We start from the raw sequence: 57,671 nt of genomic DNA on the forward strand, positions 1-57,671 counted from the left end.
ATGCCAGCAACTTCTACAATCTTTGATTGCTTATCTAGGACAGCGTTAGCTTTTTGCTTATCACGCAGGCCTACTGCCGCTGTTGATACGATGATTGAACAAACAAGGCTCAACCCGATAACAACACCCAGCGTCTTTTTAATGCTGTCGTTATTACTTGCCATAGCGTGCTAGTCTCCGCTTGATGTTCTTCTCGATAACTACATGGTCGAACAGAGGTGCGAATAGGTTCGCGAATAGAATCGCCAGCATCATACCTTCTGGGTAAGCTGGGTTAACTACACGGATCATCACACACATTGCACCGATTAGGATGCCGTACCACCACTTACCACCGTTGGTAAATGAAGCTGATACTGGGTCCGTTGCCATGAAGAACATACCGAATGCAAAACCACCTAGAACTAGGTGCCAGTGCCAAGGCATGTTGAACATTGGGTTAGTGTCAGAGCCAATCACGTTGAACAACGTAGACACTGCAATCATACCGATCATTACACCCGCAATGATACGCCATGAAGCGATTCGCATGTATACGATCATCGCTGCACCGATCATTAGAGCTAGAGTCGATACTTCACCAATTGAACCTGGGATGTTACCGATGAAAGCATCCATCCAAGTGATAGGAGCGCCAGTGATGTTGTTGATCAACGCGCCGCTACCGCCGTGAGCCCATTGGCTAAGAGCAGTTGCACCAGAGAAGCCGTCAGCTGCTGTCCATACTACGTCACCCGAGATTTGAGCTGGGTAAGCGAAGAATAGAAAAGCACGACCTGCAAGTGCAGGGTTCAGGAAGTTACGACCTGTACCACCGAAGATCTCTTTAGCAACAACAACACCAAATGTGATACCTAGTGCCGCTTGCCATAGAGGTAGCGTTGGTGGAACGATAAGTGCGAATAGAATAGAAGTTACAAAGAAACCTTCGTTAACTTCGTGCTTACGCACCATACAGAAAAGCACTTCCCAGAAACCACCAACAATAAATACTGTTGCGTAGATTGGTAGGAAGTAAGTCGCACCTAGTAGCATTTTACTGCCAACACCTGCTTCAGCACCGATGGTGCCGCCAAGCATTTCTGTTAGCCAGTAGTGCCAGTTACCAGAGATAACTGTCGCTAGTTGATCACCAGCGTACATGTGGTTAAGTGCTGCGATAGCTTGGCCACCCGCGTTGTACATACCCCAGAACATTGCTGGGAATACCGCGAACCAAACCATGATCATGATACGTTTTAAGTCAACGCTATCACGGACGTGCGAGCTACGTTTTGTTACTAGACCTGGCGTGTAGAAAAGCGTTGCCGCTGCTTCGTACAGTGCAAACCATTTTTCGTGTTTGCCGCCTGGTTCAAAATGATGCTCGATATCCTCTATGAATTTCTTAAGCATGGATTACCCTTCCTTCACAATGGTATCTAGGCATTCACGAAGTAGCAGACCGTACTCGTATTTACCAGGACATACAAAGGTGCACAATGCTAGATCTTCTTCATCCAGTTCAAGCGCACCCAGTGCTTGAGCACTGTCTGTATCGCCTGCACATAGATCACGAAGTAGCAAAGTAGGTTCCATATCAAGAGGCATTACACGCTCGTAGTTGCCAATTGGAACCATTGCACGATCACTACCGTTAGTTGTCGTTGTCATGTTGAACAACTGACCTTTAAAGATGTGACTCAGGAAAGATTTAGTGATTGAGAACTTGTTTTTGCCAGGAACAGCCCAGCCAAACAGTTCTTTCTCACGACCTTCACGCAGGACAGAAACCTGCTGATGGTAACGACCAAGGTAAGCATGTGGACCAGACGCTTGAGTACCAGAAAGTACAGAGCCTGAAATCACACGAACTTCACCTGGCATCAATTCGCTGTCAGTTAGGTCTTCAAGAGAAGCACCTACAACAGTACGAAGAAGACGTGGGTTATTCACTACAGGACCAGCAAGAGATACAACACGATCTGTGTATAGCTCACCAGTAAGGAATAACTTACCGAACGCGATAACGTCTTGGTAGTTGATGCTCCAAGCCACGTTTTGTGCATTTACTGGGTATAGGAAATGCATGTGGGTGCCAGCAAGACCTGCTGGGTGAGGGCCATCGAAGACGTGTTCTTCTACGTTAGACTGAGAAGAGCGTGGCAAGCTAGTGCCAGACTTACATACGTAAACCTTGCCTTCTGTCAGGGCTGAAAGAATGTCTAGACCGGCAACGAATGCTTCTTGTTGTTCATTAATGATCAACTCAGGCTGAGCTGCTAGTGGATTAGTATCCATCGCAGTTACAAAGATAGCCTTAGAATTTGATTCGATTGCTGGAACCTTGCTGAACGGACGAGTACGTAAAGCGGTCCAAAGGCCAGATTCAACCAATTGAGTCTTGATCACTTCGCGATCTAGACCTGCTAGTTGAGCTGCTTCGAACTTATCAAATGTCACCTGCTCTTCGCCTGCCACTTCAATCACTACAGATTGAAGAACACGCTTAGCGCCACGGTTAACTTCGATCACTTTACCGGCTGCTGGAGCTGTGAACTTAACGCCAGGGTTCTTTTTGTCTTCAAAAAGAACTTGCGCTTTTTTCACTTCATCACCAACGCGGACATGCATGGTAGGACGCATGCCAACGTACTCTTCGCCAAGCAAGGCGACTTTTTTGATGGTCTTACCATCATTAATCACCTGGGATGGAGTTCCTGCGATAGGAAGATCCAAGCCCTTCTTTATTGTAATCATACGCACTTGCACTACTTTTATCGGGAAAAAGATTCTTTTGATTGCGTAACTTTTAGACACGACATCAGTGTCCGGTTTCGATGCTGTTTAAAACATCAAAATCGCAACATCCTATTAATTATCTCGTCACAAATATTAGGCGAGATTTATCAGGTGCGGTAGTCTAGCATTTTTTGGGAACTTGATGCCATGACCAATCTTAGGAAAGGTGGGTTTATTTCGGTAGAATCGAGTGTAAAAGGTTAAAGAATAGTCATAACTTTGACCCATCGCACAAATGCCAAATCCCTTGCATCTGTCATGGAAATAAAACATTCACGCTTTGAAACATGCATTAATTTTCATTCATTTGTTGAAACACTGTTAACACATTTTTTAACCTTCATTTGTGCCACATTTTAATCCCGAAAAGATGTAAAACAAAAAAAGATGGCCGAAACCATCTTTTTCAAATCAGCGAGTTAAAGCCGGTTTAACGACCGCCACCCATACACATAGGACTATCTGGCGCGCCATCTTGCTCTAATTTCCACTCTTCATTGGTGTAAGTATGAATCGCCAACGCATGGATGTGATTATCGAGTTCATCAGCAAGCACGGTGTGCACCTGACGATGTCGACCAATAAGGCGTTGACCCGCGAACGCATCACTGACAACAATCACTTTGAAGTGACTCTCAGAACCTGGCGGAACATTGTGCATGTAGCTCTCATTGATCACTTTCAAATAATTAGGTTGCAGCTCACTATGCAGTTTCTTTTCTATGATTTCTTGGATCATATTCAGTCCTCATCGATACTAGTCCGGTAAGTATATACTCTAGTTTGACAAATGAAATCAACGAAACCTCCTTGCTCTACCTTCTCATAATCCACACAACTCGCTAAAAGCCTGTGAAAATCAGTAAATTTGACAGCTTTTTGTATCTTGAGTCTTCATCATTTGCGACAATAATCACTAATTTCCAAATCCACTTACGTTTAGTTATGAAAACCGAATTAGACCTTCACGATCGTAGCCTCACGCTACATCGTTTCCCAAGGCGCTCCAATGAGACTCTTCAAGCATGGGATGCGGGTGATGAGTACCTTATCAATCACGTAGAAGAATTAGCGCTGCCAGAGAATCAAAACATCGTGGTTATCAATGATAATTTCGGCGCGTTGGCATGCTGGTTTTCAGAGAAACATAATGTCACATTGATGAGTGACTCTTTTATTTCTCATAAAGGTGCCAAACAAAACCTCGAAGATAACCAATGTAAGCACGTTGCCTTTCTCAGTACGATGGATGAGATCCCTGAGAATACAGATTTGGTTTTGATGCAATTGCCGAAAAGCAACCGCCATTTGGTTTGGTTGTTAAGTCAATTACGTAAATCGCTTCCGGCCTCTTGCCCTATTATTGCGGTGAACAAAGCCAAAGAAATCCACACTTCTACTCTGAAGCTCTTCGAAAAATACTTGGGTGAAACCACCACCTCCCTTGCATGGAAAAAGCATCGTTTGGTGTTTTCTCACGCAACCGCGCAGCCAATCCATGCCGTAGATCCGATGACAGTTTGGGGCGTAGACGGAGAGAACATTCAACTGAAAAACCTGCCAAATGTTTACTCAGGTGAAAGCTTGGATTTAGGTGCACGCTTTATGTTGCAGCACCTGCCTCAAGACCCTGAGTTGAAAAACATTATCGACTTGGGCTGTGGTAATGGTGTTTTGTCCATCAAAATGGGGCAGTTAAACCCAAAAGCTCACCTAACTTGTGTTGATGAGAGCTTTATGGCGGTGGAGTCTGCAAGGCAAAACCTTATCGCTAACTTAGGTGAAGGCCGAGATATTGAATGTATCGCGAACAACTGTTTAGACGACTTCAAACCTGAAAGCACATGTATGGTGATGTGTAACCCACCTTTCCATCAGCAACAGGCCATTACCGACCATATCGCTTGGCAAATGTTCTGTGACTCAAAACAAATTCTGAACCAAGGTGGGAAGTTATTGGTCATAGGTAACCGTCACCTTGGTTACGATGCAAAGCTGAAACGTCTATTCGGCGACAAAAATGTGAAATTAGTCGCTTCTAACAATAAGTTCGTGATTTTACAGGCAACGAAAAATCCTGCTAAATTAGGCGCTAAGCAATAAAGTCCTGACTTTAGCAAAATGTTTAAAAGGAATAATAAGATGAAAAAACTGGTACTAGCGGCTTCGGTTGCCTTGCTTGCTGCATGTTCAGCGCCACAACAGCAACCTCAACTGAGCCTGATGCCTGAAACAACGCTAAGCACTAACCCTATCGTGCAAGGCAAAAGCTACAGCCTAACCAGTAAAGATGTACGCGCCGCACAATACGTTGCGCTAGTCGACAACGGTCGCTCAAACATTTTGCCACTTCACGCGAAGCAGAACCTACGTATTTCTCTTGAAGAAGCATTGGAGAAGCAATTCTCTTCTCAAGGTTTCCACTCTGATCTGAACAGCGACAACTCAATCGAACTTGAAGTGCAAGAAGCGTTAGTAAACGTGAAGCACTCTGTAATGGAAAACGAGATGGATGCAAAAGTGGTTCTAGAAATCACAGCAGAAACTCCGCAAGGCAAGCTAGTTAAGACCTATACTGGTACTGCTAAACGTTCAGGCACACTAAGCGCTTCAGACTCTGATATTGAGCAAACTCTTAATGATGTTGTTGCTCTTACTTTGAAAGAAATCGCGAATGACCCTGAGCTTCGTCAATACATGCAGGAGCGATTCTAATGCTACGCAAAGCCATTCTTTCTCTCGCGCTATTAAGCTGCAGCGTTTTCGCTGGTCCTAAAGTGGCGTTTGAAACCACGCTAGGTAACTTCACTGTTGAGCTCAATGAAGAAAAAGCACCGATTACTGTCGCTAACTTCCTCAAATACGTGGAAGACGGCAGCTACGAAGGTACAATTTTCCATCGTGTGATTCCTGGTTTTATGGCGCAAGGTGGCGGCTTTAATCAAGATATGCAGATGCAGAAAACTTATGCGCCAATCAAAAACGAAGGTAACAACGGTTTGAACAATGACCGTGCAACCATCGCGATGGCACGTACAAACGCTCCTGATTCTGCAACGCGCCAGTTCTTTATTAACCTCGTGGACAATGACTTCTTAAACTATGGCGCTCGTCCACCTGGTTATGCAGTATTTGGCGAAGTCACTGAAGGCTTCGATGTCATTCAAAAAATGGCCGCTCAGCCAACCAAATCTATCGGTCGCATGCGCGATGTCCCAGAGACGCAAATCGTCATCACCAAAGCAACACTACTCAAATAGCCAAAACCATAAGCCCTTTGAATATTCGAAGGGCTTTCTCTTTTAGTGGCTCTATTTTAACGGATTGATTTATGTCTTCATTACCTTCCATCACATGGTTGGAAACGGTAAAAAGTTACCTCGATAAACGCCTGCTTTGGGTTTTCATGCTTGGCTGTTCCAGCGGTTTTCCATGGGTGCTTATCGGTTCAAATATGTCAGGCTGGCTGAAAGATGCTGGCTTAACACTTTCTGCGATCGGCTACTTTGGTAGCGTATTCGCGGTCTACGCGATCAACTTTCTATGGGCGCCATTGGTCGATCGTGTCAAATTGCCTGTTTTGCATCGTTTATTGGGACAACGACGTAGCTGGATTTTCTTATGCCAAAGTATAGTGTTAGTTGCGACGCTATTTATTGCCGGCGTAAACCCAGCAGAAAACCTGATGTTAACGTCACTTCTTGCGCTGTGTATTGCTACGGCTTCCGCAACACAAGATATTGCCATTGACGCCTTTCGTATCGATACATTCCCTAAAACGGAGCAATCTAAACTTCCGCAAGCTTCAGCTATGGCGGTGATTGGTTGGTGGACAGGTTATTCCTTACCGGGCTATTTAGCTTTCATCAACGCTGACAGTATCGGTTGGAACGGTGTCTACTACGGAATGGCGTTTATTGTCGTTTTACTGATGATTTTTACTCTATTGGTCGGTGAACCGAAAACTCAACGAGAGCAACTTCAATCTGAAGCGGAGCAACGCCATAAAGAGGTAGTGGGCTCTAAAGTAGTGGCTTGGTTTACCGTAACGGTTGTAGAACCCTTCTTAGACTTCTTTAACCGAAATGGCGTTCGTGTTGCCATCACCCTTCTTTTGTTTGTTTTCCTATTTAAGATTGGTGAAGCCTTCTTAGGGCGTATGTCGATCGCTTTCTACAAAGAAATTGGTTTTAGCAACGAACAGATTGGTTACTACTCGAAACTGATTGGCTGGGGTGCGACCATGCTGTTCACCTTTGTTGGCAGCATGTTCAACGTTAAGTTTGGTATTGTACGTGGCCTGATGATTGGCGGTATCGCCATGGCGGCAAGTAACTTGATGTTTGCTTGGATTGCGAAGGTGGGCCCGAACGAGCACTTGTTCCTAGCAACAATCATTGTCGATAACTTTACGACCGCTTTCTCGACCGTCGCTTTTGTTTCCTTCTTAACGATTTTGACTGGGCAAGCTTTCTCAGCTACTCAATACGCGCTGCTAGCTTCACTGGGCAACTTTGGACGAACGACGCTAGCTTCATTCAGCGGCGAATTAGTTGATTATCTGAATGACTGGACAACCTTTTTTGCGATTACCGCAGTCATGGTCGTTCCAAGTTTGATCATGCTCTATTCTTTACGCCACTACTTTACCGAACTACTCGAAAAAGCAAGGCAAAGAGACTAAAGAAAAACAGTTGAAAAAAAACCACCGACTTCGGTGGTTTTTTTGACCGCTAAGTACTTACGGGTACATGCCCTTGCCAAACATATTAAATATTCTGGCAACCCCTTGGGTGAAAATCATTGGCTCTGTCAACACAGTTAGGCATAAGCAATCTTCGCCAGGCTTAGTAAATGGGCTATGTTTTACAGATGCATCTCGTACGAGTACATCCCCAACTTCGTAATGCCCGTCCTCATCACTGAAACCACCGTGTAATACGAGTGTTGATTCCTGACCTTTATGCGTGTGCTGCGGAATTCTTACGTCTTCGCTGATGTACATCAGGTTGACGCGCGCTTCTTCCCCTAAATCAACTTGCGCACTGTAGACTTTGCCCCCGTAGCTCTTCCATTCGCCCACCAAGTCTGAAAAACGACTTAGTGTTTTCGGCAGTTTGAAATCTTTGCCTGCGACCATGACTTTGGCGACATCTCTAATGATGATGCTGTCAGACGTTGGTTCTGCAGTGATGATGTCGTTGAACATACTGTCGAACTCAGAGTCATAAACAGATGGTATATCGTTCACAACACTGGCCTGAGCCGCTTCTAGTTGATTGACATAAGCTCGGCATTTAGGGCAGGTTTCTAGGTGAGTGGCAACCACCAGACCAGAAACCGCATCAATACTTCCCGAAGCATATGCCTCTAACAATATTTTGTCTGGATGTTTGTTCATAATTGCTCCGTATGCATCGAATGCCTCAGCTTTTCTACCGCTAGCCTCAAGCGAGACTTCACGGTGCCCAAAGGTATGTCGAACAACTCTGCGACCTGTTGGTGTGGAAGTTCTTGAAGGTACACCGCTTGGAGTACTTCTCTTTGGTTTTTCGGCAGTATGTCTAAAAATTTGACTACCTGTTCTTTGAGCATGTCTTGCTCAGGTGAATAATGGTCAACCAAATCAGGTGGGTAGTAATCTGACGGCCAAATGTCATCAGAATGAATGTGTAAATCCTTACCTTTCTGTTTCCTTAAAAGGTCGAAGCAAAGGTTACGGATGATGGTATAGATCCATGTCGACAAGGCACTTTTTGTGCCGTCATATAAATGAGCTTTTTGCCAAACAGTCGCCATGGTTTCTTGCACCATTTCCATTGCAACTTGCTCATTACCAACATGTTTGTAGGCGAACTGCTTAAGCTTTGGTGCATAAAAACGAAATACGAAGGCAAAAGCGTCTTTGTCTCGCGCTTTCACTTTGTCCATATAATCGTTCCATTCGCTTCGCCCGAGCTTTTGTGGGCTTTCACTCATCATAATCAGCCTTAATCATTGGGAGGAGTTTCCCCCTCCCCCTTTCGTCCTAGTCGGTGATGTCATCAACAATAAGATTGAAGCCACCGTTATTGCCATCGTCGATGGCGACTACTTGATATACGACGCCGTTCATTACCGTTACAGGTGCAGAATCAATCGCTACTGTATTTGGGTCTCCCGCCACTGTCACAGTGACAAAATAAGAACCTTCGGCAACGTACACGCCTTGCACACTATCTTTATACGCGAAGTTTGCTATTGCTGGATCACTTCCGTCGATTCCTGCGCTGGTTGTGAGATAGATGTCTACCATTGCAGCCACTGGATTCGCTGCTGCGTGCGTAACATTTAACGTTGCGCTGGTTGCGACTGAACGGCGCATGTCTTCGACTACAAGCGGTTCGATTGCGATTGCAGGGGCTACAACGCCAACTGCATAGATGCTGTAATCCATACCACCTTTCACTTCTAATCCGTCAACAGCGATAATTGGATCTGTCGTTGTACCATCAACGAACACATCAATATCGTATGCTTTTGGCGCAAGGTCCAAGTACCCACGAATTTGTTTAAATTCCAGATCCGCAAGCGGAGCAAACGCAGCACCGTCAACATGAACATCAACAACAGGTGCACCATCGACTAAATGACCAACGCGCACTTCTGCTTGGCTTCCCGTATCTTCAAGTATAGAAGAGCCAGAACCATCCAATACCATTAACTTCACCGGAGAAGTACTGTTGGAATCCCCCGTTTTGATAGCAGCAATCGTCAAGTTAGCATTGGCTGGAAGAGGAATGGTTCCCGAGTCAAACGCTACTGTGTCACCCACAGCTAGTCTCACTTGATAATCGCCTGCAGGAATGTTCAGCACATCCGTCGACGCTTTATAAGCTAGATTAGTAATCGGTGACGAGTCTGCTAACGCTGCACCGGGTTCAGTGACGTAAAGATCAACAGCTGGCACGCCAGAAGCAGCATGTACCACCTGAACATCTAAACTATTTGCATCAGCCATGGAAGTCGCGCTTCGAGTCACGATAAGAGGTTCGACAGGGTTTGGTGTTCCAGAAGCGTCACCCACGACAAATGCGGTGTAATTAAGATCCGAGTCCAGATCGAGCGTTGTTTTGTCTACGACCGTAGCGACATCTCCACCTGGCAACTGCACATCAACTTGAACTGAGTTTGCCCCTTCAGGTAGCATCACGTAACCAGAGCCAACACCATAATCGACGCCCGTCAAAGCGGCTTGGTCGTTAATCCATACATTTGCAAGAGGCGCATCAGAAGAGGCATGTACCGCTTGCAAATTCGAATACTCAATCGAGTCACTGTCAGACCCGCACGCAGCAATCCCTAGCACAGCAACCAAAGTTACTGCAGTTTTTGTAAGTCCTTTCATATCCTAGTCTCTCTTTGAAGTGGGGCTTCTATGGCATCATTAAGAAAGTGCAGTGCAGGAAGACAATCTTCTGCTCCAACCAACTGCTCAAACAGCTCACAATCTAGTGGGAGAAGTTCAAGCCATCTTTGGGCGACCCATGATGGATCGTCGTAAAAGCGGTGTTGGTAAAGCGTCCCTAATTGAGGAAATTGTTCGTACACATGAGCGAGTTGATGACTTAAATAGAGGAAGTCGGGATGAGACCTTGGCTCTTGCCAATTATCTAACCACTCTACTTCCGCGTGGCGAAGGCCATCAGAATCAGCCCTCACCCTTTTGACAATAAAACGTCTCTCTCCCGCTACGGTGATGCCAAGAAGCCCATCACTGAGTGTTTCAAAATCAACGATGGTGACCAAGGTTCCGATGGATGACACGTTTCCCACAGCTTTCGGATCGCCGTCATTACCAACGAGACAAACGCCAAAACCTGAATCTTGGAGGCTGCATTCTTTCACCATGCGTTTGTATCTAGGTTCAAAAATACGCAGATTCATTTTGCCTTCTGGTAAAACGACTGAGGTTAACGGGAATAACATGACTTCTTTCATTCAAACGTCCTCTTTGGTTCCTCAACTGATACGAATGGCCTATTAGTCAGATCACTAACGATTTGTGTTGGTTAATCGACTGGCTTAAAAAGTCATAAAAACGATTACGCAAACGACATGCGTCACATATTTATTGCAAATCAATGCAACAAACAAAAAGTTCCGTGAAATAAACTTGTTTCGTGACAGTGCTCACGAAAAACCTTCATTTTTGCATCCTTTATCACTTTCATTTGGGATTTTTATCGCTATTATTCCCGCCAATTGGAAAGCGCAGCACAGATTGCGTGTTCTGAATCATTACAAACATAGAGAGTCCCCTTATGCGTAAATCACTTTTAGCTCTTAGCCTTCTAGCGGCTACTTCAGCTCCAGTTATGGCTGCTGACTACTCAGACGGCGATATCCACAAGAACGATTACAAGTGGATGCAGTTCAACCTAATGGGTGCATTCGATGAGAAAGGTGCAGGTCCAGAATCTAGCCACGATTACCTAGAGATGGAATTCGGCGGTCGCTCTGGTATCTTCGACCTATACGGTTACGTTGACGTATTCAACCTAGCTTCTGACCCAGGCAGCGACAAAGCTGGCGCAGAAAAAATCTTCATGAAGTTCGCTCCACGTATGTCTCTGGACGCACTAACTGGTAAAGACCTGTCTTTCGGTCCAGTTCAAGAGCTATACGTTGCAACTCTTATGGAATGGGGTGGTAACTCTGGCGTAAACAACCAAAAAATCGGTCTAGGTTCTGACGTAATGGTTCCTTGGTTGGGTAAAGTAGGCCTAAACCTATACGGTTCATACTACGGCAACAACAAAGATTGGAACGGTTTCCAAATCTCGACTAACTGGTTCAAACCATTCTACTTCTTCGAGAACGGTTCATTCATTTCTTACCAAGGTTACATCGATTACCAATTTGGTATGGAAGACAAAGAAGGCAACAAGTTCAACACTAACACGTCAAACGGCGGTGCTATGTTCAACGGTATCTACTGGCACTCTGATCGTTTCGCAGTTGGTTACGGCCTGAAACTATACAAAGACGTATACGGCTTTGAAGATGGTAAAGCACTACCATGGACTCAAACTGTTGACTCTTCAGGCGTAGCACACTACGTTGCTGTAACTTACAAGTTCTAATAGAACCGATAAGTTCCCCAAAAATGGCGCCTCTTGGCGCCATTTTTATTTGCTTTCCTTTTTTCCCTCATTATCCTTGCAGCAAACCTTTTTAATGAGAGCGTTTGGTGAATATTCTCATCTTAGGTCCAGGAGCCGTTGGCTCACTTTGGGCAACTAAATTCAAACTTGCTGGACACAATGTTTCCTTGTGGGGAAGAAGCTCAAACAGCGAGCAGTCGCTCCAACTTGATGACCATCCAGCAATCAATTTTTCTAATCAGCACATCCCTTCTGTTCAAAGTGCAGATCTGATTGTTGTGACAGTAAAAGCATGGCAAGTGGAAACCGCGATTAAGCCTCTTCTTCCTTATATCAACACTGACACCATCATAATGTTGATGCACAACGGAATGGGAACCGCACAACTCATCGAAACCAAACTTGCTGATAACCCATTAATCGTTGCCACAACAACACACGGTGCTTACAAACCAAGTAAAGAGCAGGTTCTGCATACTGGTCAGGGAAATACTCAACTAGGTGGTTTTAATGCAAAAGGTGCTCAATGTGACTTCTTAGCGGAGGTGATGAATCACGCTTTGCCAGAGGTGAATTGGAACCCAAATATCAACGCTGCACTGTGGACCAAGCTTGCGATCAACTGTGCTATCAACCCCCTGACCGCCATTCATCAATGTAAGAATGGTGAGCTTGCCGCTCCGGAATTTGCCACCGAGTTGGCGAACATCACCCGTGAGTTGGTGGAGGTAATGAATAAAGAAGGGATAAAGGTCGATTTTGATTCTCTTCACACCACTGTTATGCAAGTGGTGAACGCAACAGCAGCCAACTACTCTTCAATGAGACAAGATGTTTATCACCAGCGTCGCACCGAAATTGATTTTATTACCGGCTATTTGCTGAAAGCTGCTGAAAAGCATCACATTAGTACGCCAGAGAACGCCAAACTCTATCAACGCATCAAACAGATTGAACAAAGCTGGACAGAACAATGAATAAAAAGATCTTAGTACCTATCGCGCCGGGCACAGAAGAAATGGAAGCGGTAACCGTTATCGACTTGATGGTTCGAGCTGGCTATGACGTAACCGTCGCAAGCGCAGATTTCGATGGTGCACTGACTATGAAAGCGTCTCGAGGCGTGACACTTACCGCGGATTGCAAGCTGATCGATATTGCCGATGACGAGTTTGATGCGATTGTTCTGTCTGGTGGCGTAGGTGGTGCAGAAACCTTCCGTGATAGCACCATCATGATTGAGATCCTGAAACAGCACATGTACGAAGGTAAGCTGGTTGCGGCAATTTGTGCAGCTCCTGCTTTGGTTTTGCAACACCACAACCTTTACCCTGAAGCCTTGATGACATGCCATCCAAGCTTCCAATCTCATATTCCTAAAGACAAATGGCGAGCTAAACGTGTCACCATGGATGTGAATCACAACCTACTGACAAGTCAGGGACCAGGAACCGCACTTGAGTTCGCGATGGAAATCATTATCAAACTTTCTGGTAAAGAGCATGGATGGATGGTCGCAGAGCCGTTAGTTACTATCCCGACACTGCATTATCACGAATTCGGTGACGAATAATGTTTGACGTAAACGCTGTACGCGAACAGTTCCCAGCCCTAAATCAAGACGTAAACCAATCGCCTTTGGTTTACCTTGATAGCGCAGCAACAACGCAAAAACCGCAGTGCGTGATTGATGTGATTAGCCGTTACTACAGTGCACAAAATGCTAACGTGCACCGTGGCAGTCACAGCTTAACAGCCAACGCGACCAGCCAATTTGAAGCGGCTCGTGAAACTGTTGCGAATTTTATTGGGGCGAGCAGTTCAAAAGAAATCATTTGGACTCGAGGCGCAACCGAAGCACTAAATCTCATCGCGCAAACTTATGCTCGAAGCACACTCCAAGCGGGTGATGAAATCTTAATCAGTGAAATGGAACATCACGCGAACATCGTGCCTTGGCAAATTGTCGCAGAGCAAACGGGCGCAAAAATCATTAAGGTTCCGATGACCTCCGATTGCCAATTCGATATCAATGCGTTTGAAGCACTGTTGTCGAAGCGCTGTAAAATAGTAGCGTGCGCACAAATCACCAATGTGACGGGCTCTCGTCAACCTATCGAGAAAATCATCGCCATGGCACATGCGGTAGGCGCAGTTGTCGTTGTCGATGGTGCACAGGGCATTGTTCATGAACAGTTGAACTTGGCAGAGCTCGATGTTGATTTCTATGTCTTCTCTGGTCACAAGCTGTACGCACCCGCTGGGATTGGCGTACTGTATGGCAAGCTCGACCTTTTAGAAGCAATGCCACCATGGCACGGCGGCGGCAAAATGGTCGAAAGAGTCTCGTTTGAGAAAACCACCTTCTCTGCCTTGCCGGGTAAGTTTGAAGCAGGTACACCGAACGTCGCAGGCGCGATTGCTCTAGCGAAAGCCATCGATTGGTACCAAGGCTTCGATCAAGCCGCAGTAGAGGCACACCTTCATTCTCTGCAGAACAAAGCTTACCACGCACTAAGCCAATTGGATGACATTCAAATCCTCGGTTATCAGCCGAATGCTTCAGTGCTTACTTTTGTAATGGATGGCGTTCACCACCAAGACATTGCTACTTTACTTGATCAACAAGGTATCGCTGTTCGCGCTGGGCATCACTGTGCTCATCCTCTGATGGATGCGCTCAACGTCAAAGGCACGGTGCGTGTTTCTTTTGGTATCTACAATACGTTAGAAGATGTTGAAAAGCTGATTGCAGCAGTCGAAAAAGCGGTCGATATGCTTTAACAATAAAAATACCGCCGTAGATTTATAGAAAAAGGGTTGAAATCGTTTGGCTTCAACCCTTTTCTTTATTCTGTTCTTTACGCGGTTTTAACTAACGCCAACTACTGAGCCTGCATTTTGATCTGCTCAACAATCGCTTTCAAACCGTTGCCACGCGATGGGCTTAGGTGAGTAATTAAACCGAGTTTTTCAAAGTAAGCATCAATATCAAACGCTTGGATTTGTTCTGCCGTTTTGCCATCGTAAGCCGCCATCACCAAGGCAATTAGACCACGAACAATACGCGCGTCAGAATCAGCGCAGAAGTGCCATACGCCTTCTTGCTCTTTGCTCACCAACCACACTAGGCTTTCACAACCAGATACGGTTACTTGCTCTGATTTAAGCTCTTCAGGCATTTGAGGCAGCTTTTTACCCCATTGAATCACCTGACGGTAACGGTCTTCCCAACCTTTAAATTGCTGCATGGTTGCGGCGATGTCTTCACTGGTGATGTCAGTGCCAAACGGCGAAACAGGAAAATCAGTCATGATGCACTCTCTTCTCTGAATTACTTCTTATGCTTTTGGATCAGCTTTTCAACGATGCGTGATACCGCAACAAAACCGAACGTTGCGGTTACAACCGTCGCTGCGCCAAAACCACTCGCACAGTCCATACGTTTTGGACCTTCTGCTGTCGATTTCACGCCACATACTGAACCATCGGCTTGTGGGTACTTCAATTGCTCGGTAGAGAACACACAATCGATACCAAACTTACGCGCTGGATTTTTCGGGAAGTTATGATGACGACGTAATGTGTCTTTGATCTTCTTCGCCAGTGGGTCTTGGATTGTCTTGGTCAGATCCGCCACCATGATTTGGGTTGGATCGATTTGACCACCAGCACCGCCTGTCGTGATCACTTTAATCTTGTTACTACGGCAGTAAGCCAGTAGAGAGGCTTTTGCTTTTACGCTATCGATCGCATCCAACACGTAATCGAACTCTTTGCTCAAGTACTCGTGCTGGTTATCTGGCGTGATGAAATCGTCAATCAGATTGACCTTACATTCTGGGTTAATCAGCTTAACGCGCTCTGCCATCACTTCAATTTTGCTTTGACCAACCGTGCCAGTCATCGCATGAATTTGACGGTTAATGTTGGTCACACACACGTCATCCATATCGATAAGCGTCAACTCACCAATACCAGTACGTGCGAGCGCTTCTACCGCCCATGAACCTACACCACCAATACCAATCACACACACGTGTGCAGCACGAAGGATTTCTACTTCGCTGTTACCGTAGAGACGACGAGTGCCACCAAAACGTTGGTTATAGCTGTCAGATGCCGGAGTATCGAGTTCACGCATATTGAAGTTCCAGATGATCGATAGAAAAACAAAGAGTGCGATTTATACGCACTCTTTGAGGAAATGTCTAGATGATGAGAGGTGATTCCTCTCGCTAGGCGCTTATTGTAACTTCTCTGGCGGCAAAGCCCAAGGTGCTTGCGTTGGCGTGTTTTCCAAGCCCAACTTCCACACTCGACCAAAGTGCTTGTAGTGACCCGCTTCTGTACCGGCACGTGGTCCCATACCGTGGTATAGGTCAAGATGGTTCTGCTTCACCGCGCCGCCAGTGTCTAACACAATAAGAAGACGAAGCTGGTGCGCCCCACTCCATGTACCGTCTTTATTAAGCAATGGCACTTCCGCCAAAATTGGCGTACCCATAGGTAGAATCGAACGATCGCCTGCTACCGATGCCATTGGTAATAGTGGAATACCTGCAGAGCCCGTTACTGGCGCATCCGCTTGTGGAGCAAAGAACACATAAGAAGGGTTTTGCTCTAGCAACTCACGAACTGTTGCTTCATCATTCTTCATCACCCAGTCTTTGATGGCTTTGAGTGACATCTCTTCACGTGGCACTTCACCACGCTCAATTAGAATTCGGCCAATACTCACGTACGCTTTATTGTTCTTACCTGCGTAAGCAAAGTATTCCAGCGTATCGTCATCTTCGAAATGAACAAAGCCACTGCCTTGCACTTCCATCATGAATGGATCAATACGGTTTGGTGCGTAACCCAATACCAGACCTTGCCCTTCAAGCGCACCGTTATAAATTTCAGCACGAGTTGGGCAATCAGAGCTACATTTTGGCTTGCCGTAAACCGGGTACTTATATGTTTCATTCGGTTGATGACGCAATTCCATCACAGGAGAGAAATAGCCTGTGAACAACACGTTGCCCTTCTTATCACCACCACCAAGCTGCGCGGCTTGAATGCCGTAAGCACTGAGCGCAGTCGTGTCACCACTCTGCAATGCCCATTCACTCAACTTCTCGTAAAGTGGCTGATACATTTTTGCCATTGAAGGCGACTTAGTCACAACCTGTTCTGCTTGTTTGTTGAACTCAGTGAAATCTTGTGGCTTGTTGGATTCAACGACATCAGCTTTGTTCAAGATATGCGAAAACTCGCCATCGTAATCTTGCTTAGCAAGTAGGTTTTGTTCTGGCTCAGCCGCACAACCAAATAGCAGACTTAAAGAGACAATAGGAAGGAGTTTTTTAAACACGTATTTTTTCCATAAAAGAAGATAGCAAAAGGATGGCAAACAAATGCAAGCGACGCAATTGAAAAGCTGCGACAAAGTGTATCAGCGATAAGGCAAAGGCTTGGTTTGCTGCCAATTTATCCATTTAAACTGGGTTGAGGATAATAACAGCAATGTAATCAAACGATTGTCCGGACAATGTCTGATGGAAGTGGCAGGAATTTTAAGATACCCGAAAACGCCAGCCCTCTCACACTGAGACCCAGCGAGCAGTTATAGAAAGAATTTTACGAATATGAAGCGCTAGCGAATAGCTAGGTTCGAATGACCTTCTAGGTGAAAGACGGGCAGATAGTGGGCATTTGAATCCAGCTTCATTTCAGAATGATGCTGATCGAGGAAGTCAAATCGACGCACTGTAGAGCCGACCTTATAAGAAAGCGTATCACCATCAAATTCGAAATCCGTCGCCACGGTTGACCCTCTCACCGTTACACCACGCTCACTAAGAATAAACTCTTCACGAGCATATGGCGCCACGTCTTGCTCTACCCACTTGCCATAAATCACAGACTTAGAAACTGGTGGATTGATATAGCGTGTGATCAAATCACCATACATCATAAATACAACTATCGTTCCTACGATCGCCGTTAGCATAAGCGAACGTTCGATCCATTTACGAAGTGGCGATTTTGTAGAGATATTTTGCTCTGATTGAGCAGCGATCGCAGCATTCTTATTTACAACTGAAGACATGAGGCTCACGTGTTTGAACTAGACGGGAACATTGTACCCCCATCGACCAAACACAACCAAGCATCACGCTCACGATGTTTGTGCTTTATTCCAAAAAATTACCTTGCTAACGCTTGAATAAAAAGACAATATTAAAGCATAAATAAACACAAGGAATGGCTGTAGTGAAAATTCGTAGTACTGCTCTGGTTAAAGGATTCCGTCAATCCACACCTTATGTGAATGCTCACCGTGGAAAAACCATGGTATTAATGCTAGGAGGTGAAGCGGTTGCCGATAAAAACTTTGGTAACATTATCAATGATATTGCTTTAATGCACAGCCTTGGTATTAAAGTCGTCGTTGTTTATGGTGCCAGACCACAGATCAACCAACTACTAGAGAAACAAGACCTTACTACGCCATACCACAAAAACGTTCGAATCACAGATGAAGCTGCGCTTTCGGTAGTTATGCAAGCCGCAGGACAGCTTCAACTGGCAATTACCGCGCGCTTATCCATGAGCCTTAACAACACGCCAATGGCGGGTACCCAGCTTAACGTTGTGAGCGGCAACTTTGTCATTGCTCAGCCACTCGGTGTGGATGACGGTGTCGACTATTGCCACAGCGGACGCATTCGTCGAATTGATACCGATGCAATCCACCGCACCCTCAATCAAGGCTCAATTGTATTACTCGGCCCAATCGCCAGCTCAGTGACAGGGGAATGCTTCAACCTTCCCTCAGAAGAAGTCGCGACTCAGCTAGCGATTAAGCTTGGTGCGGATAAATTGATTGGCTTCTGCTCTGAGCAAGGGGTTATTGATGATAATGGTAACGCCGTCGCGGAATTGTTCCCTATTGAAGCCGAGCATGTCATCACAAAACTCATGGCTGACACCTCACCAGATTCCGACTATAACTCTGGAACATTACGTTTTCTCAAAGGCTCGATTTCGGCTTGCCGTGCTGGTGTGCCAAGAAGCCATCTAATCAGTTACAAAGTTGATGGCGCACTCATCCAAGAATTGTTCTCTTTCGATGGTATCGGTACGCAGGTTGTGATGGCCAGTGCCGAACAGGTACGTGAAGCGGACATCGATGACATTGGCGGTATTTTAGATCTGATTCGCCCATTAGAAGAACAAGGCGTGCTAGTAAGGCGCTCTCGCGAGCAACTTGAGCAAGAAATCAATAAGTTCACCATCATTGAGAAAGACGGCTTGATTATCGGTTGCGCGGCTTTGTACCCATATATCGAAGAGCAAAAAGCAGAGATGGCTTGTGTGGCGATCCACCCAGACTATCGTGATGGAAACCGTGGGCTATTGCTACTGAACTATATGAAGCATCGTTCAAAATCAGACAACATCAATCAGATCTTTGTGCTGACCACACACAGTCTGCATTGGTTTAGAGAACAAGGCTTCTATGAAGTGAATGTTGATTACCTTCCGGGGGCAAAACAAGGGCTGTATAACTTCCAACGTAAATCGAAGATTCTGGCATTAGATCTCTGAAGAATAACAAAACGTTATTTATTCAGTGTCTATATCATTATGCAAAGCTTTACATTGACATTGGTCGCAATTTAACCTTTTCAATATACACATGGTTGGTTATACTCTGCGCGACAAACGGTTGGTTTTTAATCAACTCACAAATGGATCTAGGTGAATATTGTTCACCCTAAAGTGCAGAGCGAGCTCCATCGCGCTGCATGACGCATCAAGGACAGTTGTTACTCTTAAAATGAATAAGATGAGCACTGTTATGAGAACCATTATTTGCAATTCACTTCAAAGCTTTTGGGATATGGCGGATAACCATTTTCTGGAAGGGCTAGACGTCCATTGCGTGTTCCCCGTCAATGACGCCATTAAAGATTTTATCTTGGCTTACCAACAACAGTACAAAATTCGCAGCGTGTCATTTACCAATGCGTTTACACAAAATTAAAAAAGACCGAGCATCGCGCTCGGTCTTTTTGTACGTATGCTCAGTGAAAGATCATAATTAATAACGTCGAAAATATAACGAATAGAATGATTAGCAGCATCAACCAATAAACCACGCTAACCTTAATAAGCCATTGAGGACTTATGCTGCGTACATCGCTCAGTCCCCGCTTTTTCCCAAGTCGAGGAAATGCGATGGTCGCAAGCAGGCCGGTGCCATAGATAAGAGAGCCAAAATGAAAACCGGAGCTGCTGGCTAGCTCAACTTCAGAAAAATGTCGCTCGTTGAAAGCGTACTGCTTTACATTTTTGGGTGTAAAGAAGACGAGAAAAGCGCCTAGCACTACAAACCAAATAAACAACGCAACACCCGATACAAAAAAAGCGATAAATGCGATATGTAGAAGCCAGGAAAAATCCACGGTCACACCTCACTCGACATCAAAGCTCAAACAATATCGTCGAAAAAGCATGGGGTTCAATGCAGGTCGAATGACTCAGACATAAAAATGGCGGGATTACGACCCGCCACATAAAAACATATTCAGTTCATGAAAACTTCTCACTTTTGAATGAGTAAACTCAATTTCTAAGTCGCTCAACCAACCCACTCGCTCGGGTGGTTTTTACTTTAATTCCGCGCTTGAGAACATTCATCTCAGCGAACATCGCAAGGCGTTTCTTTGCACGAGTAATACCTGTGTAGATCAGCTCGCGAGTGAGGATTGGACTGAAATCTGGCGGCAGTATCATTAGTGTGTACTCAAACTCACTGCCCTGTGATTTATGAATGGTCATCGCATATGCGGTTTCATGCTCAGGGACTCGGCTTGGCAGCACCGACTTCACGCTGCCATCCGGTAGTTCAAAGAACACTTTAAGACGCGGCTCTCCTTCGCTGTCGTCTCGCATACAAATACCGATATCACCGTTATACAATCCTAAACCATGATCGTTACGCGTGACCATCACTGGCCTGCCGTGATACCAAAGTTCATCTTGGGTTTGAATCAACTTACGTGCCGCGAGTGCTTTTTCAATGCGTTGGTTTAAACCGGTCACACCAAAATCACCTTCACGGATAGCACACAATAATCGGCATTGATTAAAGGTATCCAACACGGCTTTAGCTTTGTGGGTCAGTGTTTCTGGTTCCCCTGTCTTTTGGTCAATCTCTTGCTGTCCGATGCGTTTTAAATAACGACCATATTCGGCAACCAAAGTCTGCATCATCTGATTGTAGTTTTGGCTACTCAGTGCGAAATGCTCGATATCAGCAAAATCACGATTCCAAACGTCGTCTACTTTTGCGGCTGAGCCAGCATTAACCGCTTTTGCTAGCTGACCGATACCGGAGCGAGCATCGAATCGATAACTCTTTTGCAGCATACATAAGCTATCGGCAATCGAAGCATTACTGTTGGTGCTGTAAGCCAAGGTGTCAAAACCCGTTAATTTCGCGACCGCAGACGCTTGATCTTTTCCAAAGCCAAATGCGTGGAACGAACAGATATCACCGAGCACCGCACCTGCCTCTACCGATGCCAACTGGTCTTTATCTCCCAGTAGAATCAAACGCGCATGCTTTGGTAGCGCATCGACAACTTTGTACATCATCGATAGATCGACCATGGAGGCTTCATCCACCACTAAAATATCGAGGTGCAGCGGATTTTGTTTGTTGTGACGAAACTCTGCACTGTTCGGGATCGCGCCCAACAGGCGATGCAAAGTGCTCGATTCGGTTGGAATCTTCGCTTTAAGCTCAGGCTCCACTGGCAACTCTTGAATCGCTTTACCAATAGATTCCGTCAAACGAGCTGCGGCTTTACCTGTTGGCGCCACCAGCTTGATGGTGAGGTTTTTCTCTTGCCCTGCTTGCTCAATCAGCGCGGCTAGCAGTTTGGTCACCGTGGTGGTTTTACCCGTACCCGGACCACCGGAAATCACCGCAAAACTACGCGTCAGTGCTACCGCTGCCGCGACCTTCTGCCAGTTAACACAAGCCGATAATGGTACAAGCTTGTCCAGCACTTGTAGATCGTGAACTTGTTTCGCTTGGTTGACTGCCGTATCAATGGCTGCCCAATCGAGACTGTCTACGGTAACCACATCCAAATGGTCACAGACTAGCTGCTGGCGTAACACTTGATTGCTGATTCCTGCATCTGCCGCTTTGGCTAGTGCATTGAACAGAAAGTGATACTGACGAGCAAATAAATGATGGAGCAACTCAGACAAACGTGTGAACTCTTGAGGCTGAAGGTTTACAGCCGCACTGAGTTGATTGAGCTTGTCCGCCAACGTCACTTCATAGTGCCAGTAACGATGCAGGTAGAGACGCTCGCCATCAAACATCATTGGTAAGGCTTCACCTTGTGCTCCGACCAAAGACGACGCTTGCAGAAGCTCAACCCAATTAACGCCTTGCAACTGAGTGTTCAACGCCAATGCGGATTCACCAAACAGACCGAGCTTACTGGCAAGGTCTGTTGGCTGCCCTTGGCTATCAAACAGAGGCAAGCAGATGTGCCCTTTGCCTAACTCACTGCTGACCACGCCAGCAATAAATGCCAGTTCTTGGCTGTTCGCTTGTTGCTCAACTTGCGAATAGATAAAGCGCGCGAACTGGAAATCCAATTGGCGAATCGCACCTTTGTTTGCTAACGATTCTAAAGTTGCCAATAGATCTCGTGTTGCTACAGGGCTGCTTTGCTCAGAAAGAAGATCATTGGTTTTCATCAAATTAACTCCATCTGACCCGATTCACTGGATCGCGTGTCAGGTGCTTGACCATCAATCAAATGATCCATCTCTTGTAAAAATTCAAAGGTTGGCTTGGCAGAAAAAATACCATGATCACTTTGCCCATCCATACCACGCAAGAACAGGTAATAAACACCGCCAAAGTGCTGTTCATAATCATAATTTGGCAATCTGCTGCGTAAGAAACGATGCAGCGCCAAAGCATAGATTTGGTATTGCAGATCGTAGCGATGATCCGCCATCGCCGACTTCAACGCATCGCCATGGTAATGGAATACATCATCACCTAAGTGGTTCGATTTCCAGTCAAGGACGTAGTATTTGCCTTGGTGCTCAAACACCAAGTCAATAAAGCCTTTCAACATGCCTTGCACGGTTTGGAAACCCAGATCGCCCGCTTTAGCAGACAGCGGGTCATGACGTTGAATCACGCGGTTCAATGCAGGTGCAGACAGCACTTCAATCGGTAATAAGAATTCCATCTCAACCAAACGTTGCGCAGGACCTTTTTGATTGAGCAGCAGTGCTTTTCTATCCAAAGGCGTTGCCAGCACGGTATCAATCAACTGTTGCAGGATTGGCAGCCACTCTTCATCAAGCTGCTCACTTTCCATTAAACCGAGGATGATTTGGGTGTTCTCTTCCGTCGTCGCAGGTTGAGTAAACTCTATTTCCTCAAATAAACTGTGCAGGAAGGTACCCGGACGTGCGCCACGCGGGAAGTTGAAGATAGAGCGTTCTGGCTCAACCAATTCGGCTTCATCTTGCTCTTCTGAAGAGTCGATATCAAAACCGGTGATTTCAATCGTCGCGTCATGTTCAGCATGATGAGAACCTTGTTTAACTAAGCCCGAGTAACTGGTGATTCGCCAGTTTCTATCAATTGGGTTTTGCAGCTCTTTAGCTGTCAACGCTTCTAACTCGGTTTGCTCCGCAACATACATCTCGTCGTGCTGCTTTGGAGGATCACAAATCACCACGTTATCGAGATTCTCTTGCTGCTTCTTCAGTCCTACAAACAGGTCGTTGATGCCGCCTTCTTGACCATTTTGCACCAAGTAACCAATCGCACTGTGATGCACGCCGGTTGGCTCTTTGGTTGAGCGACCATTGCGCAGTGGTGAAGCACCAATAAAGCAGGCATACACGGCACGCGTTAGCGCTACATAGATGAGGCGCAAGTCTTCAGCAAGGCGCTCTTTATCTGCCTGTTTTAACGACGCATCATTGCCCGTGATATCAAGTACAGTGCGGTCGTTCTCAGCGTCGTAGAATTTGGCTTCACTCGCTTCTCGGTAACCAAACACAAATGGCAGAAAGACCAAGTCATATTCCAGACCTTTGGATTTGTGAATGGTGACGATTTGCACCAAGTTACGCTCTGATTCCAAACGCTGAATTTGATCATCGCTGCCACCCAGCCCATGTTCTGCATCGCTGATGGATTGCGCCAACCAACGCAGCAAGCCGTGGTCGCTGTCTAATTCGTTACTTGCTTGCTGCAATAACTCACCAATGTGCATCAGATCGGTAAGTACTCGCTCACCGTTTTCGTTTTGTGAGCTCGCCCCTTCTTCTAGCAGACGCTCAGCAATATGACGCTTGCTGATCACTGCTCGCAACATAGGTAGCACACCACGCTGCACCCAAAGTTTGCGGTATTCTTTGAACTCGTTAACCGCGTTTTCCCACACGGTTTCGTCGTTATTGAGGGCGTCTAAGCTGGCAGCATCCAGAGCGAACAATTCTGATGCTAGGCTGGCGCGTAATGCTCTGTCGTTTTCTGGTGTTAATACCGCTTGCAGCAAACGCTGTAAGTCTTGCGCCACAGAGCTAGTAAACACACTATCGCGGTTGGACAAATACACACTAGCAATGCCTCGGTCTGCTAACGCCTGCTTGACCATGCGACCTTCGCTACCCGTTCGCACCAATACTGCAATGTCGCCCGCTTTAACTGGCTTCTGCTTTTCGCCATTAACCAAGCACGCTTGACCTTGTTGCGCTGCGGTCAAAATGGTTTGAATTTGGCTTGCTGTCGCCTCTGCCATAGTTGTGAGGTATTCACCTTTTGGCAGAGGTTTATCTTCCGCTTCTTGCAGCCAATAAGTCAGTGCAGGCTGTTTTTGACCACCCATAGTCCAAACGCGTTTATCGGCACTTGGGCTGTAATCCACGGGGTGGAATGGAATGTCGGAGTCATAAATAAACGGGCTATCTGGCAGAGCAAAAATCTGGTTCACTGCCAATACCATATCGGCACTTGAGCGCCAGTTGGTACCAAGCGTGTAGTGAGCACTAACTTGGTTACGCGCCTTTATGTATGTGAAGATGTCCGCCCCACGGAAACCGTAAATCGCCTGTTTCGGGTCACCGATCATAAATAACCCGCACTCAGGATTATCCAAATAAATGCGGCTGAAAATACTGTATTGCAGTGGGTCGGTATCTTGGAATTCATCGATCATCGCAACCGGATAAAGCGTGCGAATGCGCTCTGTCAGTAGGGCGGTTTCATCGGTATCAATCGAGGCAGAAAGCTGAGTCAGCAAGTCATCAAATGACAACCATTGCTTCTGATTTTTTGCTTTTGCCAGCATCACGCGACAATGCTCAATCGCATGAGCCAATAGCGGCGCTTTTAAACTGATTGGGTTGGCAAGAAAAGCTTCAATCGCCTCAAACACAGGGTGCTGTGGCGCAGTGCCTTTCGGGGTTTTCTCAAGCAACACATTCTGCGCGAACTTCTCCAGCTTATCTGGATAGTCATAGCCCGTGGTTTCTGTCGCAGCCCATGCGTTGACCGCTTCTAACCACGTCGGTAAAGACTTTTTGGTGTAGCTGCGTTTGTTGACATCGGAATCAGAAATCAGTGCGAGGAAATCCTCTTGGCTATAACGCCATTGGGCTTTCAAAGCATCAATTTGCTTTAAGTTTTGCTCATGCAAATCGGCAAGACTACCTTGCATTGCAGGAACAGAGAGACTTAGCGGCGCGCCTGTGAGGTAGTTGCTGATGTCATACAACAGATCCGATGGCGAGCCCCAGAGTTGGCGTACTTCTCCTGCCAAAGCGAATGGCAGAGGGTAGAAGTTACGACGCCAGTAATCGGCAACCACTTGCGCTTTGAGATGGCTTTCGTCCGTTACAAATTCATTATTGAAACGGCTACCGGATTCGAATGCGTTTTGCGTCAGCATGCGTTGGCAGAAACCGTGAATGGTGTACACCGCGGCTTCATCCATTTGGCGCTCTGCTTGCAAAAGGATCTCAGCGGCTTGCTTATGATCTTCGATTTCTTCCAACAAAGGCTGAATCACAGGATCTGAGCTTTTCCCGCGAGCGAATGCGATCCTCGCGTCGTGAATACGCGCACGAATACGATCACGCAGCTCCGCCGTTGCAGCTTCGGTAAAGGTCACCACCAGAATTTGATCCACGGTCAACGGCACGCGGTGCTTCGTATCGGCAGTGCCATGCCCTAGTAGGAGTCGCAAATACAAACCCGCGATGGAAAAGGTTTTACCCGTACCCGCCGAAGCTTCAATTAGCCTTGCACCATGCAGCGGAAAAGTCATGGTTTGCAGTGGAGTTGGAACTGACATTTGCGCCATAACGCTGAATCTCTCCGGATTATCGACTGATCGAACTGTGATCTATCGTTAAAAATTCTATTAATATGTCTAATAGGTTGGAATATTTAGACCTTTGTGGGATCTCACTCACGGTTATCATTACGGAGTACCGTTAGTATGCGCCTCACGAGATAAGCCAAGCCTTTCAGGCGGCTACACTCAAACGAATCATGGTCCCTCTGACCTTGTGGCCGTACAGCGAACGCCCTACAAAAAATAATGATTTTCTGGCGGCCACCCTACTCTCTTTTTTGTCTAAATAATCCAACTTACTTTTCATCATTGGCATCCATCGCCGTCAATCTTGCGCCTTGAAGAACCAATGCAGTCAGTGTGCGAACTTCTGCTGCAAGCTCATCATTCCAAGCAGACCAAATACGCGAGATATACGCATTGTTTCCTTCGCCTGGGCTCATGTAACCATCATTGAATGCGTCCGCCATTTTCTTCAGCGATTTCTCTTCGTCATCAGCCCAGTGGCCACGACTAAAGCCCGCTTCGACACACGCCAGTGCTGTTTTCGGGAAATATGGCAATGGCTTGGTCATGCCTTCAAAAAACAGACGTACTAATTCAGCAAGCAGTTGTTTTGCTTGTGCAGCATCTGCCATTGCTGGGTAAACCAAATGCACCGCGCCTTCCTTGCGGTCATAACCGATAACGTGGGTCTTTCTAGCCTGACCAGAGGCAGACATAGCAAGATGATCGATCCATGCAGCAAGGTAATCCTGCGCACGAATTTTACCGCTGCGGTAGCGAATCAAGCCAGACTGATAGCATTGAGTTAACCAACCAGTTAGACGGATATTCTTTCCTTCACCAAGTACATCGAAGGTAAGGTCGATTTCTAAATCGTCTTGCGGCGCACCGGACAAAAACGCCAACTTATCCACCAGCTCTTCAGCTTGCACGCGGTTGGTTTCAAACTCGATATCACCAAATGCGCCAACCGGTAATTTGCCCTGTGCGCGTTGCTCACTCATAAAGTGCTTGAGTGCATCTGCTTTTGCGGACGGTTGAGTAATGGCGGTTTCGAGCAAGGTTTCTAGTAACTCATCGCGCATCTGATAGCTTTCTAAGCCACCTAACACGAATGGTTCATCGTCTTCCATCACTGGCAATGGCGGCTCGAACATCACTTTCAAACGGCGGTTAAAGAAATACTGCACTGGCAAACGCCAGAAGCGTTGTAATTCCACCAAGTCCAACTCGATTGGGAAGGTTGCGCCAAGTAAGTAATCATCCAAGGCGCGGTTAAACTCGCCACGCGCATGACCTTGCGATTGATTGCTTTGGGTCAACGCGGCCGGAATCCACTCCTTAGCATAGCTTGAGTGAGAACCTTGGAATGCACTTGGGCTGAATGGCACCATGGCATGCACATTCACTAACTCCTTGAGTAGTTTATCTCCGGAATCATCGACGGGCTGGTCTTGATCGCCATTTAGACAGTAGTTCTGATGGCAGTATTCCATCAACTCCGATACCAGCACAGACGGCACGCGCTCGGTGTTATCTTGGATAGAGCGCCCAACGTAACTGATGTACAAACTTTGCTGCGCAGACAACATGGCTTCTAAGAATAGGTAACGGTCATCGTCTCGGCGTGAACGGTCGCCCGGCTTAGTGCGCCCCGTCATTAAGTCAAAACCTTCCGGTGGCATTGAACGCGGGTAAACACCATCGTTCATACCCAGCAGACACACGGTTCTAAATGGGATCGAGCGCATCGGCATCAGAGTACAGAAGTTCACTTGTCCGGCAAGGAAGCGCTGGCTGACCCGTGTTCCTGACAGCTTGTTTTGTAGATACTGGCTAACAATAGAAGGCGACAAGGCATCATCAAATGCCGCATCGGTTAGCTGTTCTTTCAGTTGGCTTAAGGTATCTCGAATCGACTTGAGTGCCATTTCCCCTTCTAACTCAACGGAGAAGAAGTCATCCAACATCGCCACCAAGGTTTCACGCCATGCATCAATCGACTGAACATGGGAAAGTTTGCGGCGATATTGGCTAATTTGTTGAATAAAATGGGCTAACTTACCAGCAAGTTCTGCGCCCATACCTTGCACTTCATTGTATGGCGAGAGGCTACCTTCTTGCGCTTCAAACAAACCGGCAGATTCTGGCATCGCGTAACCTAATAACATACGCTGGATACCAAATTCCCATGTGTTTTGGCGTGTTTCTGGCAGTTCAAATTCGCTGCCCGTATGGCTATCTAGCCCCCAGCGAATGCCAGATTCTTCCACCCATTGTTTGGCTTGAAGGAAGTCATCTTCGCTTAAGTCGAATCGCTTCAAAATCGCTGGCGTTTCTAACAACTCAAGTAATTCAGAAGCCAAGCAACGTGTATTCGGTAAATTAACAAGTTGCATGAAAGCCGCCAAAATTGGGCTTTCTTGATCGGCCGTTCGGTCTGAAATCGAGTAAGGAATGAATCGCTCACCCGGCGCATTGCCGAATACCGCCTGAATCGCAGGGCTGTAGGCATTGATGTCTGCCACCATGACAATAATATCGCGCGGTTTCAGTGTCGGATCAGCATCGAACATTGCCAAAAGCTGATCGTGTAGCACTTCCACTTCTCGCATTGGGCTGTGGCAAGAGTGCAAGCTCAGAGATTTATCACCCAAACTCACCACTTGTTTGTGCTGACTGCTGTCGATTTGCTCGTCGTCTTGGTGCTCTTCTAAATTAAGAATATCGGCTTGAAGTTGATGGAGCAGACTGTCTCGCTCGACATCAACAAAAGCTTCAATCTCATGGGATTCGAGCTGCGACAAAAGATACATGTTATCGCGCCCAAGTTTACCCATCGACGCCAACAAGCTGTTACCCACCACATCGGTATGCAGCTCATCCACCACGTTTTCTTCTAGTGAACCTTTTAACTGCTCAGTCTCACCTTGCACTTCAGAATGGTCTTCTTGCCACACCACGTGCTGGCGATGCTTTGCGGCTAAGCGAGCTAGGAATTTACGGTCGCGTACCTCCCCCCAGTAATAGCGACAAGGGTTGGTAAACATCAAGTGCACATCAATGTGTTCACCAATGGCTTTGAGCGCATCCATGTAGCGTGGCGGCAGTGAAGAGATACCAAACACAAACAGACGCTTCGGCAGATGGTCAAAGTTACCGTTGAAGTTTTCGAGCGTATCAATGAAGTGTTCGTACAAATTGGCACGATGATAAGGCGATTGCCCAAGGGTAACTGTGTGGTCGTACAATGCTTGCCACAAAACTGGCTGCCATGGGTGTTCGTCTTCAAGTTCAGGTACCGTTTGTCCGGCTTCCCAGCTTGCAATCCATTCTGGGCGATACACCAAATAACCGTCGAAAATATCAGCAATTTTCTCTGCCAATTGATACAGCTTGGAGTTGTCACTGTCGTCCTGAAGATAACGAGCCAAAGGTTCGAATGATGCTTCGTTTAGTAAACCCGGAAGCAAGTGCATCAACTTCCACGTCATGGCTTCTTTGTTGAAGGCACTGCGCTTAGGCACATCAGCCAATACTTGGGTGAACATGTCCCAAATGAAAGTCGCTGGCAGCGGAAATTCTAGGTTTGCCGCAACACCAAACTCTTTCGCCAATTCCATTTTTAACCACTGAGACATGCCCGGGCTTTGAACCAGAATTTGCTCTTTTTCGAATGGGTTTTCTAATGGATTGATGCGAATCAGTTCAACAAGAAGTGATTTGAGAACATCGACCTGATTGGAGTGATAGACAGTAAACAAAGTAGGAGCACCGAATGCCAATGGAAACTGCTAGCAAGCTTAGCACAGCCACATTTATTCCTAGAGCGATCTCGATAGCTTAAATAACAAAAGGTTAGAGAACACTCAAACTCTGCGCAAATAACCAGCAACTGACATTTGTAAGTCACGTCTTACACGCAAATACAAAGCGTGACATCAGTCACAACTATTTCATGATAAAAAACACTGTTTTATAATTCACGCAAATTTTTATAACAATACCCATCAAATTGAATATTGAGTGAAAGGCGAAGAATCACGGGGTTCAAGTCATCTTGATTTCACGCTGAGCCGCACTTTGTTCTTGATTTGATAGGGATGAAAAAGCACTGGAATACCAAAACTATGTTGCGCAAATTTTCTTCAAATAGCGCTTGGCTGATTGCATTTTTTGCTTGCTTTGCGCTTTATCTGTCGATCGCTTGTTACCCATTTTTGCTGTCAAATAACCAAGCAGAACCGCTCACCTTTCTGCAAGAATATTATTTACTTGCTACACAATTTGGCTGGTTGGGTTTAATTGCTCTTCCGCTGATGCTGGGTTGTTTATTGCTGTCCTTTTTGCCGACGCGCATGTTCAAAGTCGTTGTGATCACCATTGCCATCACACTCTTGATCATGTTGAAAGTCGATATCCTCGTTTTCCAGCAATACAAACTGCACATCAATGGCCTGTTGATCCGCATGTTCTTCGAAGGCGGTCGTGACGTATTTGAAATCTCTTGGATGAGTTGGCTGATCTTTATTAGCGACATTGCACTGCTCGCCATTGGCTTGGCATGCACCGTTTGGTTAGCCAATAAACTGGCTCAGAGCCGAGCAAAGTTTGTGATTGTTGCGGTTTGGTTTAGCTTGTTGCTGAGCACTCAGGTTGTCCACGCGTATAAGAACGCACTCTATGACGACGAAGTCAGCCAGTTCTCGAATAACTGGCCTCTTTACTACCCATTAACGGCGCGTAAGTTTATCTATCGTCATCACTTGGTGGATGAAACCATTGCCTCACAAAACCGAGTGGAGCTGAAAAACATTGAAAGCAGTTCACTGAACTACCCACTCGCCCCTGTAAATGTTAAACCTAAAGCTAAACAGCCGAATGTGTTGTTCATTCTGGTTGATGCTTGGCGCCACAGTGACGCAACACCAGAGATCATGCCAAATGTCAGCAAGTTCAGCGAAAAAACGATCAATTTCTCTCAACACATGAGCGGTGGTAACTCTACTCAGGCGGGCATTTTTAGTCTGTTCTACAGCTTGCCAGCAACTTACTGGGACAGCTTTTATGCGAGTCAAAAATCCCCCGTCTTCATGGATACCCTGCAAAACCAAGGCTATCGAATGGGTATTTTTGGCTCAGCACCATTAACCAGCCCGCCTTTGTCGCGCACCGTCTTTAAAAAGGTGAAAGATCTCACCCTTAAACAAACTGGCGAAACACAAATCAAACGTGACCAGCAGATCACCGATGAGTTTATTCAGTTTCAAAAGCAAGATAGCGACAAGCCGTATTTTAGCTTCTTGTTTTACGATTCGGCTCATGGCACCAGTTTTCCAGAGCCTGAGTTTGCTAAATTCAAGCCTTACTGGGAACGTGTCGATCATATTCTTCTGAATAACGATTTTGACGCCTCGCTTTATCATAACCGCTATAAGAACTCGTTGTATTTCATCGACAGTTTGATTGCGAAAGTACTGAAGAATGTCGACTTAGAGAACACCATTGTGGTGATTACTTCCGACCACGGTGAGGAATTTAACGACCATAAGATGAATTACTGGGGCCATACGGGTAACTACAGTGATACTCAAGTGCATGTGCCGTTATACGTTTATCTTCCAGATCATCAGCCAGAGCAGATCAACTACCGCACCACACACTATGACATTGTTCCAACTCTAATGAACGTGCTATTCGACGTTAAAGGCGACACCCAATCGTATAGCGTAGGACGAGACCTGTTTGATAATTGTGTTCCACGTGATTGGTTCATTGCGGGCAGTTATTACAACTATGCGCTGGTAGGGAAAGAAACCATGTTAGTGGTAAACCCAGGTGGGCACTCTCAACAACTCAATAATCAACTTAAAGTGGATACGGAACACCAAGTGCCAGTGAACGTGATTCAAGATTCTCTCGATGAAATGTCACGCTTCTATAAAAAAGGATAAAAAGAAAGAACTCACGCCCATCAGACAGGTAGGCATAGTGAAGAGAGGTAAGTTTCGAATTGCCATCTTCTGCATGAGAACTCTCGCTACAATGGCCGCGGTTACTAAAGTTTGATGTATTAAAATTGTATCTATTTTTCCTGCCACCCTTTTGGGGTGGCATTTTTTTATCTTCAGATTAGCTTTAGTCCCGATCCTACCGATACAAAAAAAAGCCTCTTGGCGAGAGAGACCAAGAGACTTTGCTTTACGAGTAAGACTTATGCGTGATGTGTCGTCATCAAGCGTGGTTGGATTAGTAAGTTATTGATGTATTGCAAACCTACGTAAGTCACCACAATCGTTGCCACAATCAATTCGATGCCTGCTAGACCGCGAACTTGTTGTACATAGTGCGCTGCTAGACCATTTGCTTCCATCCAGTTTGCTGTTTTGAACAGAGCCGTTGCACCAATCACCATTGGGAAGGTAAACGCTGCGTAACCAGGGCTAAATGGCAGTCTTAGCAATTTAAAGAAGGCTAAGTAGATGATGGCTGTCATCAATACCGCGATACCAAACAACAGAGCAATAATCACTGGTGAAGGTGTTGCCGTTACGGTTAAGTACCCAGCCAACGATAGGCTTGCTGGTGCCGCCATGATTGCCATGGTTGGTTTTGCTGCATCTGGAATTTCATGAGTGAACATAAAACGGTAGATCATCATTGGCAACATCACCGCGTAAGCCACCATACCGAAGATCAACGCACCGTGTGCAATAGGTGCAAGTACTGGGTTACCAGAGAAAGACACGTCTGCAACGATAATACCCACTGGTGGTACGAACCAGCTTGGCACCATGTGGTGTAGTTCGAAGTCTTTCGCGCGGTGGTACAAGAAGCTCACTAGGAACACGATATGTAGAGCTACCGCCACTAACCAAAGCACGTCACCTGCAACAGGGAAAAAGTGCCCTAGAGAATTTGAAACCACCATGGTTCCCATCGCGAAAGTTGGAACGACACTACCCACCACAGGGTGCGCAAGATCTTGTCTCAGCAAATGATTGTGAAAAAGAAATTTAGTCGCCAAGATTGCTAGCAGTACGCTTGCAATACCTGCGCTAATCCACTGTCCATAGCCATGTAATTCGGCGAAGTTTTCCCAACTCCAACCTAAGCTCGCAATACCAAGAGCTAGACCCGCCATTGGGGTTGGTGCTCCCATTACTTTTGCTTTTGTTCTTTGAATCATTACGACCTCAAAATCTAGGCTAACTTTCTATGGGGTGTATATTACTCTTGCACTTCGTTCCAATATATCTAATTATTTAAAACTAACGTTCAGATAAACTTAACGGAATATCATGCCTAGTCATATCTCTCTTAAACAACTGAAAGTTTTTACTACGATCACTCAGCACAAAACGCTAACTGCGGCTTCTGAAAGCCTGTTTCTTTCTAAGGCGGCCGTGAGTATGGCGCTGTCTGAGTTGGAGAAACAAATTGGTCATCACCTATTTGACCGGGTGAACAACCGCTTAATTCTCAACCAAGAAGGACAAAAACTTTTGCCCCTCGCGGATGAACTCCTCAACCGAGCTCGGGATATTGAGAGTGTGTTCGATGGCGACCAAACCTTATCAGGACTGCTTCGCATCGGTGCCAGTGACACCATCGGCAACCAAGTTGCGCCTTACCTGTTAAGTGATTTTCGTGATGAAACCAATCACCAATCGCAAAGTTTGTTCATCTCTAACTCTGCCCAGATTTGTGACATGTTGATCGCGTACGAACTCGACATCGCGCTCATTGAGGGCAAGACCATACACCCAGAGTTAGAATCAACGCAATTCAGTGAAGACGAAATGTGTGTGATTTGTCCGCCGGACTACCCTAACTTCGATGAAGGACCTATCAGCCTAAACGAGCTCGAAGACACGGAATGGATTCTGCGTGAGGCGGGTTCTGGCTCTCGAGAGTTCTTTATGCGAGCCATCGCTCCGCGTCTAGAACACTGGCATGAGGCTTTTCAGCTCAATACAACAGAAGCGCTGATCAATTCGGTATCTGCCGGACTTGGCCTAGGTTGTTTATCACGCCTATCTGCTGAACCTGCAATTCGTGATGGTCGTGTGAAAATGCTCAACATGCCACTAGACATGAAGCGTCGCTTCTGGCTTTTGATCCACAAAGAGAAGTATCAAAACCCGCTCCTGCGTACATTCATTGAATTCTGCCAAGATTGGGAGCGGCCAGAGAACCCACATCTTAAAGATGGCTAGTTCGAGATGGGTCGTTCACGGGAGATAGTTCAAGGCAGATAGTTCAAATGCTGGTCAGTTAGTTGTACACGGCTCTCATTCTGAGGCTTGTCGCTAGACTTAATTGGTCAAAAACTGTATAAAAAGCCAGTATAGAATTTAACAAATTAACTTAGAGGACCAACCATGGCTGTAATCGTCAAGTACGTGGTAGAACGCAATGGAGAAGAGAAAATGACTTTTACCTCTAAAGCGGAAGCTGACGCATACGACAAAATGCTGGATATGGCGGACGAGTTATTCTCACTGCTAGGTAAGAGTGAACTTCTAGAAGACGAAGGTAAGCAAGAAGATCTTGCAATGTACCTTGCGCAAAACAAAGAAGAAGTGCTTTACGCTCTGGGTGCAAAACGTAAACCTGCACCAAAAAAAGCAAAGAAGCTTGAAGCTGTTGAAGAAGAAAGCGAGCAAGAAGACGCTGCATAAGCCTCTCATTTGTTTAGAAAAAACGTCGCATTATGCGGCGTTTTTTATGCGTTGTATTTATCGCCATATATCTCTGAGAATATAAAGAACCGATTTAATATCCCAAATTGCTCTAAATTTCATGTTGCAGATTAGTGTGACTTAGATCTAATCTAAATAGGCACGGTGATGGGGTACCACCGGAATCGAAAGATTCGAACCGCTTTAAAGCTAATGACTCCTACAGAAACGAAAACAGGTCAGCCCTGTTGGAAATGCTTTCGCCTATATTGTGAAAGCAAGAGTTCTGTAGTGAGCAATTCAACTCTTCTCCAACCCCGCTCCTGTTTTCTCAAAAAATAAAAATACACTGGGAAAACATTATGCAATATTCACACGAAATCCAATCAATGTGCCCGATTCAACGCGGCGATCTTCATGCATCTGCACCGATCCCTGTTGAAGGCGCAATGATCAACCCAAAAGACGTTATCGCGATTTCTGGTCTTAGCCACGGCGTTGGCGCTTGCGCTCCTCAACAAGGTGCAGCAAAACTGACTCTTAACGTCAAAAACGGCATCATCGAAGAAGCTTTGATCGAAACGATCGGCTGTTCAGGCATGACTCAATCAGCCGCGATGGCCGCAGAAATCCTAACTGGCAAAACCATTCTTGAAGCACTGAATACCGACTTGGTATGTGATGCTATTAACGTCGCGATGCGCGAAATCTTCCTTCAATTTGTTTACGGTCGTACTCAATCTGCTTTCTCTGAAGGCGGCTTGGAAATTGGTGCGGCACTGGAAGACCTTGGTCAAACTCAACGTAGCCAAGTGGGTACTAGTTACTCAACTAAAGCAAAAGGCGTGCGTTACATGGAGTTGGCTGAAGGCTACGTAACAAAACTCGCGCTAGACGAAAACAAAGAAGTGAGTGGTTACCAATATCTCAACCTCGGCAAGATGATGAAAGCCATCAACGAAGGCGTATCTGCTGCAGAAGCTGCAGACAAAGCAACGGGGACTTACGGTCGTTTTGACGAAACCGTAACTACCATCAACCCACGCCAACAATAATTGCCACCAAGAGGAAAGAGATTATGAACACTCCAATTACTGAATCTGTACGTCGCACATTAGACGAAATGCAACTTTCTTCTCTGGAAGAGGCTTACCAATACTGTATGGATCGTGGTATCGACCCTAAAGCGCTAGTGATGGACACTCAACCTATCGCGTTTGAAAGCGCTGCCGATGCCTATACACTGGGCACTGCTTTGGCGATTTTCCGCGGTGCAAAAACAGCAGAAGAAGCTGCAAACATCATCGGTGAAGGTCTTCAGGCGTGCACAAAACCAGGCAGCGTCGCAGAGCAACGCCAAGTGGGTATCGGTCACGGTGCATTGGCGGCTCGTCTATTGAATGAAGAAAGTGGCTGTTTCGCTTTCCTTGCGGGCCATGAGTCATTCGCAGCGGCAGAAGGCGCAATTAAAATCGCATTGAACGTGAACAAATCACGTAAAAATCCGTTGAAAGTTATCCTAAATGGTTTGGGTAAAGACGCCGCTTACCTAATCTCACGCATCAATGGTTTCACTTACGTACGCACTCAATACAACTACCAAACTGGTGAGTTAGTGGAAGTAGAACGTCGCCGTTTCTCCCAAGGTCCACGTGGTGAGATCCTTTGTTACGGTGCTGATGATGTGCGTGAAGGCGTAGCTATCATGTATAAAGAACAAGTGGATGTGAGCATCACAGGTAACTCAACCAACCCGACTCGCTTCCAACACCCTGTAGCAGGCATCTACAAAGCAGAACGTAACCGTGAAGGCATGCCTTACTTCTCTGTGGCATCAGGTGGTGGTACTGGTCGTACTCTACACCCAGATAATGTGGCGGCAGGTCCTGCATCCTACGGTATGACCGATACCATGGGTCGCATGCACGCCGATGCGCAATTCGCGGGTAGCTCTTCAGTACCAGCACACGTAGCGATGATGGGCTTCATCGGTATGGGCAACAATCCAATGGTAGGGGCAACGGTTGCACTTGCAGTAGAGGTCGGTGAGCTAAGCCTCTAAGTCGATTTATCGCTTTACTATCCAAAGCCAGTAAATCCCACAAACCCAGTGTAGGGGGAGTGACTTCGGTCCTCCCCTTATTTTTTTGCGATGCTCTCTTCTCCAACTTCATTGTGTCTCTGCCCAAAATCAGTCTGATAAGGCTTTTGCGACACATTTCTCATCAGACAAACATATCTATAAAAAGACAAAAGGTATCCATCTACGGACTTTCTCCATTTCCCCTCTTTAAACTCCCCAATACTCTCTTTATGATGACTGACAACTTAATTATTTCTTGTCAGTGAACAGACGAGACACAAGACTCAACACATGGAGATCAACTATGGCTTTCTTCTCTCTAGCCTTTGGTACGGCAACTAAAAACCGCGACGGCAAAATCATCGAAGCGTTTTTCCCAAACCCAGTTCTTAACCCAAGCGAAGCGCTTGTTAACGCACTAGCAGAAGTAGCAGGTTACGAGCAAGGCAACCAAGCTATCGAGATCTCTGCAGCACAAAGCGCAGAACTGGCAGCAGCATTTGAAGCAAACGGCGATGCGGCAAACGCATCTTTCGCAGCAAAAGCAGCAGAATCAGCACAACCACTTGTACTGGTTATTCTTGCAACTGACGAGCAGCCACAAAGCGTTGCTGAAGGTTTCCTAAAACTTCAACTTATCTCTAACCGCCTAGTTCAACCACACGGTACGGTACTAGACGGCATCTTCGGTCTACTACACAACATCGCATGGACTAACGAAGGTCCAATCGACCTACCTGAACTAGCAGAGCGTCAAATCGAAGCTCGCCTAGCGGGTCGTGCACTAAGCGTAGATTGCGTAGACAAGTTCCCTAAAATGGTGGACTACGTGGTACCAACTGGCGTTCGTATCGCTGACACTTCTCGTGTACGTCTTGGCGCACACGTTGGCGAAGGCACAACGGTAATGCATGAAGGCTTCATCAACTTCAACGCAGGTACAACTGGCGTGAGCATGGTTGAAGGTCGTATCTCTGCTGGCGTAGTGGTTGGTAACGGCTCTGACATCGGCGGCGGCGCATCTATCATGGGTACGCTATCTGGCGGCGGTAAAGTTGTGGTTTCTATCGGTGAAAACTCTCTACTAGGCGCGAACGCAGGTCTTGGCTTCCCAATGGGTGACCGTTGTACTATCGAATCAGGTCTATACGTAACTGCTGGTTCTAAAGTGCGCATGCTAGATTCTGCAGGCCAAGAGGTAGAAGTAGTGAAAGCACGTGATCTTGCTGGTGTTTCTGACCTACTGTTCCGTCGTAACTCTGTAACAGGTCAAATCGAGTGTCTTGCAAACAAGAGCGCGGTTGAACTGAACAGCGAACTGCATAAAAACAACTAATTCATTCGTGAATTAGCCCTACGAAAAATCCCCCAGCAGGAAACTGTTGGGGGATTTTTTATTAGCAGTCTTAACTAGCGCTTTATCGGGCGAATCCACATCGATAAATCAGGGCATTCGTACTGCAAGTGATCCATCAATTGTTTGGCTTCTGAGTAATGGAAATAAACATCACTGAACAAATAGTACGAACCATGAATGTGATGCTCATATAAAGGTACAGTTGCACACTGAGCAAATACCTTGTTCGGTGGCTTAACACCAGAGTAGAGCTGAACGACGTAAGCTTTAGAATTTGAGGTCGATGGTTGAGATGGCTTTGGCGGAGGCGCCGGTTTTGATTTCTTCTGGCCCGCTTTTTTCTCTAATAACGAACAGCTGGCAGCGTTGATATCAAAAGACATCACTTTCGATTTATCCGCAGCATCCAGAATATTGACGCGCTGAGCCTTCGCATCACCAAAACACTCTTTAGCCAAAGCGTAAGTCGCCAGTTCACTCAATACACAAGATGACGAATCGTAATAGATTTGCTGCACACCATTATTCAACTGCGCTTGCGGGGAGCATTTCACCATCTGACGAAACTCTGCCCCATCTAATATCCATAAATCGACCGCTTCTTGAATCGTGAGCTCTGCCTGTGCACCAGAAGCAAACCCAAAACAACTCAAAAGTAAGCACCAAGAGAAGTAAGGCTTGCTTATATTCGACGAAAACACTTACTCGTCCCCACCACCATCTTGATCAGACGATGCTGGCGCTTTTCGAGCATAGTTTGAGAACGTCTCAGGGCCATCTTTCTCTGCAGCCAATTTCTCGATTTTCTTATCCGTTTCGTAATTAACCAATGCATAGACAGACCAAATGGCCGCAGGCAACCAACCGATTAAAGTAATCTGCAATAGCAAACAGATCACGCCCGCCCAATAACGGCCAATAGTAAAAAATTGAAGCCAAGGAATTAGAATGGCAAGTACTAGTCTCATGTCATGTCCTATTAAGTCTTTTATTATTCATGATCGTATTGCGCACTGATGCTCGGCTTATCAACAAACGGATTGCCGTCGAGATCGCTTTGTTCAAAAGAAAAAAGCCGCCTAAGAATTTGGAGCTACGAACCGACATGTGAAGCAAGACTTAAGCGGCAAGCTGAAAGGGTAAACTAAGCCACTGGAACACAATCTTCTCCACAATGGCATTAGCAAAGGGCACCAATTTACAATACCGCTATATAGTAACCATGTCAGAGGGATGAATATTTAGCATCTATAAATCAAGAACAACGGGGATGCATACACAGCGGGAACAATGAAAGAGAAGTAAAGCGGTGTTTCTCGCGTTCTATACATATAAAAAATCCCCCAACAGGAGAGTCACTGTTGAGGGATAATGATTGCTCAATGAGAGCCTATTGTTACGACATGGCGTGTGACGTAATACTGAGCGTTTCAAACACTCTGTTTTTAGAACTTTACTTGTTCAAAAAGTTCACCGCTTTATCAGGGAAGTCAGTAAACAAACCATCCACTTTCACCTGATTGTAGAAGATATCCATCATGCCATCGAAGCTATCCGTGTACGCAGGAATACGCCCTGGATCCGCTCGGAAAGTATAAGGGTGTACTTGCAAGCCCGCGTCTTTTGCTGCTTTCATCAAAGGTTTGATGATGATGTTATCCTTGGTTGATTTGTCATCCACCAACATTGGCTTCCAAGGACCGATCCCTTCCGCATATTCCGCGACCTTCTTCATACCATTGGCTTCAAACATCCAGTCATAACTGTATGGTGTTGCCTTGTCGCCTTTGTACTCCATGGTCTCGTTCCAGTCGGTGTAAGCCATGAGCTGAACGAGCTTTAAATCTATGTCCATTGCAGGCATGAGCTCACTGTTGATGCGTTGAAGTTCATTTGCATCAAAACACTGAAGGTATACTTTGTCTTCTTGCGAATCGTAACCGTACTGTTTTAAAACGTTAAGCACCGCTTTTGAGATGTCTTTGCCTTCATGACGATGGAACCACGGCGCTTTGATTTCTGGGTAAATACCGATGTCATAACCCAGCGTTTTGTTTAAGCCTTGGATCAGCTCAATTTCTTCGGCAAAAGTAGGTACGGTGAAGTCCGATTTCCACATTGGGAATCGTGTCGGATAACCAGCAACCTTGTTCCCTTTCTCGTCGATGTTAAAGCCTTCAGTGACTCGCAATGATTTGATTTCTGCCAACGTGAAATCAATCGCGTAGTAACGGCCATCTTTACGAGCACGATCCGGGAATCGCTCAGCTACATCGGTCACGCGATCGAGGTAATGATCGTGCAATACGACGAGTTGATCGTCTTTGGTCATCACCACATCTTGCTCGATGTAATCTGGTTTCATCGCGTACGCTAACGCTTTTGCTTCTAAAGTATGTTCTGGTAGATAACCCGATGCGCCACGGTGCGCGATAACAAGCGGTTGTGCAATTGCTCCAGCTGAGATGCTCAGAGCGAGAACCGTCATGCAAACTGACGTTGTTTTCATTGTTCTTTCCTTAGCTTATTGAAGGGGCAGTATTCCACCGCCCCTTTAATGTTTTATGACGCCAATGCCTCTTTCTCACGCGCTTTTTGTTCATGGTGAGCGCGCTCGCCAAGAAATGCGTAAGTTAGACAAACGATAGACGTAATACATGAACCGATTAGGATGATAAAGCCGCCATCCCAGCCGAAGTGGTCTACCGTGTAGCCGAGAATCGCGTTTGCCGCTACCGCACCGCCCAAGTAACCAAATAAGCCAGTTAGTCCTGCAGCCGTACCCGCCGCTTTCTTAGGAGCAAGCTCTAGTGCATACAGACCAATCAACATTACCGGACCGTAAATCAAGAAGCCGATTGCAACCAGTGCCATCATATCGACTGCTGGGTTACCTGCTGGGTTGAACCAGTAAACAAGCACAGCTACGGTGACTAACGCCATAAATAGAATACCAGCAGGAGCACGACGACCTTTGAACAGTTTGTCTGAAATCCAACCACACAATAGCGTACCTGGGATACCCGCCCACTCGTATAGGAAGTAAGCCCAAGAAGATTTATCAACCGAGAAATCCTTCGCTTCTTTTAGGTATACCGGCGCCCAGTCCAACACACCGTAGCGGATCAGGTAAACAAACGCGTTCGCAATCGCGATTGACCACAACAACTTATTAGAAAAGACATACTTGAAGAAAATTTCCTTCGCCGTCATTTCTTTTTCGTGTGACTTGTCGTAATCGTCAGGGTAATCGTCTTTGTACTCTTCAATTGGCGGAAGACCACAAGACTGCGGTGTATCTCTTACGGTGAACCAAATAAAGACAGCAACGAGCGTGGCAAAAAATGCAGGAACATAGAAAGCGGTGCGCCAATCGTCGTTAAATGCCCAAAGACCAAGAATAAATAGTGGACCAATCAAACCACCACCTACGTTATGCGCCACGTTCCAAACCGATACGATCTCGCCACGTTCTTTGCGCGACCACCAGTGAACCATGGTTCGGCCACAGGCAGGCCACCCCATACCTTGGAACCAACCGTTTAGGAACAATAGAATAAACATCGCGGTAATGCTGCCCGTAGCCCAAGGCATAAAGCCGAAGCAAAACATCACAAGTGCAGACATTAATAGACCGCCACTTAAGAAGTAACGAGGGTTAGAGCGGTCAGAAACACTGCCCATTAAGAATTTTGATAAACCGTAGGCAATAGAAACGGCAGCTAAAGCAACACCTAGGTCACCACGGCTAAAACCTTGTTCAATAAGGTAAGGCATCGCCAAGCTAAAGTTTTTACGAACTAGGTAGTAGCCGGCATAGCCGACAAAGATGCCGATGAAGAGTTGCCAACGTAAGCGGGAATAAGTGCTGTCGATCTTATCGGACGATAAGCGATCGATGTGCGCCTTAGGTTTGAATATTCCAAACATAGGAACCTCATTAATATTGTGAGCGATGGTAGGGAGTATTAAATCGCGAACGAGCAAAAAGGAGTTTCGTTCAAAAGTGAGTGCATTCTATGAGATTCGATTTTTATTTCTGTGACAAATGTTGCATAAGAATTAAATTTCAGTAAATACAGAAAATTAGAGGCTTTTAGTTAGACTGTGCTTCCACTTTCCCCAGATTTCGTTACTGTTCACATACAACATAAAATGCGCAAACGAACAAAACCATCGCAATATTAAGCGAATCAAGCGCTCAAATGACCACAGATTCAAGACAAAAATTTATGTTTGAGCAACTTAGGCGCTCTAAAGTGGGTTCTACCACCCCAAATCAGTCACGTTGCAACAATGTCATTGTGTTAACAATTGAATGCGACAACGACGCCCCTCTTTTAGCGCTCGTGAACAATCACTTTCAAAACAAAACAGGACACGACATCAGCAGATCAGCGTCTTATTTCACTCCTACTTCGGGCTGATAAGAACCTACCGAATGAATATCAGCAATCCCTTATCCTTATTAGTGTTAGCTAGCTCTTTAGGGTTAGTTTTCGACCAATATTCTGAGCAATTTACCACCATTCACGAAGCAGCTTCACAAAACTCCTCTTACCAGTTTGTGCATTGATTTTCACATCGGTAGTTTTAGGCCGACAAATCGAAGTTGAAGCTTCTGAATCGTTTTGTCGAGTTTCCTTTTTGAGCAAAAGATGCGTCAATTAACAAAAACGAAGAGTTTGATTAACAAATTTATGCTCAAACGCTCATTCTTAACGCTCGTTTGTTTTCGAAAACGTTTATATATGCACAATAGAACCGTGCTAGATAAGCATAAATATTAAAGGACTCTTAACATGACAACGAACAAACACCCCTCACTGCTCGGAGAATGTTTGGCCGAGTTTATCGGTACAGGATTACTTATCTTTTTTGGCGTAGGCTGTGTTGCTGCACTTGTGTTGACCGGAGCTCAATTTGGTCAATGGGAAATCAGTATTGTATGGGGCTTTGGCGTCGCCATCGCTATTTACTGTACTGCGGGCGTATCCGGTGCACACATCAACCCTGCCGTAACTATCGCGCTGGCGATGTTCCATGGATTTGATAAGGCAAAAGTAGTGCCTTATATCATTGCGCAAATGCTCGGTGCATTTTGCTCTGCCGCTTTGGTTTACAGCTTGTACAGTAACCTGTTTACGGATTACGAAATCGCACACAACTTCGTTCGTAGCAGCCAAGATGCATTAGCGACGGCAGGCATTTTCTCGACTTACCCACATGCTTCTCTCTCTTTCTTTGGCGCTTTTGCTGTGGAATTCGTGATTACTGCAGTGCTAATGTTTGCCATTCTTGCTCTTGGTGACGAGAACAACGGCGCACCTCGCGGCGCGATGAACCCATTACTTATCGGTATCCTCATTGCGGTTATCGGTGGTTCTTTAGGCCCACTGACTGGCTTTGCGATGAACCCTGCTCGTGACTTCGGCCCTAAACTGTTTGCTTACTTTGCAGGCTGGGATTACGCACTGACTGGTGCTCGTGAGATCCCATACTTTATTGTTCCAATTCTTGCTCCTATCGCAGGTGCTTGCTTCGGTGGTTGGTTGTACCCGAAAGCGATTGCTGCATATCTGCCACAACAAGGTCATGGCTGTACTATCCCTAATCAGTGCGAGACCGAAGAAGAAACAGAACAAGCTCAAGCTTAAAACCAACTCATTCGAACATTTACTAAAATATAAATAACGAAACAAAAGGATTCTTACCATGACTGAGCAAAAATACATTGTTGCCCTAGACCAAGGCACGACAAGCTCTCGTGCTGTCATTCTGGATCATGACGCGAATATCGTAAGCGTCGCTCAGCGAGAATTTACTCAGATTTATCCAGAGGCTGGTTGGGTTGAACATGACCCAATGGAAATCTGGGCAACTCAAAGCTCTACTTTGGTTGAAGCACTTGCAAAAACCGGTATCCGTAGCGACCAACTTGTTGGTATCGGTATTACCAACCAACGTGAAACCACAATTGTATGGAACAAGGAAACAGGCAAGCCGGTTTACAACGCGATCGTGTGGCAATGTCGCCGTACTGCCGATATTTGTGAAGAATTAAAAGCGCGCGGACTAGAAGATTACGTTCGCGACAATACAGGTCTGGTTCTAGACCCTTACTTCTCAGGTACAAAAGTGAAGTGGATTCTAGATAACGTTGAAGGCGCACGCGAAGATGCTGAAGCAGGCAAACTGCTGTTCGGTACTGTTGACACTTGGCTGGTTTGGAAGATGACTCAAGGCCGCGTTCACGTAACAGATTACACTAACGCATCTCGTACCATGCTGTTCAACATCAATGACCTATGCTGGGATCAGAAAATGCTGGATGAGATGGGCATTCCAGCGTCGATGATGCCTGAAGTCAAACGCTCATCAGAAATCTACGGCCAAACCAACATTGGTGGTAAAGGCGGTACTCGTATTCCAATCGCGGGTATTGCAGGTGACCAACAAGCCGCGCTTTACGGTCAGATGTGTGTAGAAGCTGGTCAAGCGAAGAACACCTACGGCACAGGTTGTTTCTTGTTGATGAATACGGGTCAAGAGAAGGTAACATCGAAAAATGGTCTGTTGACCACGCTAGCATGCGGTCCAAAAGGTGAGCCAGCTTACGCCCTTGAGGGTGCGGTATTCATGGGTGGCGCTTCAATTCAATGGCTACGTGATGAAATGAAGATTCTGGCTGGCGCTGAAGATTCAGAATACTTTGCGACCAAAGTGGATACTTCAAATGGTGTTTACGTGGTTCCTGCGTTTACTGGCCTTGGCGCACCATATTGGGATGCTTACGCTCGCGGTACGATTGTCGGTCTAACTCGTGGCGTAAACTCTAACCACATTATCCGTGCAACTTTGGAAGGCATCGCTTACCAAACTCGTGATGTGCTAGATGCAATGCAAGCAGACTCGGGCATCAAACTCGCGAACCTTCGCGTAGATGGCGGCGCAGTGGCGAACAACTTCCTGATGCAGTTCCAATCTGATGTTCTTAATACCGAAGTTCACCGTCCTCAAGTGACCGAAGTGACCGCTTTGGGTGCAGCCTACCTAGCTGGTCTAGCGGTTGGTTTCTGGGATAGCATTGATGAACTGCAAGACAAAGCAGTGCTCGATCGCACATTCGAACCACACGATGATGAAGAAAAACGTAACCGTCGTTACAAAGGTTGGAAGCGCGCAGTTAAGTGTGCTCAAACCTGGTCTGAGCTTCACGACGAAGACGATTAATTTCTGATAAACGATTAGTTTCCCCCTGATTAATCGTAAAGAGCGCCGAGTTGGCGCTCTTTTTTTGCGTTCGATCGCCGATTCCACACTCCCACAGCTTCTCACAATGCGCTAATTCGAGCACAATAGAGCAAGTTTCTATTTTCGATTTTGAAGCATTGGCGATTACCAGTGCACAAGGGAGTGCTAAGTGAAGCAAATACCAAGACACCAACAGATTGTTGAGTTGGTGAAAAAACAAGGCTATGTCAGCACGGATGAGCTGGTAGAAAAATTTAATGTTAGTCCTCAAACTATTCGCCGCGACCTAAATGACCTCGCAGATGAAAACAAAATTCGTCGCTACCACGGTGGTGCGACCATTCCTCTCAGTTCAGAGAACACCTCATACAACACGCGTAAAGCGCTTAACTTCAATGAAAAAGATGTCATTGCGGAAGAACTCGTAAAACACATTCCAGATGGCGCAACCTTGTTTATTGATATTGGTACCACCCCAGAAGCCGTCGCTCGAGCGCTCAATAAAAACCACAAACAGCTTCGTGTGGTGACCAACAACATTAATGTTGCCACCATTCTTTTACCGAACCCGGAAATCAAAGTGATTTTGGCGGGCGGTGAAGTTCGCAACCGAGATGGCGGCATTGTCGGTGAAGCGACACTCGATTTCGTCAAACAATTCCGCCTCGACTTCGGTATTTTAGGCATCAGTGGTATCGATTTTGATGGCTCACTACTGGACTTTGATTACCACGAAGTTCGCGTTAAACAGGCGATTATCGATAACAGCCGCAGCGTTTTCCTTGCGGTTGACCATTCGAAGTTTGGTCGTAATGCGATGGTGAAACTGGGCAATATCGCGCAATTGAACATGGTATTTACCAACAAACAACCACCAGAAGAGATTCTCGCTATTCTAAAAGAAGCAGCCGTTCCGCTCGAAGTGGTTGATACACAAATGGAAAGAACCATAACCGAATAGCGTTTACACGCACTATTTACGCGCATAAATGACCTCTGTCTTAATTAGGCAGAGGTTTTTTTGTGCCCAAATCACACAAAACGCTCATAAACGAAAATAAATAATGACCAAAAACGAAACCTAAGCTACGATAAACTCATGTTCTGAAATGCTCGTTCGCTCACCAAGAGGTCAAATTTATGAGTATCCAACAAAATGCTTCCACGACGAATTCATCCCCTACTCTAGACATGATCGTGATCGGCGGCGGCATTAACGGGGCTGGTATTGCTGCAGATGCTGCTGGCCGTGGTTTAAGCGTCGGTTTGTATGAAGCTAACGACTTCGCATCGGCAACCTCTTCTGCAAGTTCAAAACTGATCCACGGCGGATTACGTTACCTTGAACACTATGAGTTTCGTTTGGTTTCGGAAGCGCTCGCTGAGCGTGAAGTGATCTTACGCAAAGCGCCTCATGTGGCTCTGCCAATGCGCTTCCGTTTACCTCATCGTCCATTTTTACGCCCAGCTTGGATGATCCGCTGTGGCTTGTTCCTTTACGATAACTTGGGTAAACGAACCACACTTCCTGGCAGCAAAACCGTCAACCTAGCAAAATCAGGTCTATTAAAACCTGAAATGAAAACCGGTTTCGAATACTCAGATTGTTGGGTAGATGACGCACGCTTGGTGTTGTTGAACGTTCTAGCGGCTAAAGAGAATAACGCAGAAGTTCGCAACTACTGCCGCGTAGAAAAAGCACACAGTGAAGGTGGCATCTGGCATGTCACTATTCATGACGTCACCACAGACCAGCGCTTCGAACGCAAAGCGAAAGCTCTGGTTAACGCTGCTGGTCCATGGGTGAAACAGTTCTTTGATGAAGGATTAGAGCAAGCCTCCCCTCGCAACATTCGTTTGATCAAAGGCTCGCACATCGTTGTTCCTCGTATCCACAACGAGCCGCAAGCCTACATCCTACAAAACAAAGATAACCGCATCGTATTTATGATCCCTTACTTAGATAAGTTCTCGATCATTGGTACAACAGATGTGGAATACAAAGGCGATCCGCGTGAAGTCGCGATTTCCGAAGATGAAGTCGATTACTTGATCGATATCGTTAACCAACACTTTGTCCACCAGCTAAGCCGCGAGGACGTGGTGTGGACATACAGTGGTGTACGTCCGTTGTGTGATGATGAGTCTGACTCACCGCAAGCGATCACACGTGACTACACACTAGAACTGGACGCTGAATACGACCACGCACCTTTACTTTCAGTGTTCGGTGGCAAGCTCACGACTTACCGTAAGCTTGGTGAAGCAGCAATGAAGAAACTTGCACCTTACCTACCAGAAATGGGTAAAGACTGGACGGCAAACCAAACCCTTCCTGGCGGTAACTTCAGTTGCAGCCGCGAGCAATTGGCGAAGATGATTCATGCGAAATACTCATGGGCATCAGAAGCGATGCTGCTGCGCTACGTGACTCAGTTTGGTACACAAACTTGGGATCTGATGGAAGGCACTAACAGCGTAGAAGATCTTGGTCACTGCTTCTCAGAGCAAGCAAGTGGCGTATATCAACGCGAAATTGATTACTTGATGAATCACGAAATGGCGCTAACCGATGAAGACATCTTATGGCGTCGTACAAAACTTGGTTTATACATGAACGAAGAGGAGAAAATCGCACTGGCAGAATATCTAAAAGAGAAGCTGCAACAAAAAGTCGTTAGCCTCTCACAAGTAAGTTAAATTGGACTCTCCTAATACAAAGCCTGCACCCCGCAGGCTTTTTCTTTTTCCGGTGAACACTCAGCATCAAACGCTTCTATCGAAAGAACAAAAAGTTTTAATTTCAGGCGATTAGCACTCTTACTTATTATTTTCTTCAGTCGGCAATTGCCCTCACCTCTAATTAAATCGGTATCCGATGAAGAAATCGCTAATCCTGAGCTTACTCCTTCTCGGTGGTTGTTCTGTAGCTCCCGAAGAAACACCACCATGCGCATGTGATGACTACGTTCCTCCCTACGTAAAACCGCCAAGCGCATCGAACGAAGAGAACATCAAACAGTTACTGGCTTACATTGCTCAAAAAGCCAAAGATCGCTGGGGTGAAGATGAGTTCGTTGAAGCAGGCAAACACCGTTACGTGAAGTACCTTGATGGTTACAACACCCGAGCACATATCGACTTCGAAACGGGTAAGATCTATGTTTCGACGATTTCCCAATATCAGCCAACCGAGAAGCTACAAAAAGCCATCGTACAGACACTACTCATGCCTGCTGATCCAGCACATGCGGAGTTGTTTAGTGACAAGGAAGCGGTATTACGTGGTAAGCCTTTTTTATTGGGGCAAGTTCTCGATCACGATGGAAAACCGATTGAATGGGAATGGCGCGCCAATCGCTACGCGGACTACCTGCTCGACAATAAACTGCAGAAGAAAGCCATCAAACGCGGCAGTGCTTATTATGTCGAAATCAACATGGTGAAAGATCACCTAGAGCAGCGAGAATACCAGTATGCAGGCTTGGTACGTGATGCAGCTAAACGATATGGCTTGTCTGAAGATCTAATTTTCGCCGTGATCAAAACCGAAAGCAGCTTTAACCCTTATGCGGTCTCTCATGCTGGGGCTTACGGCTTAATGCAGGTGATCCCAAAAACCGCCGGTGCTGATGTATTTAATTTGGTGAAAAACAAACCGGGTATTCCAACTAAAGAGTACTTGTTCGATCCTGCCAATAACATTGATACCGGAGCTGCGTATTTCTATATTTTGAAGAATCGCTACCTACGAGATGTAAAACATCCTACTTCGAAACACTTTAGTATGATTTCAGCTTATAACGGCGGCACAGGCGGCGTGCTTTCTACCTTCGATAGTGACCGAAAACGCGCGATGAATGAGCTTAACAGCCTTAACCCGACTCAGGTTTATGATGCGTTAACCACTCAACACCCAAAAGGGGAAGCAAGACGCTACCTACAGAAAGTGCTGTATTTCCAAAAAGACTTCAGCGAAGGGAATATCTAATTTTACCTAGCCACAAAACGAAAAACGCCGCTTAGTTCTACGGAGGTATAGAACTAAGCGGCCATGTAATTACACGAAAAGACACCTATGGGTCTAAAACGTCAATTGGCTAGTTAATCACTCATGTGCATACGAGCAATAACACCTACAGAGTAGCGGAGTCCGCCTCTTCTAGCACGCTCAAATCCCACTCTAGAATTCAACGTTTTTCACATTCTTAACAATTACCTTACTAATTGTGGGTCATTTGCGGAAGCAAGCTCAAATAAAAAGGGCTCATACCGTTGGTTGAGCCCTTCTTTTATCAAATCTTAACTCTGACTATCCGGGATGACCATCCACTCTTGGTTTCATCAGCATCATTCCGAATCGCCATACGAACATACCGAAAGCCAGAATCCATAATGCTGCACTGACATCAATCCAAAGTAGCATGTGTGAAGGGTCAAAAATCACGCCTAAGCTTCTTGCTAACGCCGCACCAATCACGGCGGCAAAAGCGATGCTCATTGTAAATCATGCGACCTGTGTGCCCCATAGTCACTCGAGCAATCATCGCTAAGATCAATCCACCTAATGCGCCGATAGCAAACAGGTGAATTAAGTTGTGGTTCGCAAACGCATTATCCCAACTGCCACGTAGAATCAGACTCAAAGGCAGACACAAATAAGCCGCATGTAACGACCACACCAACGGCTCGCTAAGTGTCAGCCAAGGCTTCCAGCGCAGGAATCGAACCAACTGCGCCACTCCGGCAAACAACATAAGTGGCTGACCAAGTTCCGCAAACGTCACAGGGAAGAAGCTCAACACGAACAACATGACCAAAGGTAGGTTTGCTAGCCAATCCAACCACAGTAGCGGCTGAGCCTTTTCGAAGTTAAAGCGACGAGCGGTGAAAAATGGAATCACTCGTCCGCCCATCACAGAAAGCAGCAGAGTGAACCACCAAAGCATCGCTTGCCATACCGCAGACGATGTAAATGGAGGCATACCTTTCACCGTTGCGTAGCTGGCAAAGTTAGCAAAGATGGCAAGCAAGAATAACGGCACAAAGAATAGATTACGCCAACCTTTAGCGCGGTAAACACGAATGCCCACTTCGTACGCCACAAACAGCAAAAACAGCGCTTCAATGCTGCTGGTTAACCAAAGTGGTGCTGGTGTCCAAAGCAGTATTCTCGGTGCAAGCCACAATGTAAATATCGCTAACAAGGTATAGTGTTTCGTGCCGTTAATGCCTGTCCAGTTTTGCACTGCAGTCAGCACAAAGCCCACTACTATTGCCATCGAAAAACCAAATAACATTTCATGAACGTGCCACCACAACGCTGGAACACTCAATGTACTTGGCTGTCCGGTTTGGAACATCCATACCCATACCGCAATTGCGACAACAGCATAAATAGAGCCAAACAGGAAAAACGGTCTAAACCCTAATCGCAGCCATGCAGGGATTTTCTCTTCCACTTTTTTATCGGTGATATTCAGCATTGTGATGCCCTTAAGTACCCATTTGATACCGTTCAAAAATTCTACGCGTTCGATATTAACACAAACATGCATAAAAAATACATGTTATAAAATCAAACTATCCTTTCGAGGTAAAACCTGTGCCTCACGCGTTGCTTGGTTGGTAGTGTTTAGGTATAACGGATAACAGTGATTTCGTCGAAGTAAGGGAAGCAATCGAGATGTATATATTTGGCTACGGCAGTTTAATCAATGCCGCCTCGCGCAAGTTAACGGGTCAAACGGGAGAAACCATCCCTGTCATCGCTCATGGGCTGGTGCGCTATTGGGGCAAAGTTGACGACAGCTATATCTTGTCACCCTTGGTCGTGAATGAAGGCGAAGGGCAAGTCAATGGCGTACTGCTTGAAGTCGACGATCAAGCGCTAGCGGAGTTTGACCGACGCGAACGTGGCTACCATCGCATTCAAATCCGTCCTGATCAGATTGAAACAGAAACCACTTTTAACTCTGAGCACAGCATTTGGGTTTATGTGAAAAACGATCCGCTACCACCCTGCTCGCTCAGTCCCATCATGCAAAGCTATGTTGATACGGTGCTCGCTGGATGCTTGGAAGTCTCCCACGCCTTTGCTGAGCATTTCGTTCGCCATACCGTTGGTTGGCATCATGCCAAAGAAAACGACCGCCACCAGCCAAAATACGGTAACTTAGCGGGCGTACAAGATCATCATTATGAGTTGATTGATAACCTAATTGCTCAACACTCTTAAGAACAGAATAAAAAACAGCGCTCTATCAGCGCTGTTTTTTATTTGAGCAAGCTTAAGGGTACTAAACGATTCTCACACCAGCAGGCATCGCGCGCTCAGGCGTTAGCAGAACACTTTCTGATTCATCATCGGTTTCGGCACACAGCAACATGCACTCAGAGGTTTCGCCACGCATCTTAGCTTTCGCAAGATTACACAGCACCACCACTTGTTTCCCCATCAACTCTTCTTCTGTGTAGTAAGGCACCAAGCTGGTGACGGTTTGCAGTGTTTTCTCACCGATGTCGATCTGCACGATGTAAAGCTTATCTGCGTTTTCGTGACGCGCCACTTCGATGATTTTTCCGGTGCGAATTTCTAGCTTTGCGAAGTCTGAGTAAGCGATCGTTTCCATTGATTAAAACCCCAAGTAAAATTTTACTAAAACAAACTCTACATTATCAGTTAGTACTTTAAATACAAGAGGTGAAGATCGCATTTTGATGAGCAAAGATCGTGCTGTTTACAATCGTCCTTTACCAAATCTCACTCAACTTCGGCCAACCCCACGCCGTGATCTCTACACCTTTGAATATGTCTTGAAAGCTAAGTGTTTGTCGGTGGTGAAGCATCGGACTAACCACACCTTCATAGATCAGCACAGAGCCAAGTTGCTCTAACTGGGTGAGGTAATCTTCCGGAGCGCTAAACTGTCGAATTTGGTTGATCTCAGCCACCAGCCAGTCGCTGACGTCAGATCCGATCGTGGCGTGCAAAACAGGATCGCTGAGGAAAAACAGTAAAGCCGAGACTTGTCGGTTGTCATCCAAGTTAAAGCTGCTTAAGACAACCTCTTCACTAAAGCCCTCTCCAGACGCTTTTTCAATGAATGCTTCAAACGAATAAACGTTTACTTCAACCTTGATGCCATGCTCCATCAAGATTTGCTCAGCGGCTCTCGCACTACGTTGAATACCAAGATGGGAATAACAGGCGATTCGGATTGAACTCGGTAGCGCTACTTCATCGCTTCTCAGGTATTTGACGTTGTGCCAGAAGGGGAAAAAGTTATGTGCGATCTCAGCTCCGAAGGTGGTTTCGTTGCGTTCCAACTGCTGCCAAATGTTCTCACCACTCAAGGCATCACTCAGCCAACGTCGCTGAGCGTGTGATAAGTTAGGATGATTGTGATTGAAGATCATAAACAAACACCCTTCTTCCACGCGATCTTTCGATGCTGTGTGTTTGGCATCGATGATGCGCTCATCCACTTCTTCATCTGGAGAGTTGGTGATGACCTTTTTCGAATACTGCTCTGTCTTAGGTAAATCGTGGGGGTAATCGGAAGCCTTTGCACCTTCCTTCTTGTCACTGTTTAACGACCAGATGGTAACTTTATCAGTGAGTGAGCGAAATCCGTGGAAGCGCTCATTCGCCAACAAGGTAAGCTTGTTGTTCGTGTGCGATTCCAGAGAGAAAATGCCACAGCCGATGCTATCGGAAGATAGGTTATTGAGTTGCTCAACAGGTTGTAAGGAGTATTTCAGATCACTTAATAATGCAGCGAAGCCTTTGTCTGGTCGAGTAAGTTGCACGGAAAATCGATAAGGCGACTCAACAGAAACCGCTTCAAGGTGATCGAGTTCATTTTGATAATATGTAAGCTGCTGCCAATGATTTAGTAGCTTCACCATCAACTCTGCATCCACTTTACCGCCATGATGAAAGCAAACGGAAGGACGAAGATAAAACGTCCAAGTTCGCCACTCTTCATCGGCTTGCCAATGATGCGCAATGTTTCCGACTAACTCGCCTTCAGGTGTCATGGAAACCAAGCAAGCGTGAATTTGACGAATTAAGAAACGTTCGCTGTTTCGTTGCGGTCTGATTGGATTGAGCGTAGCAAAAGAGCGGTTATAGGTGAGTTGTACACTGACTTTGCCTTCTGTCACTTGGGCGCCGGAAGTTTGCTTTAGCTGTTGCTCAAACACGACTTGGTCGAAGTCAAGAAACTCAAGTGCTCGGTCGTATTTGCTCTCTTTGATCCATTCAAGAGCGATAGAGCGCTTCACCTCTGTACGATCGATGTTACGAATTAAGGTCGAACGTTGGTTACGCCCCACTCTGGGTATCCAAGCGATCCAGTTGAGCGCATTCATCTGCTTGAGAATAGCTCGGGCATGCCTTGGGCTGGTGAACATCTTGTCTGCAATCTCGGCAAGCGTCACCGCGTATTCCTCTCGCATCTCAAAACTCTCTACACGTTCGTAATAGCGGAAAAGATTAATACTCTCCAAAACAGGCACTCCAAAACTAAAATTCTGTTCCTTATATTAGCGTTTAATGTCTTCATTCAAGTAAAAAGGTCTAAAAACTTAGTTATCAGGAACAAGAAAAACAAAATTCACTCTGTTTTTTCATGCCTTATTTTTACCCAAAATACACTTAGATTCTGACGCAGTCCTATGGTTGAGCGATCGAGACAGTGCCCTTCAATTGGTTAAGGCCCTCTATTTTAGCTCAGCACACCACTTATAAAGCTTTAGCGATAGCAACCAGTTTTTATGTTTATGCTCCAACCCCCGCAAACCATAATCACGATGCTATCGCTAATCTCCCCGCTTCCCACAGTTTATTCATGACTGCGCCACTCAAGATTTTTATCTAACAAGTTGGAGTATTTTTATGTTTGCTAACTTTTTTGCCAACCTTTCTAAGGTCGGTAAGGCGCTCATGTTGCCTATAGCCTCAATGCCCGCGGCGGGGATCCTTTTGGGTATTGGCTCGGCGCAATTTGGGGTCATTCCACCCGTAGTTTCTGAATTGATGGCAGAAGCGGGTGGTGCGGTCTTCGGTAACCTGCCGCTTATCTTTGCGCTTGGCGTTGCTATCTCATTTACCAACAATGATGGTGTTGGTGCGGTTGCGGCAGGTATTGGGTATTACGTATTAGTCGCGACGCTAAAAGTCATGGCTGGCGTGCTGGGCGTGGACCATATCGACACAGGTGTGCTCGGCGGCATCATCTCCGGTGCAGTTGGTGCGTATATGTTTAACCGCTTCTACACCATTAAGATGCCAGCTTACTTGGCCTTCTTCGCGGGTAAACGATTTGTCCCGATCGTGACGTCATTTTCTATGCTGTTTTTGGGCATTGCGATTGCCTTTATTTGGCAGCCAATTGGCTCTGGCATTGATTGGTTCGGCACATGGGCAACCGAGCAAAACCCATTGGTCGCATTCTGGGCTTACGGCACCGCAGAGCGTGCTCTGATCCCATTTGGTCTGCACCATGTGATTAACGTGATTATTCAGCTTCAAGCTGGTGAGTTTGTGAACGCTGCTGGTCAAGTATTCCACGGAGAGATCCCTCGCTTCTTCGCAGGCGACCCAAATGCGGGCAACCTAGCAGGTGGTTACCTATTCAAGATGTTTGGTCTTCCTGCGGCGGCAATTGCGATTGGCCGTGCAGCAAAACCAGAGAACCGCACCAAAGTTATGGGCATCATGATCTCAGCTGCACTAACATCGTTCCTAACTGGTATCACTGAGCCTATCGAGTTTGCGTTCTTGTTCATCTCGCCTGTGCTTTACGTGATTCACGCGATCATTGCGGGTCTGGCTTACCCACTGTGTATCATGCTGGGCGTAAAACATGGCTACAGCTTTAGTGCTGGCCTTATCGACTACGTGACCTTCTTTGGTATTTCGACCAAAGGCTGGATGATCATCCCACTAGGTTTGGCATACGCAGCGCTGTACTACGTTGTGTTCACTTGGTTCATTAAAACGTTCGATCTGAAAACACCAGGCCGCGAAGATCAAGACAGCAGCAAAGCCGTCAATGACACCAGTTCAGAGTTTGCCAGTGAGTTGGTTAGCGCGTTTGGCGGCAAACAAAATATCTTAAGCACCGATGCTTGTATCACTCGGTTGCGAATCCAAGTCGCAGAGCAAGACAAAGTCGACGAAGCGAAATTGAAAGCACTTGGTGCAGCGGGTGTGGTGCGAGTCGGTACAGGCGTACAAGCTATCTTTGGCGGCAACAGCGATGTGTACAAAACTCAAATGGTTGACTGGATGAACAACAACTAGCTTTCTGAGCGCCATTTTCTGTGGTCTGTAAAGAGAAACGACAAATCGCGGTCACATCAATGACCGCGATTTTTTGTTTTCATGCGACTAAACAGCGCCCTACCTAAGATAACGTTTACACATCACATATATTCAATAAATTCATAGAGTAAGACCAAATTCATCTCAATATAAAAATGGTGTTGATTGCACTTATTACACAATGGGTGTTTAATACCCCAATTAACGTTTTTTAGCCCACGAAAGGTCCCTCATGGCAACAATCAAGGATGTCGCGAAAGAAGCCGGTGTATCGGTCGCGACCGTCTCTCGCGTGATCAATAAATCACCGAAAGCGAGCCAATCTTCTATCGACGCAGTGACGCAAGCAATGAGCAAACTGGGCTACCGTCCAAACGCAGCAGCGCGTGCACTCGTCAGCCAAAGTACCAATACCATGGGCGTGCTTGTGGGTGATGTCTCAGATCCGTTCTTCGGCACACTGGTGAAATCGGTAGATAACGTGGCGCGTGAAAACGGCAAACACATTCTGATTGGTAATGGCTACCACAACCCAGAAGACGAACGCCAAGCGCTAGAACTTCTGATCAACAGCCGTTGTGAGGCGATTGTGATTCACTCCAAAGGTTTATCAGACGAAGAACTGATCGGCTACGCCAAAGAAGTCAAAGGCATGGTGTTGATCAACCGCCATATCCCAGAATTGGCAGAGCGTTGTATCTCTCTTGATAACCGCAAGGGCGCGTACTTAGCGACGGAATATTTGATTCGTCATGGTCACACCAAGATCGCTTGTATCGCCTCATCCCATGACATCGAAGATACCGACGAGCGTTTACAAGGTTACCAAGCAGCACTGAAAGATCACGATATCGAGCTATCAAAAAGCTATGTCGAATATGGCGAGCCAAACAGTGACGGTGGCGAAACAGCCATGACCAACCTGCTGACCAAATCACTCGCAATCACTGGCGTGGTGGCGTACAACGACTACATGGCAGCAGGTGCGCTGGCAGCGTTAGACCAAAATGGTATCGACGTACCAGAAAAAGTGTCCATGGTTGGCTTCGACGATGGCTTAATTGCTCGCTTCGTCAATCCAAGTTTGACCACGATTCGTTACCCAATCGAAATGATGGCAGAGCGTGCCGCGCGTTTGGCATTAGCGTTATCACGTGATGAGCAAGTGGAAGATGACACCATCATCTTTAGCCCGACTTTAGTGCGCCGTAACTCGGTGGATCGTCTTTAAGATATCGCGCTAGTCAGTGCCAAGAAAGGTTACAAAGTAAAAGCTCTGCCACCGAAGTGACAGAGCTTTTTCTTTTTGGGGTGTTTGTAGAGAGCGTTATTTTGCCAACTTTTGATGAGCTTTTGACCTACCGTGAGCAAAAAGCCTACGGTAACCCAAAAGCTCGAAAATGCTCAGTTTACCTAGAAAGCAAACTGATAAGTGGTGCAGAAGCGGTACTCTTGTTCAGGCTCAAGAATACAGCTTGGCTGCGCCCACTCAGCATGGTTTGGCGAATCTGGTAAAAACTGCGTTTCTAACGCCAGACCCGCGTAATCGTTATATTCACCACCACGGCGATTTGGTGCGCCAGCTAGCCAGTTGCCCGTGTACAATTGCATCGCAG

The 57,671-nt window shown here is 46.2% G+C and carries 48 protein-coding genes, 1 pseudogene and 1 riboswitch (2 of these 50 running past the window's edge); of the genes and pseudogenes, 24 read left to right on the top strand and 25 right to left on the bottom strand.

All coding sequences use genetic code 11. The annotated features are described in order from the left end of the window. The 4 genes from ATB78_RS13205 to bolA all read right to left on the bottom strand — a co-directional run. Positions 1-164, bottom strand: the 5' end (the start) of a protein-coding gene (locus ATB78_RS13205; protein WP_005436650.1) for a Na(+)-translocating NADH-quinone reductase subunit C. It extends 622 nt beyond the left edge of the window; 164 of the gene's 786 nt are visible here — the first part of the coding sequence; the start codon lies at positions 162-164; its stop codon lies off the left edge, out of view. Next, on the bottom strand, positions 154-1,395 hold the full coding sequence (locus ATB78_RS29440; RefSeq protein WP_005436648.1) for an NADH:ubiquinone reductase (Na(+)-transporting) subunit B: 1,242 nt from the start codon (positions 1,393-1,395) through the stop codon (positions 154-156). Before ATB78_RS29440 ends, ATB78_RS13205 begins: the two co-directional genes overlap by 11 nt. A gap of 3 nt (positions 1,396-1,398) precedes the next feature. Further along, entirely contained in the window at positions 1,399-2,739 is a 1,341-nt protein-coding gene (locus tag ATB78_RS29445) for a Na(+)-translocating NADH-quinone reductase subunit A (RefSeq protein ID WP_032803016.1), read from the bottom strand. Between the two features lie 472 nt (positions 2,740-3,211). After that, complete coding sequence (gene bolA / locus ATB78_RS13220) at positions 3,212-3,520, bottom strand: transcriptional regulator BolA (protein WP_005436644.1); 309 nt, start codon at positions 3,518-3,520, stop codon at positions 3,212-3,214. A gap of 206 nt (positions 3,521-3,726) precedes the next feature. On the opposite strand from bolA, the gene ATB78_RS13225 reads away from it, so the two are divergent. From ATB78_RS13225 to ATB78_RS13240, 4 genes are all read left to right on the top strand, one after another. Then, complete coding sequence (locus ATB78_RS13225) at positions 3,727-4,884, top strand: methyltransferase (protein WP_061008879.1); 1,158 nt, start codon at positions 3,727-3,729, stop codon at positions 4,882-4,884. Between the two features lie 39 nt (positions 4,885-4,923). Next, positions 4,924-5,496: a YajG family lipoprotein gene (locus tag ATB78_RS13230; protein ID WP_061008880.1), complete on the top strand. Its 573-nt coding sequence runs from the start codon at positions 4,924-4,926 to the stop codon at positions 5,494-5,496. Next, the gene (locus tag ATB78_RS13235; RefSeq protein WP_009707446.1) at positions 5,496-6,041 is read left to right on the top strand and encodes a peptidylprolyl isomerase; all 546 of its coding nucleotides are present in this window, start codon (positions 5,496-5,498) and stop codon (positions 6,039-6,041) included. Before ATB78_RS13230 ends, ATB78_RS13235 begins: the two co-directional genes overlap by 1 nt. Positions 6,042-6,112: 71 nt before the next feature. Continuing rightward, positions 6,113-7,465 carry an MFS transporter gene (locus tag ATB78_RS13240; RefSeq protein ID WP_020195475.1) on the top strand — a complete coding sequence of 451 codons (1,353 nt, stop codon included), beginning with the start codon at positions 6,113-6,115 and terminating at the stop codon, positions 7,463-7,465. A gap of 57 nt (positions 7,466-7,522) precedes the next feature. Here the strand turns inward: ATB78_RS13240 and ATB78_RS13245 are convergent, their stop codons facing one another. The 4 genes from ATB78_RS13245 to ATB78_RS13260 are packed head-to-tail and all read right to left on the bottom strand — an operon-like array spanning position 7,523 to position 10,761. After that, on the bottom strand, positions 7,523-8,182 hold the full coding sequence (locus ATB78_RS13245) for a ChrR family anti-sigma-E factor (RefSeq protein ID WP_061008881.1): 660 nt from the start codon (positions 8,180-8,182) through the stop codon (positions 7,523-7,525). Next, positions 8,179-8,763, bottom strand: coding sequence for an RNA polymerase sigma factor (locus ATB78_RS13250; protein WP_005529413.1), 585 nt, complete (start codon positions 8,761-8,763; stop codon positions 8,179-8,181). Before ATB78_RS13250 ends, ATB78_RS13245 begins: the two co-directional genes overlap by 4 nt. Before the next feature lie 46 nt (positions 8,764-8,809). Continuing rightward, the gene (locus tag ATB78_RS13255) at positions 8,810-10,168 is read right to left on the bottom strand and encodes a DUF4397 domain-containing protein (RefSeq protein ID WP_061008882.1); all 1,359 of its coding nucleotides are present in this window, start codon (positions 10,166-10,168) and stop codon (positions 8,810-8,812) included. Next, complete coding sequence (locus ATB78_RS13260) at positions 10,165-10,761, bottom strand: LON peptidase substrate-binding domain-containing protein (RefSeq protein ID WP_020195471.1); 597 nt, start codon at positions 10,759-10,761, stop codon at positions 10,165-10,167. Before ATB78_RS13260 ends, ATB78_RS13255 begins: the two co-directional genes overlap by 4 nt. 323 nt (positions 10,762-11,084) lie before the next feature. On the opposite strand from ATB78_RS13260, the gene ATB78_RS13265 reads away from it, so the two are divergent. From ATB78_RS13265 to csdA, 4 genes are all read left to right on the top strand, one after another. Next, a complete protein-coding gene (locus ATB78_RS13265; protein ID WP_012128732.1) occupies positions 11,085-11,906 on the top strand; it encodes an outer membrane protein OmpK in 822 nt (273 codons plus the stop codon). 107 nt (positions 11,907-12,013) lie between these two features. Beyond that, on the top strand, positions 12,014-12,904 hold the full coding sequence (gene panE / locus ATB78_RS13270; RefSeq protein WP_061008883.1) for a 2-dehydropantoate 2-reductase: 891 nt from the start codon (positions 12,014-12,016) through the stop codon (positions 12,902-12,904). Next, on the top strand, positions 12,901-13,500 hold the full coding sequence (locus ATB78_RS13275; RefSeq protein ID WP_061008884.1) for a DJ-1 family glyoxalase III: 600 nt from the start codon (positions 12,901-12,903) through the stop codon (positions 13,498-13,500). Before panE ends, ATB78_RS13275 begins: the two co-directional genes overlap by 4 nt. Then, on the top strand, positions 13,500-14,711 hold the full coding sequence (gene csdA, locus ATB78_RS13280) for a cysteine desulfurase CsdA (protein ID WP_061008885.1): 1,212 nt from the start codon (positions 13,500-13,502) through the stop codon (positions 14,709-14,711). The genes ATB78_RS13275 and csdA overlap by 1 nt, the downstream gene beginning before the upstream one ends. 101 nt (positions 14,712-14,812) lie before the next feature. Here csdA and csdE read toward each other — a convergent pair whose 3' ends face one another. From csdE to ATB78_RS13300, 4 genes are all read right to left on the bottom strand, one after another. After that, positions 14,813-15,241 (bottom strand): cysteine desulfurase sulfur acceptor subunit CsdE, encoded by a 429-nt coding sequence (gene csdE / locus ATB78_RS13285; RefSeq protein ID WP_061008886.1) that lies wholly within the window; start codon positions 15,239-15,241, stop codon positions 14,813-14,815. Between the two features lie 20 nt (positions 15,242-15,261). Continuing rightward, entirely contained in the window at positions 15,262-16,071 is an 810-nt protein-coding gene (gene tcdA, locus ATB78_RS13290) for a tRNA cyclic N6-threonylcarbamoyladenosine(37) synthase TcdA (RefSeq protein ID WP_005427322.1), read from the bottom strand. Between the two features lie 102 nt (positions 16,072-16,173). Then, positions 16,174-17,286, bottom strand: coding sequence for a murein transglycosylase A (mltA, locus tag ATB78_RS13295; protein ID WP_020195467.1), 1,113 nt, complete (start codon positions 17,284-17,286; stop codon positions 16,174-16,176). 282 nt (positions 17,287-17,568) lie between these two features. Next, positions 17,569-18,024: a DUF2850 domain-containing protein gene (locus tag ATB78_RS13300; protein WP_005436607.1), complete on the bottom strand. Its 456-nt coding sequence runs from the start codon at positions 18,022-18,024 to the stop codon at positions 17,569-17,571. Between the two features lie 164 nt (positions 18,025-18,188). On the opposite strand from ATB78_RS13300, the gene argA reads away from it, so the two are divergent. Beyond that, the gene (gene argA, locus ATB78_RS13305) at positions 18,189-19,526 is read left to right on the top strand and encodes an amino-acid N-acetyltransferase (RefSeq protein ID WP_054823935.1); all 1,338 of its coding nucleotides are present in this window, start codon (positions 18,189-18,191) and stop codon (positions 19,524-19,526) included. 253 nt (positions 19,527-19,779) lie between these two features. Beyond that, entirely contained in the window at positions 19,780-19,965 is a 186-nt protein-coding gene (locus ATB78_RS13310) for a hypothetical protein (RefSeq protein ID WP_009707458.1), read from the top strand. A 40-nt stretch (positions 19,966-20,005) separates the two neighbouring features. On the opposite strand, the gene ATB78_RS13315 is transcribed toward ATB78_RS13310, so the two are convergent. The 4 genes from ATB78_RS13315 to recC all read right to left on the bottom strand — a co-directional run bounded on the left by ATB78_RS13315 (position 20,006) and on the right by recC (position 30,108). Next, complete coding sequence (locus ATB78_RS13315) at positions 20,006-20,386, bottom strand: hypothetical protein (RefSeq protein WP_061008887.1); 381 nt, start codon at positions 20,384-20,386, stop codon at positions 20,006-20,008. Positions 20,387-20,546: 160 nt separating this feature from the next. Next, positions 20,547-22,706, bottom strand: a complete 2,160-nt coding sequence (recD, locus tag ATB78_RS13320; RefSeq protein WP_061008888.1) for an exodeoxyribonuclease V subunit alpha — start codon at positions 22,704-22,706, stop codon at positions 20,547-20,549. After that, positions 22,706-26,344, bottom strand: coding sequence for an exodeoxyribonuclease V subunit beta (gene recB / locus ATB78_RS13325; RefSeq protein ID WP_061008889.1), 3,639 nt, complete (start codon positions 26,342-26,344; stop codon positions 22,706-22,708). The genes recD and recB overlap by 1 nt, the downstream gene beginning before the upstream one ends. A gap of 290 nt (positions 26,345-26,634) precedes the next feature. Beyond that, on the bottom strand, positions 26,635-30,108 hold the full coding sequence (recC, locus tag ATB78_RS13330) for an exodeoxyribonuclease V subunit gamma (protein WP_061008958.1): 3,474 nt from the start codon (positions 30,106-30,108) through the stop codon (positions 26,635-26,637). 366 nt (positions 30,109-30,474) lie between these two features. On the opposite strand from recC, the gene ATB78_RS13335 reads away from it, so the two are divergent. Continuing rightward, a complete protein-coding gene (locus ATB78_RS13335) occupies positions 30,475-32,298 on the top strand; it encodes a DUF3413 domain-containing protein (protein ID WP_061008890.1) in 1,824 nt (607 codons plus the stop codon). A gap of 260 nt (positions 32,299-32,558) precedes the next feature. On the opposite strand, the gene ATB78_RS13340 is transcribed toward ATB78_RS13335, so the two are convergent. Next, positions 32,559-33,533 (bottom strand): TDT family transporter, encoded by a 975-nt coding sequence (locus ATB78_RS13340; RefSeq protein WP_009707465.1) that lies wholly within the window; start codon positions 33,531-33,533, stop codon positions 32,559-32,561. A gap of 112 nt (positions 33,534-33,645) precedes the next feature. Between ATB78_RS13340 and ATB78_RS13345 the strand changes: the two genes are divergently transcribed. The 5 genes from ATB78_RS13345 (at position 33,646) to dapD (ending at position 38,447) form a co-directional block, all read left to right on the top strand. Beyond that, the gene (locus ATB78_RS13345) at positions 33,646-34,563 is read left to right on the top strand and encodes a LysR family transcriptional regulator (protein WP_005427361.1); all 918 of its coding nucleotides are present in this window, start codon (positions 33,646-33,648) and stop codon (positions 34,561-34,563) included. Between the two features lie 165 nt (positions 34,564-34,728). Next, entirely contained in the window at positions 34,729-35,028 is a 300-nt protein-coding gene (locus tag ATB78_RS13350; RefSeq protein ID WP_012128748.1) for a YebG family protein, read from the top strand. 155 nt (positions 35,029-35,183) lie between these two features. Beyond that, positions 35,184-35,258, top strand: a riboswitch (Fluoride riboswitch). Between the two features lie 132 nt (positions 35,259-35,390). Next, entirely contained in the window at positions 35,391-36,083 is a 693-nt protein-coding gene (locus ATB78_RS13355) for an iron-sulfur cluster assembly scaffold protein (protein ID WP_061008891.1), read from the top strand. Between the two features lie 23 nt (positions 36,084-36,106). Next, positions 36,107-37,090, top strand: coding sequence for a GGGtGRT protein (locus tag ATB78_RS13360; RefSeq protein ID WP_061008892.1), 984 nt, complete (start codon positions 36,107-36,109; stop codon positions 37,088-37,090). A 325-nt stretch (positions 37,091-37,415) separates the two neighbouring features. Further along, positions 37,416-38,447: a 2,3,4,5-tetrahydropyridine-2,6-dicarboxylate N-succinyltransferase gene (dapD, locus tag ATB78_RS13365; RefSeq protein WP_061008893.1), complete on the top strand. Its 1,032-nt coding sequence runs from the start codon at positions 37,416-37,418 to the stop codon at positions 38,445-38,447. A gap of 74 nt (positions 38,448-38,521) precedes the next feature. Here the strand turns inward: dapD and ATB78_RS13370 are convergent, their stop codons facing one another. The 4 genes from ATB78_RS13370 to glpT all read right to left on the bottom strand — a co-directional run bounded on the left by ATB78_RS13370 (position 38,522) and on the right by glpT (position 42,398). After that, positions 38,522-39,121, bottom strand: a complete 600-nt coding sequence (locus ATB78_RS13370) for a hypothetical protein (RefSeq protein WP_216613169.1) — start codon at positions 39,119-39,121, stop codon at positions 38,522-38,524. A gap of 48 nt (positions 39,122-39,169) precedes the next feature. Further along, positions 39,170-39,436 carry a YqaE/Pmp3 family membrane protein gene (locus ATB78_RS13375; protein WP_005436586.1) on the bottom strand — a complete coding sequence of 89 codons (267 nt, stop codon included), beginning with the start codon at positions 39,434-39,436 and terminating at the stop codon, positions 39,170-39,172. 485 nt (positions 39,437-39,921) lie between these two features. Next, the gene (gene glpQ, locus ATB78_RS13380) at positions 39,922-40,977 is read right to left on the bottom strand and encodes a glycerophosphodiester phosphodiesterase (RefSeq protein ID WP_061008895.1); all 1,056 of its coding nucleotides are present in this window, start codon (positions 40,975-40,977) and stop codon (positions 39,922-39,924) included. Between the two features lie 53 nt (positions 40,978-41,030). Beyond that, on the bottom strand, positions 41,031-42,398 hold the full coding sequence (gene glpT, locus ATB78_RS13385; RefSeq protein ID WP_005436584.1) for a glycerol-3-phosphate transporter: 1,368 nt from the start codon (positions 42,396-42,398) through the stop codon (positions 41,031-41,033). Between the two features lie 872 nt (positions 42,399-43,270). Between glpT and ATB78_RS13390 the strand changes: the two genes are divergently transcribed. From ATB78_RS13390 to mltC, 5 genes are all read left to right on the top strand, one after another. Then, the gene (locus tag ATB78_RS13390) at positions 43,271-44,125 is read left to right on the top strand and encodes an MIP/aquaporin family protein (protein ID WP_061008896.1); all 855 of its coding nucleotides are present in this window, start codon (positions 43,271-43,273) and stop codon (positions 44,123-44,125) included. Between the two features lie 58 nt (positions 44,126-44,183). Next, positions 44,184-45,701: a glycerol kinase GlpK gene (glpK, locus tag ATB78_RS13395; RefSeq protein ID WP_005436582.1), complete on the top strand. Its 1,518-nt coding sequence runs from the start codon at positions 44,184-44,186 to the stop codon at positions 45,699-45,701. A 190-nt stretch (positions 45,702-45,891) separates the two neighbouring features. Then, positions 45,892-46,683 (top strand): DeoR/GlpR family transcriptional regulator, encoded by a 792-nt coding sequence (locus ATB78_RS13400; protein WP_039840211.1) that lies wholly within the window; start codon positions 45,892-45,894, stop codon positions 46,681-46,683. A 179-nt stretch (positions 46,684-46,862) separates the two neighbouring features. Continuing rightward, positions 46,863-48,422, top strand: coding sequence for a glycerol-3-phosphate dehydrogenase (gene glpD, locus ATB78_RS13405; protein ID WP_061008897.1), 1,560 nt, complete (start codon positions 46,863-46,865; stop codon positions 48,420-48,422). A gap of 178 nt (positions 48,423-48,600) precedes the next feature. Next, the gene (gene mltC / locus ATB78_RS13410) at positions 48,601-49,713 is read left to right on the top strand and encodes a membrane-bound lytic murein transglycosylase MltC (protein ID WP_020193942.1); all 1,113 of its coding nucleotides are present in this window, start codon (positions 48,601-48,603) and stop codon (positions 49,711-49,713) included. A 321-nt stretch (positions 49,714-50,034) separates the two neighbouring features. Here the strand turns inward: mltC and ATB78_RS13415 are convergent. Then, positions 50,035-51,208, bottom strand: a pseudogene (locus ATB78_RS13415) (NnrS family protein). 200 nt (positions 51,209-51,408) lie between these two features. On the opposite strand from ATB78_RS13415, the gene ATB78_RS13420 reads away from it, so the two are divergent. After that, positions 51,409-51,960 carry a gamma-glutamylcyclotransferase family protein gene (locus ATB78_RS13420; RefSeq protein WP_061008898.1) on the top strand — a complete coding sequence of 184 codons (552 nt, stop codon included), beginning with the start codon at positions 51,409-51,411 and terminating at the stop codon, positions 51,958-51,960. Positions 51,961-52,021: 61 nt separating this feature from the next. Here ATB78_RS13420 and ATB78_RS13425 read toward each other — a convergent pair whose 3' ends face one another. Both ATB78_RS13425 and ATB78_RS13430 read right to left on the bottom strand, forming a co-directional pair. Next, positions 52,022-52,354 carry a tRNA-binding protein gene (locus ATB78_RS13425; protein ID WP_005436572.1) on the bottom strand — a complete coding sequence of 111 codons (333 nt, stop codon included), beginning with the start codon at positions 52,352-52,354 and terminating at the stop codon, positions 52,022-52,024. A gap of 121 nt (positions 52,355-52,475) precedes the next feature. Then, complete coding sequence (locus ATB78_RS13430) at positions 52,476-54,245, bottom strand: SgrR family transcriptional regulator (RefSeq protein WP_061008899.1); 1,770 nt, start codon at positions 54,243-54,245, stop codon at positions 52,476-52,478. A 379-nt stretch (positions 54,246-54,624) separates the two neighbouring features. Here ATB78_RS13430 and ptsG point away from each other — a divergent pair, with 379 nt between their 5' ends. Further along, positions 54,625-56,034, top strand: coding sequence for a PTS glucose transporter subunit IIBC (gene ptsG / locus ATB78_RS13435; RefSeq protein ID WP_061008900.1), 1,410 nt, complete (start codon positions 54,625-54,627; stop codon positions 56,032-56,034). A gap of 253 nt (positions 56,035-56,287) precedes the next feature. Then, positions 56,288-57,286, top strand: coding sequence for a substrate-binding domain-containing protein (locus ATB78_RS13440; RefSeq protein WP_005427398.1), 999 nt, complete (start codon positions 56,288-56,290; stop codon positions 57,284-57,286). 182 nt (positions 57,287-57,468) lie between these two features. On the opposite strand, the gene galM is transcribed toward ATB78_RS13440, so the two are convergent. Next, positions 57,469-57,671 carry the 3' portion of a galactose-1-epimerase gene (galM, locus tag ATB78_RS13445; protein ID WP_061008901.1) on the bottom strand. Its footprint extends 856 nt past the window's final position, so only the last 203 of its 1,059 coding nucleotides appear in the window; the start codon falls outside the window, past its right edge; the stop codon is at positions 57,469-57,471.

The organism is Vibrio sp. CUB2 (assembly GCF_001557945.1).
In the GTDB taxonomy this organism is placed as follows: Bacteria; Pseudomonadota; Gammaproteobacteria; order Enterobacterales; family Vibrionaceae; genus Vibrio; species Vibrio owensii.

What these genes read in the sequence shown, in the direction of transcription:
- glpD (WP_061008897.1), top strand. Translation starts at nt 46,863, where the DNA reads ATGAGTATCCAACAAAATGCTTCCACGACGAATTCATCCCCTACTCTA.
- recB (WP_061008889.1), bottom strand. Translation starts at nt 26,344, where the DNA reads ATGGCGCAAATGTCAGTTCCAACTCCACTGCAAACCATGACTTTTCCG.
- ptsG (WP_061008900.1), top strand. Translation starts at nt 54,625, where the DNA reads ATGTTTGCTAACTTTTTTGCCAACCTTTCTAAGGTCGGTAAGGCGCTC.
- ATB78_RS13265 (WP_012128732.1), top strand. Translation starts at nt 11,085, where the DNA reads ATGCGTAAATCACTTTTAGCTCTTAGCCTTCTAGCGGCTACTTCAGCT.
- csdE (WP_061008886.1), bottom strand. Translation starts at nt 15,241, where the DNA reads ATGACTGATTTTCCTGTTTCGCCGTTTGGCACTGACATCACCAGTGAA.
- ATB78_RS13440 (WP_005427398.1), top strand. Translation starts at nt 56,288, where the DNA reads ATGGCAACAATCAAGGATGTCGCGAAAGAAGCCGGTGTATCGGTCGCG.
- ATB78_RS13255 (WP_061008882.1), bottom strand. Translation starts at nt 10,168, where the DNA reads ATGAAAGGACTTACAAAAACTGCAGTAACTTTGGTTGCTGTGCTAGGG.
- ATB78_RS13260 (WP_020195471.1), bottom strand. Translation starts at nt 10,761, where the DNA reads ATGAAAGAAGTCATGTTATTCCCGTTAACCTCAGTCGTTTTACCAGAA.
- ATB78_RS13390 (WP_061008896.1), top strand. Translation starts at nt 43,271, where the DNA reads ATGACAACGAACAAACACCCCTCACTGCTCGGAGAATGTTTGGCCGAG.
- ATB78_RS13345 (WP_005427361.1), top strand. Translation starts at nt 33,646, where the DNA reads ATGCCTAGTCATATCTCTCTTAAACAACTGAAAGTTTTTACTACGATC.
- glpQ (WP_061008895.1), bottom strand. Translation starts at nt 40,977, where the DNA reads ATGAAAACAACGTCAGTTTGCATGACGGTTCTCGCTCTGAGCATCTCA.
- ATB78_RS13300 (WP_005436607.1), bottom strand. Translation starts at nt 18,024, where the DNA reads ATGTCTTCAGTTGTAAATAAGAATGCTGCGATCGCTGCTCAATCAGAG.
- ATB78_RS29445 (WP_032803016.1), bottom strand. Translation starts at nt 2,739, where the DNA reads ATGATTACAATAAAGAAGGGCTTGGATCTTCCTATCGCAGGAACTCCA.
- ATB78_RS13360 (WP_061008892.1), top strand. Translation starts at nt 36,107, where the DNA reads ATGAACACTCCAATTACTGAATCTGTACGTCGCACATTAGACGAAATG.
- ATB78_RS13245 (WP_061008881.1), bottom strand. Translation starts at nt 8,182, where the DNA reads ATGAACAAACATCCAGACAAAATATTGTTAGAGGCATATGCTTCGGGA.
- ATB78_RS13225 (WP_061008879.1), top strand. Translation starts at nt 3,727, where the DNA reads ATGAAAACCGAATTAGACCTTCACGATCGTAGCCTCACGCTACATCGT.
- csdA (WP_061008885.1), top strand. Translation starts at nt 13,500, where the DNA reads ATGTTTGACGTAAACGCTGTACGCGAACAGTTCCCAGCCCTAAATCAA.
- ATB78_RS13335 (WP_061008890.1), top strand. Translation starts at nt 30,475, where the DNA reads ATGTTGCGCAAATTTTCTTCAAATAGCGCTTGGCTGATTGCATTTTTT.
- dapD (WP_061008893.1), top strand. Translation starts at nt 37,416, where the DNA reads ATGGCTTTCTTCTCTCTAGCCTTTGGTACGGCAACTAAAAACCGCGAC.
- ATB78_RS13235 (WP_009707446.1), top strand. Translation starts at nt 5,496, where the DNA reads ATGCTACGCAAAGCCATTCTTTCTCTCGCGCTATTAAGCTGCAGCGTT.
- ATB78_RS13425 (WP_005436572.1), bottom strand. Translation starts at nt 52,354, where the DNA reads ATGGAAACGATCGCTTACTCAGACTTCGCAAAGCTAGAAATTCGCACC.
- recD (WP_061008888.1), bottom strand. Translation starts at nt 22,706, where the DNA reads ATGAAAACCAATGATCTTCTTTCTGAGCAAAGCAGCCCTGTAGCAACA.
- ATB78_RS13250 (WP_005529413.1), bottom strand. Translation starts at nt 8,763, where the DNA reads ATGATGAGTGAAAGCCCACAAAAGCTCGGGCGAAGCGAATGGAACGAT.
- ATB78_RS29440 (WP_005436648.1), bottom strand. Translation starts at nt 1,395, where the DNA reads ATGCTTAAGAAATTCATAGAGGATATCGAGCATCATTTTGAACCAGGC.
- ATB78_RS13340 (WP_009707465.1), bottom strand. Translation starts at nt 33,533, where the DNA reads ATGATTCAAAGAACAAAAGCAAAAGTAATGGGAGCACCAACCCCAATG.
- ATB78_RS13310 (WP_009707458.1), top strand. Translation starts at nt 19,780, where the DNA reads ATGAGAACCATTATTTGCAATTCACTTCAAAGCTTTTGGGATATGGCG.
- tcdA (WP_005427322.1), bottom strand. Translation starts at nt 16,071, where the DNA reads ATGCGTGAACTCGATACTCCGGCATCTGACAGCTATAACCAACGTTTT.
- ATB78_RS13420 (WP_061008898.1), top strand. Translation starts at nt 51,409, where the DNA reads ATGTATATATTTGGCTACGGCAGTTTAATCAATGCCGCCTCGCGCAAG.
- ATB78_RS13350 (WP_012128748.1), top strand. Translation starts at nt 34,729, where the DNA reads ATGGCTGTAATCGTCAAGTACGTGGTAGAACGCAATGGAGAAGAGAAA.
- glpK (WP_005436582.1), top strand. Translation starts at nt 44,184, where the DNA reads ATGACTGAGCAAAAATACATTGTTGCCCTAGACCAAGGCACGACAAGC.
- ATB78_RS13355 (WP_061008891.1), top strand. Translation starts at nt 35,391, where the DNA reads ATGCAATATTCACACGAAATCCAATCAATGTGCCCGATTCAACGCGGC.
- ATB78_RS13375 (WP_005436586.1), bottom strand. Translation starts at nt 39,436, where the DNA reads ATGAGACTAGTACTTGCCATTCTAATTCCTTGGCTTCAATTTTTTACT.
- ATB78_RS13230 (WP_061008880.1), top strand. Translation starts at nt 4,924, where the DNA reads ATGAAAAAACTGGTACTAGCGGCTTCGGTTGCCTTGCTTGCTGCATGT.
- ATB78_RS13275 (WP_061008884.1), top strand. Translation starts at nt 12,901, where the DNA reads ATGAATAAAAAGATCTTAGTACCTATCGCGCCGGGCACAGAAGAAATG.
- mltC (WP_020193942.1), top strand. Translation starts at nt 48,601, where the DNA reads ATGAAGAAATCGCTAATCCTGAGCTTACTCCTTCTCGGTGGTTGTTCT.
- bolA (WP_005436644.1), bottom strand. Translation starts at nt 3,520, where the DNA reads ATGATCCAAGAAATCATAGAAAAGAAACTGCATAGTGAGCTGCAACCT.
- ATB78_RS13240 (WP_020195475.1), top strand. Translation starts at nt 6,113, where the DNA reads ATGTCTTCATTACCTTCCATCACATGGTTGGAAACGGTAAAAAGTTAC.
- glpT (WP_005436584.1), bottom strand. Translation starts at nt 42,398, where the DNA reads ATGTTTGGAATATTCAAACCTAAGGCGCACATCGATCGCTTATCGTCC.